This window comes from Nocardia sp. BMG51109, from assembly GCF_000526215.1.
In the GTDB taxonomy this organism is placed as follows: domain Bacteria; phylum Actinomycetota; class Actinomycetes; order Mycobacteriales; family Mycobacteriaceae; genus Nocardia.
In genome coordinates this window covers 7,862,886-7,919,249 of the sequence record NZ_JAFQ01000004.1, presented here as the reverse complement: position 1 = coordinate 7,919,249, position 56,364 = coordinate 7,862,886, and the positions used below count along the sequence as shown (strand labels likewise).

Annotated in this window: 51 protein-coding genes (1 of these 51 cut by a window edge); 25 read left to right on the top strand and 26 right to left on the bottom strand. The window is 69.7% G+C overall.

Annotated elements, in window-relative coordinates:
- Window positions 1-25: 25 nt before the first annotated feature.
- Both D892_RS0137265 and D892_RS0137255 read left to right on the top strand, forming a co-directional pair.
- Window positions 26-658 (top strand): TetR/AcrR family transcriptional regulator, encoded by a 633-nt coding sequence (locus tag D892_RS0137265; RefSeq protein WP_051499347.1) that lies wholly within the window; start codon window positions 26-28, stop codon window positions 656-658.
- A 260-nt stretch (window positions 659-918) separates the two neighbouring features.
- A complete protein-coding gene (locus D892_RS0137255; protein WP_024806129.1) occupies window positions 919-2,082 on the top strand; it encodes a DUF5925 domain-containing protein in 1,164 nt (387 codons plus the stop codon).
- A gap of 140 nt (window positions 2,083-2,222) precedes the next feature.
- Here D892_RS0137255 and D892_RS0137250 read toward each other — a convergent pair whose 3' ends face one another.
- The 4 genes from D892_RS0137250 to D892_RS0137235 all read right to left on the bottom strand — a co-directional run bounded on the left by D892_RS0137250 (window position 2,223) and on the right by D892_RS0137235 (window position 5,486).
- Window positions 2,223-3,116, bottom strand: a complete 894-nt coding sequence (locus tag D892_RS0137250) for an amino acid ABC transporter permease (protein ID WP_024806128.1) — start codon at window positions 3,114-3,116, stop codon at window positions 2,223-2,225.
- Window positions 3,113-3,796 (bottom strand): amino acid ABC transporter permease, encoded by a 684-nt coding sequence (locus tag D892_RS0137245; RefSeq protein ID WP_024806127.1) that lies wholly within the window; start codon window positions 3,794-3,796, stop codon window positions 3,113-3,115. Before D892_RS0137245 ends, D892_RS0137250 begins: the two co-directional genes overlap by 4 nt.
- A gap of 103 nt (window positions 3,797-3,899) precedes the next feature.
- Window positions 3,900-4,727: a glutamate ABC transporter substrate-binding protein gene (locus D892_RS0137240; protein WP_024806126.1), complete on the bottom strand. Its 828-nt coding sequence runs from the start codon at window positions 4,725-4,727 to the stop codon at window positions 3,900-3,902.
- Window positions 4,728-4,757: 30 nt separating this feature from the next.
- Complete coding sequence (locus D892_RS0137235; RefSeq protein ID WP_198037204.1) at window positions 4,758-5,486, bottom strand: amino acid ABC transporter ATP-binding protein; 729 nt, start codon at window positions 5,484-5,486, stop codon at window positions 4,758-4,760.
- Between the two features lie 448 nt (window positions 5,487-5,934).
- On the opposite strand from D892_RS0137235, the gene D892_RS0137230 reads away from it, so the two are divergent.
- The gene (locus D892_RS0137230) at window positions 5,935-7,479 is read left to right on the top strand and encodes a MiaB/RimO family radical SAM methylthiotransferase (protein WP_051500068.1); all 1,545 of its coding nucleotides are present in this window, start codon (window positions 5,935-5,937) and stop codon (window positions 7,477-7,479) included.
- Window positions 7,480-8,086: 607 nt separating this feature from the next.
- A complete protein-coding gene (locus tag D892_RS0137220; protein WP_024806123.1) occupies window positions 8,087-8,671 on the top strand; it encodes a hypothetical protein in 585 nt (194 codons plus the stop codon).
- A gap of 111 nt (window positions 8,672-8,782) precedes the next feature.
- On the opposite strand, the gene D892_RS0137215 is transcribed toward D892_RS0137220, so the two are convergent.
- Complete coding sequence (locus tag D892_RS0137215; RefSeq protein ID WP_024806122.1) at window positions 8,783-10,255, bottom strand: DUF349 domain-containing protein; 1,473 nt, start codon at window positions 10,253-10,255, stop codon at window positions 8,783-8,785.
- A gap of 904 nt (window positions 10,256-11,159) precedes the next feature.
- On the opposite strand from D892_RS0137215, the gene D892_RS0137205 reads away from it, so the two are divergent.
- The 6 genes from D892_RS0137205 (at window position 11,160) to D892_RS0137180 (ending at window position 18,045) form a co-directional block, all read left to right on the top strand.
- Complete coding sequence (locus tag D892_RS0137205) at window positions 11,160-11,918, top strand: hypothetical protein (protein ID WP_024806120.1); 759 nt, start codon at window positions 11,160-11,162, stop codon at window positions 11,916-11,918.
- On the top strand, window positions 11,915-12,838 hold the full coding sequence (gene miaA / locus D892_RS0137200) for a tRNA (adenosine(37)-N6)-dimethylallyltransferase MiaA (RefSeq protein WP_024806119.1): 924 nt from the start codon (window positions 11,915-11,917) through the stop codon (window positions 12,836-12,838). Before D892_RS0137205 ends, miaA begins: the two co-directional genes overlap by 4 nt.
- A gap of 314 nt (window positions 12,839-13,152) precedes the next feature.
- Window positions 13,153-14,079: a diaminopimelate epimerase gene (dapF, locus tag D892_RS0137195; protein WP_232236256.1), complete on the top strand. Its 927-nt coding sequence runs from the start codon at window positions 13,153-13,155 to the stop codon at window positions 14,077-14,079.
- Window positions 14,080-14,204: 125 nt separating this feature from the next.
- The gene (hflX, locus tag D892_RS0137190; RefSeq protein ID WP_024806117.1) at window positions 14,205-15,785 is read left to right on the top strand and encodes a GTPase HflX; all 1,581 of its coding nucleotides are present in this window, start codon (window positions 14,205-14,207) and stop codon (window positions 15,783-15,785) included.
- Between the two features lie 151 nt (window positions 15,786-15,936).
- On the top strand, window positions 15,937-16,743 hold the full coding sequence (locus tag D892_RS0137185; RefSeq protein ID WP_063629992.1) for a lysophospholipid acyltransferase family protein: 807 nt from the start codon (window positions 15,937-15,939) through the stop codon (window positions 16,741-16,743).
- A gap of 156 nt (window positions 16,744-16,899) precedes the next feature.
- Window positions 16,900-18,045, top strand: coding sequence for an acyl-CoA dehydrogenase family protein (locus tag D892_RS0137180; RefSeq protein WP_024806115.1), 1,146 nt, complete (start codon window positions 16,900-16,902; stop codon window positions 18,043-18,045).
- A gap of 139 nt (window positions 18,046-18,184) precedes the next feature.
- On the opposite strand, the gene D892_RS0137175 is transcribed toward D892_RS0137180, so the two are convergent.
- Window positions 18,185-19,288 carry an MlaD family protein gene (locus tag D892_RS0137175; protein ID WP_024806114.1) on the bottom strand — a complete coding sequence of 368 codons (1,104 nt, stop codon included), beginning with the start codon at window positions 19,286-19,288 and terminating at the stop codon, window positions 18,185-18,187.
- Between the two features lie 686 nt (window positions 19,289-19,974).
- Between D892_RS0137175 and D892_RS0137170 the strand changes: the two genes are divergently transcribed.
- From D892_RS0137170 to D892_RS0137160, 3 genes are all read left to right on the top strand, one after another.
- On the top strand, window positions 19,975-20,589 hold the full coding sequence (locus tag D892_RS0137170; protein WP_024806113.1) for a TetR/AcrR family transcriptional regulator: 615 nt from the start codon (window positions 19,975-19,977) through the stop codon (window positions 20,587-20,589).
- A 222-nt stretch (window positions 20,590-20,811) separates the two neighbouring features.
- The gene (locus D892_RS47355) at window positions 20,812-20,985 is read left to right on the top strand and encodes a hypothetical protein (protein WP_156959868.1); all 174 of its coding nucleotides are present in this window, start codon (window positions 20,812-20,814) and stop codon (window positions 20,983-20,985) included.
- Window positions 20,986-21,207: 222 nt separating this feature from the next.
- Entirely contained in the window at window positions 21,208-22,569 is a 1,362-nt protein-coding gene (locus D892_RS0137160) for a type IV secretory system conjugative DNA transfer family protein (RefSeq protein WP_198037087.1), read from the top strand.
- Window positions 22,570-22,699: 130 nt separating this feature from the next.
- On the opposite strand, the gene D892_RS0137155 is transcribed toward D892_RS0137160, so the two are convergent.
- A complete protein-coding gene (locus tag D892_RS0137155; RefSeq protein WP_024806111.1) occupies window positions 22,700-24,115 on the bottom strand; it encodes a cytochrome P450 in 1,416 nt (471 codons plus the stop codon).
- Between the two features lie 219 nt (window positions 24,116-24,334).
- Between D892_RS0137155 and D892_RS0137150 the strand changes: the two genes are divergently transcribed.
- Window positions 24,335-24,796, top strand: coding sequence for a GNAT family N-acetyltransferase (locus D892_RS0137150; RefSeq protein WP_024806110.1), 462 nt, complete (start codon window positions 24,335-24,337; stop codon window positions 24,794-24,796).
- Window positions 24,793-25,632 (top strand): hypothetical protein, encoded by an 840-nt coding sequence (locus tag D892_RS0137145; RefSeq protein WP_156959866.1) that lies wholly within the window; start codon window positions 24,793-24,795, stop codon window positions 25,630-25,632. The genes D892_RS0137150 and D892_RS0137145 overlap by 4 nt, the downstream gene beginning before the upstream one ends.
- On the opposite strand, the gene D892_RS0137140 is transcribed toward D892_RS0137145, so the two are convergent.
- The 5 genes from D892_RS0137140 to D892_RS0137120 all read right to left on the bottom strand — a co-directional run bounded on the left by D892_RS0137140 (window position 25,633) and on the right by D892_RS0137120 (window position 31,290).
- Window positions 25,633-26,598: an SCO2521 family protein gene (locus tag D892_RS0137140; RefSeq protein ID WP_024806108.1), complete on the bottom strand. Its 966-nt coding sequence runs from the start codon at window positions 26,596-26,598 to the stop codon at window positions 25,633-25,635.
- Window position 26,599: 1 nt separating this feature from the next.
- Complete coding sequence (locus D892_RS0137135) at window positions 26,600-27,601, bottom strand: SCO2522 family protein (RefSeq protein ID WP_024806107.1); 1,002 nt, start codon at window positions 27,599-27,601, stop codon at window positions 26,600-26,602.
- On the bottom strand, window positions 27,602-28,531 hold the full coding sequence (locus D892_RS0137130) for an SCO2523 family variant P-loop protein (protein ID WP_232236255.1): 930 nt from the start codon (window positions 28,529-28,531) through the stop codon (window positions 27,602-27,604).
- On the bottom strand, window positions 28,528-30,378 hold the full coding sequence (locus tag D892_RS0137125; protein WP_024806105.1) for an SCO2524 family protein: 1,851 nt from the start codon (window positions 30,376-30,378) through the stop codon (window positions 28,528-28,530). The genes D892_RS0137130 and D892_RS0137125 overlap by 4 nt, the downstream gene beginning before the upstream one ends.
- Before the next feature lie 141 nt (window positions 30,379-30,519).
- On the bottom strand, window positions 30,520-31,290 hold the full coding sequence (locus D892_RS0137120) for a nucleotidyltransferase domain-containing protein (RefSeq protein ID WP_024806104.1): 771 nt from the start codon (window positions 31,288-31,290) through the stop codon (window positions 30,520-30,522).
- A gap of 216 nt (window positions 31,291-31,506) precedes the next feature.
- Between D892_RS0137120 and D892_RS0137115 the strand changes: the two genes are divergently transcribed.
- Complete coding sequence (locus tag D892_RS0137115) at window positions 31,507-32,037, top strand: nitroreductase/quinone reductase family protein (protein WP_156959865.1); 531 nt, start codon at window positions 31,507-31,509, stop codon at window positions 32,035-32,037.
- A 318-nt stretch (window positions 32,038-32,355) separates the two neighbouring features.
- On the opposite strand, the gene D892_RS0137110 is transcribed toward D892_RS0137115, so the two are convergent.
- The 3 genes from D892_RS0137110 to D892_RS0137100 all read right to left on the bottom strand — a co-directional run bounded on the left by D892_RS0137110 (window position 32,356) and on the right by D892_RS0137100 (window position 34,612).
- On the bottom strand, window positions 32,356-32,742 hold the full coding sequence (locus D892_RS0137110) for a DUF397 domain-containing protein (protein ID WP_024806102.1): 387 nt from the start codon (window positions 32,740-32,742) through the stop codon (window positions 32,356-32,358).
- A gap of 71 nt (window positions 32,743-32,813) precedes the next feature.
- On the bottom strand, window positions 32,814-33,632 hold the full coding sequence (locus D892_RS0137105; RefSeq protein WP_024806101.1) for an SAM-dependent methyltransferase: 819 nt from the start codon (window positions 33,630-33,632) through the stop codon (window positions 32,814-32,816).
- A 71-nt stretch (window positions 33,633-33,703) separates the two neighbouring features.
- Window positions 33,704-34,612, bottom strand: coding sequence for a helix-turn-helix transcriptional regulator (locus tag D892_RS0137100; RefSeq protein ID WP_024806100.1), 909 nt, complete (start codon window positions 34,610-34,612; stop codon window positions 33,704-33,706).
- 168 nt (window positions 34,613-34,780) lie between these two features.
- On the opposite strand from D892_RS0137100, the gene D892_RS47350 reads away from it, so the two are divergent.
- The 3 genes from D892_RS47350 to D892_RS0137090 all read left to right on the top strand — a co-directional run bounded on the left by D892_RS47350 (window position 34,781) and on the right by D892_RS0137090 (window position 35,928).
- Window positions 34,781-34,963, top strand: coding sequence for a hypothetical protein (locus tag D892_RS47350; protein ID WP_156959864.1), 183 nt, complete (start codon window positions 34,781-34,783; stop codon window positions 34,961-34,963).
- Between the two features lie 187 nt (window positions 34,964-35,150).
- Window positions 35,151-35,342: a hypothetical protein gene (locus D892_RS47345; RefSeq protein ID WP_156959863.1), complete on the top strand. Its 192-nt coding sequence runs from the start codon at window positions 35,151-35,153 to the stop codon at window positions 35,340-35,342.
- 151 nt (window positions 35,343-35,493) lie between these two features.
- The gene (locus tag D892_RS0137090; RefSeq protein WP_024806098.1) at window positions 35,494-35,928 is read left to right on the top strand and encodes a hypothetical protein; all 435 of its coding nucleotides are present in this window, start codon (window positions 35,494-35,496) and stop codon (window positions 35,926-35,928) included.
- Window positions 35,929-35,938: 10 nt separating this feature from the next.
- Here the strand turns inward: D892_RS0137090 and D892_RS0137085 are convergent, their stop codons facing one another.
- The gene (locus D892_RS0137085) at window positions 35,939-37,213 is read right to left on the bottom strand and encodes a CdaR family transcriptional regulator (protein WP_024806097.1); all 1,275 of its coding nucleotides are present in this window, start codon (window positions 37,211-37,213) and stop codon (window positions 35,939-35,941) included.
- Window positions 37,214-37,371: 158 nt separating this feature from the next.
- Window positions 37,372-39,447, bottom strand: a complete 2,076-nt coding sequence (locus tag D892_RS0137080; RefSeq protein WP_024806096.1) for an AMP-binding protein — start codon at window positions 39,445-39,447, stop codon at window positions 37,372-37,374.
- Between the two features lie 515 nt (window positions 39,448-39,962).
- Here D892_RS0137080 and D892_RS0137070 point away from each other — a divergent pair.
- Entirely contained in the window at window positions 39,963-40,319 is a 357-nt protein-coding gene (locus D892_RS0137070) for an Lsr2 family protein (protein ID WP_024806094.1), read from the top strand.
- Between the two features lie 333 nt (window positions 40,320-40,652).
- On the opposite strand, the gene D892_RS0137065 is transcribed toward D892_RS0137070, so the two are convergent.
- From D892_RS0137065 to D892_RS43080, 5 genes are all read right to left on the bottom strand, one after another.
- Window positions 40,653-41,957, bottom strand: a complete 1,305-nt coding sequence (locus D892_RS0137065) for a sensor domain-containing diguanylate cyclase (protein WP_024806093.1) — start codon at window positions 41,955-41,957, stop codon at window positions 40,653-40,655.
- A gap of 267 nt (window positions 41,958-42,224) precedes the next feature.
- Window positions 42,225-42,560, bottom strand: coding sequence for an Lsr2 family protein (locus D892_RS0137060; protein ID WP_024806092.1), 336 nt, complete (start codon window positions 42,558-42,560; stop codon window positions 42,225-42,227).
- A 237-nt stretch (window positions 42,561-42,797) separates the two neighbouring features.
- On the bottom strand, window positions 42,798-42,947 hold the full coding sequence (locus D892_RS47340) for a hypothetical protein (RefSeq protein ID WP_156959862.1): 150 nt from the start codon (window positions 42,945-42,947) through the stop codon (window positions 42,798-42,800).
- Window positions 42,944-44,350, bottom strand: a complete 1,407-nt coding sequence (locus D892_RS0137050; protein WP_024806091.1) for an amidase — start codon at window positions 44,348-44,350, stop codon at window positions 42,944-42,946. The genes D892_RS47340 and D892_RS0137050 overlap by 4 nt, the downstream gene beginning before the upstream one ends.
- The gene (locus D892_RS43080) at window positions 44,347-45,225 is read right to left on the bottom strand and encodes a GntR family transcriptional regulator (protein WP_024806090.1); all 879 of its coding nucleotides are present in this window, start codon (window positions 45,223-45,225) and stop codon (window positions 44,347-44,349) included. Before D892_RS43080 ends, D892_RS0137050 begins: the two co-directional genes overlap by 4 nt.
- A 1,242-nt stretch (window positions 45,226-46,467) precedes the next feature.
- Between D892_RS43080 and D892_RS0137040 the strand changes: the two genes are divergently transcribed.
- A complete protein-coding gene (locus D892_RS0137040) occupies window positions 46,468-47,004 on the top strand; it encodes a hypothetical protein (protein WP_024806089.1) in 537 nt (178 codons plus the stop codon).
- A 398-nt stretch (window positions 47,005-47,402) separates the two neighbouring features.
- Here D892_RS0137040 and D892_RS0137035 read toward each other — a convergent pair whose 3' ends face one another.
- Both D892_RS0137035 and D892_RS0137030 read right to left on the bottom strand, forming a co-directional pair.
- Window positions 47,403-47,999: a hydrolase gene (locus D892_RS0137035; RefSeq protein WP_036567757.1), complete on the bottom strand. Its 597-nt coding sequence runs from the start codon at window positions 47,997-47,999 to the stop codon at window positions 47,403-47,405.
- 20 nt (window positions 48,000-48,019) lie between these two features.
- Window positions 48,020-48,478 (bottom strand): MarR family winged helix-turn-helix transcriptional regulator, encoded by a 459-nt coding sequence (locus tag D892_RS0137030; protein ID WP_024806087.1) that lies wholly within the window; start codon window positions 48,476-48,478, stop codon window positions 48,020-48,022.
- Window positions 48,479-48,612: 134 nt separating this feature from the next.
- Here D892_RS0137030 and D892_RS0137025 point away from each other — a divergent pair, with 134 nt between their 5' ends.
- Together D892_RS0137025 and D892_RS0137020 are read left to right on the top strand one after the other, a co-directional pair.
- Window positions 48,613-49,620, top strand: coding sequence for a cation diffusion facilitator family transporter (locus tag D892_RS0137025; protein ID WP_369801793.1), 1,008 nt, complete (start codon window positions 48,613-48,615; stop codon window positions 49,618-49,620).
- A 399-nt stretch (window positions 49,621-50,019) separates the two neighbouring features.
- Window positions 50,020-50,370, top strand: a complete 351-nt coding sequence (locus tag D892_RS0137020; RefSeq protein WP_156959861.1) for a hypothetical protein — start codon at window positions 50,020-50,022, stop codon at window positions 50,368-50,370.
- Between the two features lie 90 nt (window positions 50,371-50,460).
- On the opposite strand, the gene lexA is transcribed toward D892_RS0137020, so the two are convergent.
- Window positions 50,461-51,198, bottom strand: coding sequence for a transcriptional repressor LexA (gene lexA / locus D892_RS0137015; protein WP_024806084.1), 738 nt, complete (start codon window positions 51,196-51,198; stop codon window positions 50,461-50,463).
- A gap of 487 nt (window positions 51,199-51,685) precedes the next feature.
- Here lexA and D892_RS44310 point away from each other — a divergent pair, with 487 nt between their 5' ends.
- The gene (locus D892_RS44310) at window positions 51,686-52,192 is read left to right on the top strand and encodes a LysM peptidoglycan-binding domain-containing protein (RefSeq protein ID WP_198037086.1); all 507 of its coding nucleotides are present in this window, start codon (window positions 51,686-51,688) and stop codon (window positions 52,190-52,192) included.
- Between the two features lie 257 nt (window positions 52,193-52,449).
- The gene (nrdR, locus tag D892_RS0137000; protein ID WP_024806082.1) at window positions 52,450-52,926 is read left to right on the top strand and encodes a transcriptional regulator NrdR; all 477 of its coding nucleotides are present in this window, start codon (window positions 52,450-52,452) and stop codon (window positions 52,924-52,926) included.
- Between the two features lie 10 nt (window positions 52,927-52,936).
- Here nrdR and hrpA read toward each other — a convergent pair whose 3' ends face one another.
- Window positions 52,937-56,364 carry the 3' portion of an ATP-dependent RNA helicase HrpA gene (gene hrpA, locus D892_RS0136995; protein WP_024806081.1) on the bottom strand. The gene runs 898 nt beyond the window's last position, so only the last 3,428 of its 4,326 coding nucleotides appear in the window; the start codon falls outside the window, past its right edge; its stop codon occupies window positions 52,937-52,939.

Sequence of the window (56,364 nt, the reverse complement as noted above, 5' to 3'; positions counted from 1 at the left end):
GTCAAGTTGTATTACGATCGAGAACATGCCCCGTGCCGACGCCGCCCGCAACCGAAGTCTCGTCATCGATGCGGCCGCGGCCGAGCTGGCCGAGCACGGCCTCGATGTCTCCGTCGCACGGATCGCAACCCGGGCCGGGGTCGCCAAAGGCACGGTCTTCAATCACTTCGCCAACAAGGAAGACCTGATCGCGGCCATCTTCTGTGACCAGCTCGCCACGCTGAGCGCAACCGGGGAGGCCCTGCTGACGCACCCCAGCCCGCGCGAGGCCCTGCACGAATTCATGACCGCCGGCGCCGAACTGCAGGCCGGCGACCGCTCGCTCTGTGCGGCGGTCACCGCCACCTCACGCGATCACCCGATGATCCGAGAGGCCAGCGACCGCCTGGCCGACGTCGCCGAGCAACTGACCGCACGCGCCAGGCAGATCGGTGCAATACGACGGGATGTCACCGGCCGCGACATCGTCCTGCTGCTGGGCGCCCCCACCACCATCGCCACGCCGGTCGCGAGCGCATGCCCGGACCTGTGGCGCCGGTATCTCCATCTGATCCTCGACGCGTTGCGTCCGGAAGCTGCCCGCCCTCTTCCCGTTGCCGCGCCGACGAGCCGGGACTTCACCGCCGCGCCGGACACCCGCACGACCAGTGCGACATGAGTCTGCGGAGGAGACAATTGCGCGGGCGAGGCTCCGAACCGCCTCTCCCGCACCGGAATCGACGACGCCGACCGGGCCACGACCCATCGGTGACGACCTCGACAGCTACACCAAGAGCGTGTAAACCGTTCCCCGGCAAGCCGATCCAGCCTCCATGGCGGGCCGAGGATGATCGGCCGGTCGATCCTCGCAGTGGCGCAACGGGTTCCGCTGGTGGAAAATCGCTGGACCCGAGATGGCGTCGGCCGGATGATCATCGCATGACTACGAACCCACAGGATCGCCTCAGGCTGGTCGGCCCCGAGGAGCTCGCGGCCGCCACGGCCGCAGTGCCCTCGTGGGTCATGAACATCGATGACTCCGATACGGCCCGCGACATCATCGACGCGCTCGGGCTCGTGCCCTACCTCGCCGGTGAGCAGCCGCACGCCGTGTCGGTGGACCTCGACAACGTGAAGCCGGACGCACCGCTGTGCCCCGACGACGCGCAGGTCCTGCGCACCAGCGACGAGGACGGCACGCGCACCACGCTGTCCGTCGGCGACGGCTGGACCTTGCGCGTCCTGCGCCGCCGCGGCGGCGGTGCCCTGCTGAACGTCTCCGCCGTCACCGAGGCACTGGCCCGCGAGGTGATCGAGGTGTGCTCGGCCGACGCCACGGTACAGCCCGAATCCGACGACAGCCGGGTGGAGATGGGCTTCTGGCACATCGGATCGCACGGCGGGCAACGGCGGGTGCGCACCATCACTGCGGCCGCCTGGCCGGAGATCGAGGGCAACTACTCGGCGGCACCCGGTGCGGCGATCCGGCAGCTGACGGCCGTGCGTCCCGACGACGTGCGCGGCCGGCTGTTGCTGCTGCACGGCCCGCCGGGCACCGGCAAGACCTCCGCGCTGCGGGCGCTGGCCCGCGAGTGGTCGGACTGGTGCCAGGTCGACTGCGTGCTCGATCCCGAGGTGCTGTTCGCCACCCCCGGCTATCTCATGGAGGTGGCGATCGGCGTCGACAGCCACGACGAGAGCGAGCGCCGCTGGCGCCTGCTGGTGCTGGAGGACTGCGACGAACTGATCCGCGGATCGGCGAAGGAGTCCACCGGCCAAGGGCTTTCGCGGCTGCTGAACCTCACCGACGGAATGCTCGGACAGGGCCGCGACGTACTGGTCGCGATCACCACCAACGAGCGGCTGTCCCGCCTGCACCCGGCGGTGGTCCGGCCGGGCCGGTGCCTGGCCCAGCTGGAGGTGGGTCCGTTGTCTCCGGCAGAGGCGACGGCATGGCTGGACAGGGAACTCGGCGACCGGCCTCGCCCGACGGTCGGGCCCGAGGGGATGACACTCGCGGAGCTGATCGCGGCTCGCGACGACGGGGAGCGCATCCAGGCCGTGTCGGCAGGGCAGCCGCGGGGAGCCGGGGGCTACCTGTAGGACTCGGCTCGGAGGTCCGGCCTGGGCACACCGCCTCCGGCCGCCGGGAGTGGCGTCACCCGGCGGCCGGAAGCGGCGTATCAGCAGAATTCACCCGACGCGCCCCGAAGACGAGATTTGTGCTCGGGTCGAGTCGAGACCTATCGGGGCTTGGTCAGATCCATCCCCGGTGCCGCATCGGTCAGGACAGCGGCCGCCGGGACCACACCGCGGCCCTTCTTGCGCGTGCGCAGGCGCTTCTCCAGCTTGCCGGCCACGGACGTCAGCGACCAGTTCAGCGCGATCATGATGACGGCGATGACGATCAGCGACGGCACCGTGTTCTGTTGCGCGGCACCGAGCTGCTGGCCCTGGCGGACGATCTCCTGGTAGGTGATCTGGTAGCCCAGCGCCGTGTCCTTCAGCGCCACCACCATCTGCGACACGATGGCCGGCAGCATCGCCGTAATCGCCTGCGGCAGCAGGATGATGCGCATCATCTGGCCCTTGCGCAGACCCAGCGCGACCGCGGCCTCGGTCTGCCCCTTGGGCAGCGAGCGGATACCGGACCGCACGATCTCCGCGATGACCGAGCCGTTGTAGACCGTCAGTGCGATCACCACCGACGTCAGCGCGTACTGGCTGGAGTCGGTGAGGTCGTATTTCGCGATCACGGCGAACAGGAAGATCATCAGGATCAGCACCGGGATGGCCCGGGCGAACTCGACGACCACACCCGCCACGAACCGCACCACGCGATGCTCGGACAGCCGCAGCAGACCGAACACGATGCCGACGATCAGTGCGAACACGATCGACAGCAGCGCCGCCACGATGGTGCCGCGCAGGCCGGGCAGGATATAGGTCTGCCACACCTGACCGTCGACGAACGGCTTCCACTTCTCCGAGGTCAGCTGGTCCTTGTCGGCGAGTTCCGACACCACCAGCCAGGCCACCGCGATCAGCACGACGCCCACCACGACGGAATAGACGACCTGCCGCACCCGCGCCCGGGGGCCCGGCGCGTCGTAGAGGACGGAGGCGCTCGAGCTCATCGCTTCACCTCCAGTTTCTGTGCCAGCCAACCGAATACCAGGCCGGTGGGCAGGGTCAGGATGACGAAGCCGAGCGCGAAGATCGCGCCGATCGCGATGATGTCGGCCTCGGTGTTGTTCATGTCCGCCATCAGGAACGCGGCCTCGGCCACGCCGATCGCCGAGGCGATGGTGGAGTTCTTGGTCAGCGCGATGAGCACGCTGCCCAGCGGCGCGATCACCGACCGGAACGCCTGGGGCAGCACCACCAGGCGCAGGTTCTGCCCGAACGTCAGCCCCAGCGAGCGCCCCGCCTCGGACTGGCCCAGCGGCACCGTGTTGATGCCCGAGCGCAGCGACTCACAGACGAAAGCCGCCGTGTAGACGCTCAATCCGAGGATGGCGAAGCGGAAGTTGTTGGTATCCAGGAAGTCCGTGCCGCTCTCGCTGGCGAGCTTGATGCCCATCGTGTTGTAGAGGCCGATCGAGCAGAACACGAGAACGAGGGTGAGCGGCGTATTGCGGAAGATGGTCACATATGCCGTGCCGATCCAGCGCGCCACCGGGATCGGTGAGACGCGCATCGCGGCCACGATCGTGCCGAGGATCAGCGCCCCGACGGCCGACAGCAGGGTCAGCTTGATGGTCATCCAGAACGCGTCGAGCAGTTGGTCCTGGTACCGGGAGATCAAGTCGAACACGGCAGGCGTGCTCCTCCGAGTGTCATGGGTGAATCATCGATGTGCGGGCGACCGCGGCGCCGCCGTGGGGCAGCGCCGCGATCGGGACCGGGGGTAGGGCAGGTCAGTACCGCTCGACCTGCGGCGGGGCGGGCGGCTGGAAGCCGGTGCCGGCGAAGTTCTTCTCCAGCGCGGCCTTCCACGCGCCGTCGTTGAACATCGCCTCGATCGCGTCGTTGATCTTGCCGCGCGACTCCGTGTCGCCCTTCTTCAGGCCGACGCCGTACTTCTCCGTGGTGAACGGCTTACCCGCCAGCTTCAGCTGTCCGGGCGACTGCGCGGCGTATCCGGCGAGGATGACGTCGTCGGTGCTCATGGCGTCCATGGAGCCGGCCTTGAGCGCCTCCACGCACAGCGAGTAGGTGTCGTAGGTCTGCAGCGAGACGTCCGGGAAGTTCTTCTCCAGGTTCTGCGCCGGCGTCGATCCCTTGACCGAGCACACCTTCTTGCCCTTGATGGTGTCCGGGCCGGTGATCTCGTTGTTGTCGGCGCGCACCAGCAGCGACTGGCCGGCGATGTAGTACGGCCCGCCGAAATCGACCTTCTGCTTGCGCTGGTCGGTGATCGAGTAGGTGCCGACGATGAAGTCGACCTGACCGTTCTGGATCAGCGTCTCGCGCTGCGCGGACGGGGCCTCCTTGAACGTGATCTTGTCCTCGGTCACGCCCAGCTTGCCGGCGATGTACTTGGCGACGTCGATGTCGAAGCCGGAGAGCGAGCCGTCCTTGTCGCGCAGGCTCAGACCGGGCTGATCGAACTTCACGCCGATGGTCAGTTTGCCCGCAGCGGTGTTCTCGGCGATGCCCTTGGAGCCACCGCCGCCGCAGCCCGTCGCCGCCAGGGCGATGGCTAAGGCGCCTATTCCGAGTTGGAGTGCACGGGTGATCCTCATCGATGTCCTTTTCTCTCGTGCAGGGGTGGGTCAGTGACTCAAGATCTTGCCCAGGAAATCCTTGGCCCGCTCCGATTTCGGTGCGGTGAAGAAGCTGTCGGGAGTGCTGTCCTCGACGACCTGTCCGTCGGCCATGAACAGCACCCGATCGGCGGCGCGGCGGGCGAAACCCATCTCGTGGGTGACCACGAGCATGGTCATGCCCTCCTTGGCCAGCGACACCATCACCTCGAGCACCTCGTTGACCATCTCCGGGTCCAGCGCCGAGGTGGGCTCGTCGAACAGCATCACCTTGGGGTTCATCGCCAGCGCGCGGGCGATCGCCACGCGCTGCTGCTGGCCGCCGGACAGCTGGGCCGGATACTTCTCGGCCTGATCGGCGATGCCGACCCGCTCCAGCAGTTGCATCGCCTTCTCGTGTGCCTGCTTCTTGTCGATGCGGCGGACCTTGACCGGCGCCAGCATCACATTGTCGAGAATGGTCTTGTGCGCGAACAGGTTGAACGACTGGAACACCATGCCGACATCGGCGCGCAGCTTGGCCAGCGCACGCCCCTCGGCCGGGAGTTCGATCCCGTCGACGGCGATGGTGCCCGAGTCGATCGGCTCCAGGCGGTTGATGGTGCGGCACAGCGTCGATTTCCCGGATCCCGAAGGGCCCAGGACGATGACGACCTGTCCCTTGGGCACCTCGAGATTGATGTTCTGCAACACGTGCAGGCTGCCGAAGTGCTTGTCCACATCGCGCATCGCGATCATCGGTGGCGCGGAGGCCTCGGCGGGAGTCGGCTCGGTGGCAGTGCCGGGTGTTGCGTCGGCAGCGTCGGTCATGGTCACAGACCCTAGAGCGAAAATGCTGGAAATGCGCAACATTCGCGCATGCGTCGCACCGTCGCCTCGCATGCTTAACCGTCACTTGACATTGGTGATTCGCATCACTGCTGCTCCGTCGCAGGTGAGCGCCGCCGCGCCGCCGCTCCGGCCGGCCGCGGGCGGGGCCCCGGGGACGGTTCGACGTCGCGCTTCGGCGGGCCGATACCCTGGACGGGTGAATTCGTCTACGCAGGTTGGAGTGCGTTCTGCCGTCGGCACCGAGCAGGGCTCGCTCACCGGCACCGAGCAGGGCTCGCCAGTCGGCACCGAGCAGGGCTCGCTCACCGGCACCGAGCAGCGGCGGACCTACGAGGTCCGCACGCACGGCTGCCAGATGAACGTGCACGACTCCGAACGGCTGTCGGGCCTGCTCGAGGACGCCGGCTACGTGAAGGCCGCGCCGGGGGCGACCGCCGATCTCGTCGTGTTCAACACCTGTGCGGTACGCGAGAACGCCGACAACAAGCTCTACGGCACGCTCGGGCATCTGGCCCCGATGAAGGCCGAGCGGCCGGGCATGCAGATCGCCGTCGGCGGCTGCCTGGCGCAGAAGGATCGAGACACCGTGGTGCGCAAGGCGCCGTGGGTGGACGTGGTGTTCGGCACGCACAACATCGGCTCGCTGCCGGTGCTGCTGGAGCGGGCCCGGCACAACGAGCAGGCGCAGGTCGAGATCCTGGAGTCGCTGGAGGCGTTCCCCTCGACGCTGCCCGCCAAGCGCGAGTCCGCCTATGCCGGCTGGGTATCGATCTCGGTGGGCTGCAACAACACCTGCACCTTCTGCATCGTCCCGTCGCTGCGCGGCAAGGAGGTCGACCGCCGTCCCGGCGACGTGCTCGCCGAGGTGCGGGCGCTCGTCGACCAGGGCGTACTGGAGGTGACGCTGCTGGGGCAGAACGTGAACTCCTACGGTGTCAATTTCGCCGATCCGGCAGTGTCTTCGGAGGGCTCCGCGGCGGTGTCCTCGGAGGGCTCCGCGCCTGTGTCTTCCGGGCGCTCCGCAGGCTCCGCGCCTGTGGGCCGGGACCGGGGCGCCTTCGCAAAGCTGTTGCGCGCCTGCGGATCCGTCGACGGCCTGGAGCGGGTGCGGTTCACCTCGCCGCATCCGGCGGAGTTCACCGACGATGTGATCGAGGCGATGGCCGAGACGCCGAACGTGTGCCCGCAGCTGCACATGCCGTTGCAGTCCGGATCCGATCGGGTGCTCAAGGCGATGCGCCGCTCCTACCGCAAGGAGCGCTACCTCGGCATCATCGACAAGGTGCGCACCGCCATGCCGCACGCGGCCATCACCACCGACATTATCGTCGGCTTCCCGGGGGAGACCGAGGAGGACTTCCAGGAGACCCTGGACGTGGTGCGGCGGGCCCGGTTCACCAGCGCCTTCACCTTCCAGTACTCGGTGCGTCCCGGCACCCCCGCCGCGACGATGGCCGATCAGGTGCCGAAGGCGGTGGTGCAGGAGCGCTACGACCGGCTGATCGCGCTGCAGGAGCAGATTTCCCTGGAGGCCAACCGGGACCTCGTCGGAACCGAGGTGGAGCTGCTGGTGGCCGAGGGCGCGGGTAAGAAGAATGCCGCCACCGCCCGGATGAGCGGCCGGGCCCGGGACGGCCGGCTGGTGCACTTCCGTCCGCCGTCCGACGCCGCGATCCGCCCCGGCGACATCGTCACCGTCGATATCACCGAGGCCGCACCGCACCACCTGATCGCCGACGGCGGGATCCGCACACACCGCCGCACTCGCGCCGGCGACGCCCACGAGCGCGGCATCATGCCCAAGACCGCCCCGATCGGCGTGGGACTGGGCATTCCGCGCATCGGCGCCCCGGAGCCGGTCGCGGCGGCGTCGGGATGCGATTCCGGTTGCGGCACCTGACTATTCCGATTACCGCAACGCCACCCCGTCATTCCGGTGTGCACCGTACTGCCGTCCCCGTCATTCCGGCGTGCACTGCAACGCCACCCTGTCATTCTGGCGTGCTTGTGGCCGGAATCCCGCAGTTCCTGGCGATGGATCCCGGCCACAAGCACGCCGGGATGACGGCGGGGATGACGAGTGACGTTGCCGCGTAAGGACCCGGGGGCGTCGGACTTCGGCGCCGCGATCGCGGTGTCCGGTGGTCCGGGCGGTACGGGCGCGTGGAGCCGGGGCGGACCCTTCGTGGTGGTTGGGCGGTACGGTCGCGGCCGGGCGTCGTCGGGAACTCCGACGTGCTGTAGTACCGTCGGTGCGGGAAACAGCGACAACTGGTGGTGAGCCGATGCCCGAGCAGAGCGACGATCCGCGGCGCGCGCAGGACGCGTCCGGTAGCTCGAGCGGGGACGACGGCTCCGGGCCCGGCGAGTGGGCAGCGGGCGCCGAGCAGGCCGATCATCAAGCGGCACAGGGCAATCCGGCGACCCGGGACGACGAATCCGGTAGGCGCGAAGGGCACGCCGCAGACCGCGAAGGGCATACCGCAGACGAGGCGCACGAGGAGAATATGAACCCCGCCGAGGCGAAGGAATTCGAGCAGTTCCGTGGCGATCTCGAGGCCGTCGAGCGCAAGATCGCCGGCGAGATCGACCCGGGCGCGCGGGCGATGGTGGTGGCCGGGTCGGTGTTCGTGCTGCTGCTGTCGCTGGTGCTGCCGCATGCCGGCGGCGCGCGCGGACTGGACGTGCTGCTCTACGACGCCGCCGCGCAGGCCGAGCACATCGGGCTGCCGTCGCGGATCTTCGAATGGTTCGTCACGGTGTTCGGCATCGGGTTCTCGTCGCTGGCGCTGGTGACCCGGCGCTGGGTCCTGGCGTGGATCGCGGTGGCCGGTTCGGCGATCGCGAGCGTGTTCGGCGTGCTGTCGATCTGGCATCGCCAGACCCCGGGCCTCGGCAACTATCAGGGCGCGGGTCCGGGGGTCGGCTTGATCCTGGCCACCCTCGCGATCATCGTGCTGACCTTCCACTGGGTCAAAGTGGTGTGGAGTCGCACGGCCGTGCACCTGGAGGCCGAGGAACAACGCCGCCGCGCCGCCGCCGAACAGGAGGAACGCGACCGCCGCCGCTTGCTCGGCGAGGACGAGCCGTAATCGACCGGCTCAGCGGGCGGGCCCCTCGGTCAGCCCGCCTCGTTCAGCGCTACCACCGGGATCGTGCGGGACGTCTCCGCCTCGAGCGGAATGGCCATCGCCCGCCCTTCTTCAGCGGCGGCTGACCGCTCCTTCCGCGGCCTCCGCCCATTCTCGCCACTGTTCCGCCTGGGCGAGGGCCTTTTCCTCGTCCCGGGTGCGGCCGGCCGCGCGGGCCTTGGCGGCCTGCTCCTCGAACTGGGCCACCCGCTCGCGGAACTGCGCGGCGCGGGCCATCGCCTCCGGATCGGTGCGCCGCCACTGCGCGTCGACCGCCTCGCGCACCCGCCGCTCGACCGCGCGCAGCCTGCTCTCCAGCTCCTGCATGCGCTCGCGCGGCACCTTGCCGATGGCGTCCCACCTCTCCTGCAGGTCGCGCAGGGCGGCACGGGCGTTGTCGAGGGCGGCCGAATCCGCGCCGAGCTGCGTCGGGATCTTGTCCTCGTAGCTGCGCAGCAGATCCTCCTTGGCGGCCGCGTTCTGCTCGAATTCGGCGTCGCGCTCGGAGGCGGCGGCGTTGCGGGCGGCGAAGAACACGTCCTGGGCGCTCTTGAACCGCCGCCACAGCTGTTCGTCGGCCTCGCGCGGGGCGCGGCCGGCGGCCTTCCACTCGGTCAGCAGCTCGCGGAACACCGCGGCGGTGCCGCCCCAGTCGGTGGAGTCGGACAGCTCCTCGGCCCGTACGCACAGCTCCTCCTTGCGCGCCTTCGCCGCCGCCCGCTCCCGGTCCAGCTCGGCGAAGTGCGCCCCGCGGCGGCGGTTGAACGACTCGCGCGCCTTCGAGAACCGCCGCCACAGCGCGTCGTCGACCTTGCGGTCCACGCCGCGGATGGTCTTCCACTCGTCGAGGATCTCGCGCAGCCTGTCGCCGGCGGACTTCCACTGGGTGGAGTTCGCGGCGATCTCCTCGGCCTCCGCGCACAGCGACTCCTTGCGCCCGGTCTGCTCGTGGCGGGTGCGCTCCTTCTCCTCCTTGGCGTGCGCGGCGGCCTCGTCGGAGTGCTCGACGATCGCCTGCAGGCGCCGGGCGAGGCCGTCGATATCGCCGATCACCGCCGCCGTCGGCAGCGTCTCGGACAGCGCGAGGGCGGCGGTCTTGGTCTTGCGGGCGTCGGTGCCGGCGGCCAGCCGGGCCTCCAGCAGGGCCACCTCCGTGGCGAGATCGTCGAAGCGGCGGCCGAAGTGGGCCAGGCCCTCGGCGGCGTCGCCGGCCTGCCAGGAGCCGACGACGCGCTCGCCGTCGGCGGTGGTCACCCAGGCCGTACCGTCCTCGTCGACCCGGCCCCACGCGCTCGGATCGCTCACCGTCGGAACCACCACCGGATGCGGATGTTCCTGCGCCGGCCCCGGGGCAGGTTTGGCCGCGTGCGGTTTGGGGGATTCAGGTTTGGGTGCGCCCGGTTTCGGGACACCGGGTCGGCGCTGCGCGGCGCCGGGTTTGGCGGCATCGGCAGGCGTGGGCCGCTTCGCGGCGGAGTTGCTGGACGGCTGCGCCGTGCCGGTGTCCGGGTGGGTGGCCTTCTCGGTTCCACTGTTGTCGGTCATCGCTCCTCGTCCCTGCCGCGCGTCACGGCTGCCTGGTTACGCCCTAGCTCATCCCATTCAACCAGGCAGCCGAAGGATTTGCCGCGTCTTATCGACGGTGGCGCGGTCCGGCCGGTTGCCGCGCGCCCGGGTGCGCGTTACGGTGTTGGGCTCTGCGCGCGCGCCGACGCGGCACCGGCCCCGGTGACGGCCTCGATCCGGGGCGAGAGGGGCCTCGCGCTCGAAGCCATCCGGCGTTTCGACCCGTTTGCGGGAGATGTGCGCGGCCGGCTTCGACGACAGGTCTCCCGCCATCGATTTCACCCGTCTCGCCGGTGCCCGCTCCGCCGTGTCGCCGGTGGCTGCTCCGGACGTGTGCCCGATGTCGTTGTCCGGTCGCGCCGCCGCCGGGTCCTCGCCGCCGAGCCTGCTTGCGTCATCGGTCGGCTTCTGCTCTGTTGCCGGTGATCGACTGTGCCCGAGCGGCCGGTGCCGATTCCGGTCGTGTCGTTACAAGGCCGTACGGCCGTCGCCGCTCGCACCGTTCATGCCCGCTCCGGTCGTGCCTGACGAAGCTGATGGCGGCTGTGCCGTCGGATCCGTTCGTGCCGCCGATGTCCGCTGCGCTCGTGTGGGCGGCTCCGGCTGTGCCGTTATCGGAGTTTGTCGTCGGCACCGTTCGTGCCGCGGGATGTCTGCCGCGGTCATGTGGTCGGAGTTGATCGGGCTCATGTCGTCGCGGGGCTGTGCCGCAGGGCCACTCGTCCCAACGGTATCTGCTGTGCTCGCGCGGGCCGGGTCGGTTCCGGTCGTGTCTTCGTCGGGGCCGTCGGCGGCGTTGTTCGTGCCGTGGGTGGTCTTGTCCCTGCCCTGGGCCGTGGGAGGGATAGGGTGATCGCCGCGCTGGGTCGCTACGGTGGACGGCGTGTTCCGCGCTGCCGTGTTGATCCCCTCGCCACCCGTGCTGGTTCCCGAACTGTGCGGGGGCTCGCCGGTGGTCGATGCCGGGCATCCGGCGGCGCAGGTTCCGGCGCTGCGGGATGCCGTGCTGGCCGCGGGGCGGACGCTGGCGGATGCGGCGCTGCGGTGGACCGTCGTCGGGGTGGGGGAGACCGACCGGGTGATCGGTGCGGACGCGGCCGGAACCTTCCGCGGGTTCGGGGCCGATGTGCCGGTGGCACTGTCGGATTCCGGCGAGCCGTCCCGCGATGCCGACCCCGACCTGCCGCTGGCGGCGCTGATCGGCGCGTGGGTGCGCGGCCGAGTGGCGCCGGCGGCGGTGGCCGATGCCCGGATCGTCGACGTCCGCGCCGACCCGCCGTACTGCGGGGAGGTGGGGGCCGGGCTGCGCCGCGAGCTGGATGCGAGCCCGCAGGACCGCGGGGTACTGGTGGTGGCCGACGGCGCCGCCACGCTCTCGACCAGCGCGCCGGGCTTTCTGGATCCGCGGGCCGAGGGCGTGCAGCGGGAGATCGATCGGGCGCTGGCGGCGGGGGACCGGGATGCGCTGGCCGCCCTGGACGCCCGGTTGTGCGCTGAACTCGAGGTGTCGGGCCGGGCCGCCTTCCAGGTCCTGGCCGGACTGTTCGAATCCGACGATCCGGTCGTCGAAACCCGCTACGCCGCGGCGCCTTTCGGAGTCGGCTACCAGGTGAGCGTGTGGTGGCCCGGAGCGGCGCCGTGACGACGCCGATCGCGGTGGTCGGCCCGACCGCCACCGGGAAGTCCGAGCTGGCACTGGATCTGGCGCAGCGCCTCGACGGCGAGATCGTCAATATCGACGCCATGCAGCTGTACCGCGGCATGGATATCGGGACCGCGAAACTGCCGGTGGCCCAGCGCCGCGGCATCGCGCACCATCAGCTCGATATCCTCGAGGTCACCGAAACCGCCTCGGTCGCCACGTATCAGGACTCGGCCGGCGCCGACGTCGAGGCCATCCTCGCCCGCGGTCGCACGCCGGTGATCGTGGGCGGCTCGATGATGTATGTTCAGGCGCTGCTGGACGGTTGGGAGTTTCCGGCCACCGATCCGCGGGTGCGGGGGAAATGGGAGGCGATGCTGGCCGAGCAGGGCGTGGCGGCGCTGCACGCGGCGCTGCGTGCCGCCGATCCGGAGGCGGCGGCGACCATTCTGCCCACCGACGGGCGGCGGATGGTCCGTGCCCTGGAGGTCGTCGAACTGACCGGGCGGCCGTTCGCCGCGTCCCAGCCGAGGATCGGCGAACCGCGGTGGGGCACGGTCGTTCTCGGCGTCGACCGGGACACCGGCGATCTCGACGCCCGGATCGAGGCGCGCACCGCGGCGATGTTCCGGCAGGGACTCGTCGAGGAGGTGCGCGGGCTCCTCGATCGCGGCCTCCGGGAGGGCCGGACCGCGCGCCGCGCCATCGGCTACGCCCAGGTCCTCGCCTACCTGGACGGCGACTGCGACCTGCCGTACGCCCGGGAACGCACCCTCATCGGCACCCGCCGCTACGTCCGCCGCCAGCGCTCCTGGTTCCGCCGCGACTCGCGCATCCGCTGGGTGGACGGCGCGGATCCGGAGCTGCTGAATTCCGCACTGGCCCAGGTGTTCTCCGCTGCGCCCGAAGCCGAACGGTGAGCCAGGTTCTCGGGACTGCCGCTCTGCGCCGGTCGCGGCCGGATGCCCGTCGGCTGCCGGCGGCTGACCGCGGCGGCCGGGCGTTCCGCCACGGATGGTGGTGACCGCCGAGGCCGCGATGGGCGGCCAGGACCGGTACCCGATCCGGGGAATCGGTACCGGTGGTCGTGTCACGGTCCCGATCGACCCGTCGCTCGGCTCCGGGACGGGTTTCGGCGCACCGGGGTTCTGGTCCGGCGCGCGGGTGGTGTGCGGGGCCCGGTCGGCCGGGCGCTCGTGCGGGAGCCCCGGGGAGGGGCATAGCCTGGGACATCATGGATACGACCGAGCAGACCGAATCGCGGGGTAGCCGGGGCGACATCCCGTTCGCGAAGGGGCACGGCACGCAGAACGACTTCGTGCTGCTACCCGACCCGGAGGCCCGGTTGGAGTTGCCGGTGGAGCGGGTGGCGGCGCTGTGCGATCGGCAGCGGGGGATCGGTGCGGACGGCGTGTTGCGGGTGGCGCGCGCCGGGGCGCTCGTGGCCGGCGGTGTGCTGGCGGGCCTGCCGGAGGGGGTGTCCGCCGACGACTGGTTCATGGACTACCGCAATGCCGACGGGTCGATCGCCGAGATGTGCGGCAACGGGGTGCGGGTGTTCGCGCACTACCTGGTGTCGACGGGGCTGGTCGAGCGCGCCGAGTTCGTGGTGGGCAGCCGCGCCGGGGCGCGTCCGGTCACCGTGCACGCCTACGACGCCGTGCGCGGGGACGTCACCGTCGCCATGGGCCCGGTCCGCCGGCTCGGGGAGTCCACGGCGACGATCGGCGGCCACGCGCTGTCCGGGCTCGGCATCGACGTCGGCAATCCGCATCTGGCCTGCGTGGACCCGGACCTCACCGCCGACGCGCTGGCCAAGCTGGACCTGAGCGTGCCGCCGGGCTTCGATCCGGAGATGTTCCCGCACGGGGCGAATATCGAGATCCTCACCGCGCTGGGTGCGGACGACGCGGTCGATATGCGCGTCTATGAGCGCGGCGTCGGCGAAACCCGTTCGTGCGGAACGGGAACGGTGGCCGCGGCCGCCGCGGCCCTCATGCGCGAGGGCGCCGATCTCGACGCCGGCGGCGGGCAGGTGCGGGTGCGGGTCCCCGGCGGCGCGGTGGTGGTGGGTATCGAGCGGGGAGCCGCCGTCCTGCGCGGCCCGTCGGAAATCGTCGCGTCCGGCCGGTTGGGCGCCGGCTGGTGGTACGACGCCTGATCCGGACCCGATCCCCGGCGGCCGCGGCCCGGCGGGACGTACCCAGCGGTCCTGCCGGTACCCCGATAGTCCTGCGGAATAACTGAGATGCGCTGGCTCGTTGACTCGTGGGATCATGGAGGCGTATGCGGAAATCAGAGACTTACGAGTTCACCCCGATCGAGAACCTCGACGACGAATTCGATGACGACATCGATGTCGGCACCGGTGTTGACACCGACGTCGACACGGACACCGACCCCGGCCGCAACGGCTGGGCTCCCGAACCGACCGTCGGCGAGCTACAACTCGAGGATCGCAGCTCACTGCGCCGTGTCGCGGGGCTGTCCACCGAACTCACCGACATCACCGAGGTCGAGTACCGGCAGCTGCGCTTGGAGCGCGTCGTGCTGGTCGGTGTCTGGACCGACGGCACCGCGGCGCAGGCCGATGCCAGTATGGCCGAACTCGCCGCACTGGCCGAGACGGCCGGCTCGCAGGTGCTGGAGGCGCTGATCCAGCGCCGCGACAAGCCCGACCCGGCCACCTACATCGGCTCCGGTAAGGCCGACGAGCTGCGTGCCGTCGTGCTCGAGACCGGCGCCGACACCGTGATCTGCGACGGCGAGCTGACCCCGGCCCAGCTGACCGCGCTGGAGAAGGTCGTGAAGGTGAAGGTCATCGACCGCACCGCGCTGATCCTCGACATCTTCGCCCAGCACGCCACCTCCCGCGAGGGCAAGGCGCAGGTGTCGCTGGCGCAGATGGAGTACATGCTGCCGCGGCTGCGCGGCTGGGGTGAGTCGATGTCCCGGCAGGCCGGTGGCCGCGCCGGCGGCAGCGGTGGCGGTGTGGGCCTGCGTGGTCCCGGTGAGACCAAGATCGAGACCGATCGCCGTCGGATCCGGGAGCGGATGGCCAAGCTGCGCCGCGAGATCAAGCATATGAAGGTCGCCCGCGACACCAAGCGCGCGCGCCGCACGACCGGCGCCGTCCCGGCGGTGGCGATCGTCGGATACACCAACGCCGGCAAGTCCAGCCTGATGAACGCGCTGACCGGTGCCGGTCTGCTGGTGCAGGACGCGCTGTTCGCGACACTGGATCCGACCACCCGGCGGGCCGCGCTCGAGGACGGGCGCGAGGTGGTGTTCACCGACACCGTCGGATTCGTCCGGCACCTGCCCACCCAGCTGGTCGAGGCGTTCCGGTCGACGCTCGAGGAGGTCACCGGCGCGGACCTGCTGTTGCACGTGGTCGACGGTTCCGACGCGCTGCCGGCCGAGCAGATCAAGGCCGTGCGCGAGGTGGTCACGGATGTGCTGCGGGAGAACGGAGTCCGCGCGGCCGACGGTAGTTCCGCCGGTCCGCATCGCTCCGTCCCGGTGGAACTGCTGGTGGTCAACAAGATCGACGCGCTGGACCCGGCCGGGCTGGCGCATCTGCGCGCCGAACTGCCGCAGGCGGTCTTCGTCTCCGCCCGGACCGGTCAGGGGCTGACGGAACTGCGCGACCGGCTCGCCGGGATCCTCGGCGAACTGGACGTCGAGGTGAGTGTGCTGCTGCCGTACACGCGCGGCGATCTGCTCGCCCGCATCCACGCCGACGGCCGCATCGTCGAGTCCGAGCACGAGGAGGGCGGTACCCGGGTGCGGGCCCGCGTGCCCGCGGCCCTGGCGGCGGTGCTGTCGCGGTACGCGCATGCCGGGACGGCGGGTCTGCCGGGCTGAGTTCCGGGCCGTATGGAGGCAGGGCACATCCGGTGCCGGGCACCCGTTTTCGTTACGATGAGTGGACGGGAACGAGTGGCAGGGGAGGTGTGGTTTGTCCGGAAGTCGTTGTGCCCCAACGGATATCTTGTCCGATGGGGCACCGCTTCGAATGAGCTTGCAGGACAGTGATATTCGCGCGGTGGAGGCATTGACCGCACCGTTACGGGCGTGGACGAGTCCGGTGTTCCACGGCTTCGACGAGATCCCCGCCGAGGGTCCGGTGCTGCTGGTGGGCAACCACAATCTGCTGGGCATCGACACCCCGCTGCTGTGGCCGGAGATCGCGCGTACCCGGGGCAGGCTCGTGCGCGGACTGGCCGAGAACGTACTGATCACCGTGCCCGGGGTGCGGCACGTACTGCACCGGGTCGGCTGCGTGCGCGGCACCCGATCGAACTGCCGCGCGCTGCTGGAGCAGGGCGAGATGGTGCTGGTGTTCCCCGGCGGCGGCCGAGAAGCCGTGCGCCGCAAGGGCGAGAAGTACATGCTGCGGTGGGACGGCCGCACCGGGTTCGCGCGCATGGCGATCGAGACCGGGGCGGCGATCGTGCCGCTGGCGATGATCGGCGCCGACGACGCCTTCGACATCGTGGTCGACGGGCAGCACGTGGCCATGCGACCGCTGCGCACGCTGGTGCGGTCCGTCGGCATCCCGCCGAGCCTCACCCCGCCGCTGGTGGCCGGGCTCGGCCCGACGTGGATTCCGAAACCGGAGCGCTTCTACTATGCCGCCGGCGCGCCGATCGACACCGCGCCGTGGGCCGAGACGGGCGACGTCGAGGTGGCCGCGGCGGAACTGCGGACCGTGGTGCGCAAGGCGCTGGAGGAGGAGTTGACGCTGCTGTTCACCGAGCGCGAGCGCGATCGGGGCCGCACCCTGTGGGGCCGGGCCCGCGGGGCGCTCGGTTGGCCCTGACGTTTACCGGGGTTCAGGTTCTCGACGGCGACGCTATCCGGGTAGGCGGTGCAGTTCCGATCCGTTTCACGGGGTTCGAAGTGAACGATGATTCGACTTCCGGGTACCGTGTGGGGGAGAGGCGATGACGCCGATGTGGTCACTAGGAGGTTGGCGGTGGAGCGCACCCTTTTCGAGCCCGAGCACGACTTGTTCCGGGAGTCGTACCGAAAGTTTCTCCAGCAGTACGTGGAGCCCAAGCACGCGGAGTGGGAGCAGCAGGGCGCCGTCGACCGCGAGGTCTGGCTGGAGGCGGGCAAGCAGGGATTCCTCGGCATGGCGGTGCCGGAGGAGTTCGGCGGCGGGGGAGTGAAGGACTTCCGGTACAACGCGATCGTCACCGAGGAGACCACACTGGGGCAGTACTCGGGGCTGGGGTTCACGCTGCACAACGACGTGATCGCGCCGTATCTGCTGGATCTGGCGAACGAGGAGCAGAAGAAGCGCTGGCTGCCCGGGTTCTGCTCGGGCGAGATCATCACGGCGATCGCGATGACGGAGCCGGGCACGGGCTCGGATCTGCAGGGCATCAAGACCCGTGCGGTGCGTGACGGCGACGACTGGATTCTCAACGGCGCCAAGACCTTCATCACCAACGGCATCAACTCCGACATCGTGATCGTGGTCGCCCAGACCGATCCGGAGAAGGGGGCGATGGGTTTCTCGCTGCTGGTGGTCGAGCGTGGGATGGCCGGTTTCGAGCGCGGCCGCAATCTGGACAAGATCGGCCTGAAGGCGCAGGACACGGCGGAGCTGAGCTTCACCGACGTGCGGGTGCCGGGGAAGAACCTGCTGGGCACCGAGGGGCAGGGTTTCGTGCACCTGATGCAGAACCTGCCGCAGGAGCGGCTGTCGATCGCGGTGGTGGCCGCCGCGGCGATGGCGGGCACCCTGGATCTCACCTGCCAGTACGTGCGCGATCGTAAGGCGTTCGGTAAACCCGTTGGCGCACAGCAGAATACGCGTTTCGTGCTGGCGGAGCTGGCGACCAAGACCACGGCGGTGCGGGTGTTCGTGGATCGGTGTATCGAGCTGCTCAACGAGGAGAAGCTGACCGTCGAGGAGGCCGCCATGGCGAAGTGGTGGAGCACCGAGGAGCAGCTCGACCTCATCAACCGCTGCCTGCAGCTGCACGGCGGTTACGGCTACATGCGCGAGTACCCGATCGCCAAGGCGTACATGGACGCCCGCGTCCAGACGATCTACGGCGGCACCACCGAAATCATGAAGGAGATCATCGGCCGCAGTCTGAAACTCGCCTGATACGAGGCGGTTTCGGGATGTAGGCGCGGCCGGGCGCGGCGCACAGGGTGATTCGTGGACGGTCGGTCGGAGAAGGTTTCCCGGTCGACCGTGTGGAAGTAGGCGCTGCGTGTGGATCCGGCACCGTGCGTCCGGGTGCTCATCGTCCTTGTCCGATCGCTCTGTCTTTCAGCCGGTTGAGGGTGTAGGTCAGCGACCCGAGGAAGTTGGTCCAGTCGGTGGCGTCGGGTGGTCTGGCGCCGGAGTCGGCGGGGGTGTTCGGATCCGGGACCGTGCCGATCGCCAGCTTGGCGATGTCGATGTTCACGTGCGCCGATGACGCATCGGTGCCCTTGAGGATGATCGGAATGATCGAATTGAGCCCGTCGAGGTTCGCGGTGGGGATGTTCGAGGCGTTGTTCAGTCCTTCGGACAGTTTGTTCACCGATTCGATGAGGCTGCCGTCGTTGGTGCCCTGGATCGACGGGAACGTTGCGATCTGGCCGGTGATCCGGTTCACCTGACCGACCAGATCCACGATGTTCTGCGTGTTGTCACCGATGGTCTGCAACGCCGGCCCGGCCGAGGCCATCGCGTCGGTGACACCCTGCCGCTGCGCGGCCATCGTCGCACTCAGATCACCCGTCGCGGCCAGTACCTCACGGATCCGGCCGGACCGCGCCGCCAGATTGTTCACCAGCTCCCGGGTCTGGCCGATCATGTCCGCCAGCCGGTCACCACGCCCGCCGACCGCCTCCCCGAGACTGTTCACCAGGCTCGTCATGTTCTCGATCGCCCCGCCGTTGACCAGCAGCGAGGCCCGGGTGAGGACCTCCTCGATCGTCGCCGCCGCCGACGTCTGCCCGACCGGAATACTCGCGCCGTCACCGAGATCCGGGGCACCGGCCACCGGCTGCGCGGGCGGTGTCAGCGCGACGAACACATCACCCATCGGCGTCGCCGACCGCAGCTCCGCGGTGGTCCCCGCCGGCAACAGCACACCCGACCGGATACGCATCGACACCACCGCCGTGTAGTCCTGCGCCTGCATCGACTCGACCTCGCCCACATCGGCGCCGTTGAGCCGCACCTTCGCCTTCGACGGCAGATTCAGCGCATTCGCGAACGTCGCCGTCAGCGCATAACCGTCCACACTCGGCGCCGGCAACGGCAGCCGATCCAGACTCACCGAACACCCGGCCGTCGATACGGCCACCGCTGCGACGACGCCCAGAATGCGTTGTCGTGGTTCGAATCTCGACATTTCTCGCACCCTGCTATGCCCGGCGGGCTGCCGGCTCTGCGCCGGATGGCCGGCCGGAATGGTGGTCCGCGGCTCGCGGGGAACTCGAGCACCACGACCGACGGTGATCGCAACGGCGGCGGTGCTGCCGGTGGCGTGGGCGGGCTCGGCCGGGGAGCGTCGACCCACGGTCCCCGTGACTCGCGGTCGTCGGCAGACTCTCGGCCTCGGCAATGATCCGCACGGTGGCCTCCATCGACTTCAATCAGTATTGACTTCAATCAGGTAAATCGACAGGGGAAGACTGAGTGACCCAGGTGTTCATGGAGACTCCGATCGCGCTCACACCGGGTTTTCATCTGGCCAGATGTCTCTGTTCCTGTAGAGGAAGGCTAGCGCACGCGAACCGTCGGCGTGAGCAATTTCCTGACTTGAGTCAGTAGGATGTCTGACGAAGAATGCAATAGCAAAAAGCTGTCATAGCTGCTCGGTAGGTCTGCTCACCGACTGCGAAGCAGGCGAAGCGGGAAACGTTTCAGGAGGCCGACTTCGCTCAGTCGACGGCAGGTGGATCCGGGTCGACGCCTCGTGGCTTCTCGGGTGAAAGGGATGTAAAGATGGAGTTGTCGAGCCTCGTTGCCGCAGCTCCAGCGCTGCACCGGAGGTCGGATACTGACTGCGGTCATGCAGCGAGGTGGGAAGGAGTCATGGCGCCGAACGGTAAGGTCCCAGCGCGTGAGGCGAAGGGGCGGCAGACGCGGGAACGGCTGCTGGGCGCGGCGATCGGGGAGTTCAAACGCGGGGGGATGGCCGGGGCCGACGTCGGGGAGATCGTCGCGGCGGCCGGTGTCGCGCACGCCACCTTCTACTTCCACTTCCCGACCAAGGAGCACGTGCTGCTCGAGCTGGAGCGGCGCGAAGAACAACGCATGGCCACCGAGCTGTCGCGGTTCTTCCGCAAGCCCCATCGGCTGACCGATACCCTCACCGAGGTCATCCACGTCCTGGACGCCCTGAACCGGCGTCTGGGCAGCCGCTTGTTCAAAGACCTTCTCACCCTGCACTTCTCCACCACGCGGCCTCCCGAGGAAGAGTTCACCGACCATCCCGTGATCGTCGCCGTCGTCGACGACATCGAGCGAGCACGCGACCGCGGTGAGGTGCCCCCCGGCACCGACGCGTTCCACAGCGGCGTGTTCTACCTCCTCGGCCTCTACGCATTGCTGATCACCACCCCCGACGAGCCCTCGGTGCGCACACCGCTGCTCGACAAGTACGTGGCTACGGCCCTGCGCGGTATGGGGTCGCCGCAGGAACCGTAGAGAAGGCGCTGCCGCGGCGGCCGGCGAGGATGGTCGGGTCCGCACCCGTCGTCGAACTCACCGGCCGCTCCGTGATAGCTGTTGGATTGCTGGGGTGCGGGTGCTTCGACCGATGCCGAGGTAGACCCGCAGGCCGAGCCGGCGGGGGTGTACGAGAAGGCCGGGTCGGCGGCACCGTGTCGCGGCCGACTCGGGTCGGCCCGGCGATGGTGCGGACACCCCATGTTGTTGCGGCCGAGGGAGTTTCGCCGCTACTGCGGTATGGAAGCAGTGTCGCGGCAATGGCGGACCTCGTCCGCGCCACCACATGATTGGATGCTGCTCGATGCCGAGGACGGCGTGGAGATCTACTCCGCGCCGAACCTCGACCAGATCCAGGGCTGGCTGGATTCCTGAAGGGGGACGGTCGGAACCACCACCGGAGGTGTGCCGGATCGCGATGATCGACAGCACCACCGACGAGAAGGTTCCGTCTCATTCGCCGGAATCTATCAACGGCACGGGGAAATGTCGGAGGTGTCGGCTATCCTCCCCGTGAGAAGAGGCGGATGTACGAATACCGGGCTGTACTACCGAGATTCGGATACTCGAAGCTGCGTTCGCGAGGGGGCGGTGGCGATGGTGTGGGGAAGGCGCAAGGCGCTCGGGCCGTTGACGGAGGCGGGTGCGCGGCAGACGGCCGACAATCTCGGGGTGCGGCTGGGTTATGCCGATGCGCCGGGCGTCGCGATCGGCCGAACCGTTGCGGGAGGCCGGCGGCTGTACGGGTCGTACGAGGATATGCACGTCGACATCTGGGGGCCACGGCAGGGAAAGACGACGCGCAGGGTGATCCCGGCGATCCTGGACGCCGTCGGCCCCGTGGTCGCGACGGCGACCGGGCGCGAGGTCCTCGACGCGACGCGGGATTGCCGCTATGGGAAGGGGAGCCGGGTCTGGGTGTTCGACCCCGACGGTGTGGCCGGCGAACGGCCGGACTGGTGCTGGGATCCGCTGGCATGGGTCCGCGGTGACGAGGCCCGCGCGGCGCGGTTGGCCGGCCACTTCGCCGACGCGGACAGGCGCCTGGACGCCACCGACTACTTCGAGATCGAGGGGGAGGAGTTGCTGGCGGCGCTGTTCCTGGCGGCCTCGCTGGCTCGTTTCCCGATCACCCAGGTGTGGGAGTGGGTGACCAATCCGATGGATACCGAGGCCGTCCAGGTGCTTCGCTGTGCCGAGCGGCACCATGCCTCGGCGGGTGTGGCCGCGCTGTACAACCTGGACGAGCGGACGAAGAGCGGGATCTTCGGCACCGCCCGGAAGATGGCCCGCTGCTTGCGATTTCCGAACCTGCATCCCTGGGTGTGTCATACCGGCGAGCAGTACCGCCTCGACGCGACCGAAATCGTCGATGAGAACGCGACGCTGTACCTGCTGTCGGCGCCGGGGCGCGGTACCGCGGTGCCGGTGGTGAACGCGTTCCTGGACGCGGTGCTCGATGCCGCCCGGCCGTCGCGCATTCCGATGCTGGCGGTCCTGGACGATGCGGCCGATGTGGTCCGGTCGCGGGACTTTCCGCAGCGGTGCGGTCGGTACGGCGCCGACGGCGTCGTCGTGATGGCGATGCTGCAGTCGTGGGCCCAGGGCGTGCGCTGCTGGGGGCCCGGCGGTATGAGCGAGCTGTGGTCGGCCGCGAACATCAGGGTCCTGGGCGGTGGCGTCGACGACGTTCCCCTGTTGCGCGACGGGGTGGATCGGGCGTCGGTCGCGGCGGTGCGGTCGTTGCCGCGCGGTCGGGCGGTGCTGCTCGCCTCCGGCGTGCCGCCCGTGCCGATCGAGGTAGAACCGTGGTGGGAGGGGCCGCACGCCGACGATGTGCGGGCGTCGATTCGTGCCCACGGGCGGCGGAGAACGACGATCGATGATCTGATCGAGTTTCAGGAAGCCGACATGGTTCTCTCGTCGGGCTCCGAATCCGCCGACACCGGGGAACCATAGGTCGCCTCGCAGTCGTCAGCGCCCGATCCGTCCGGACCCGGCCGGGACGGTGCATCGGCCCGGGAACCCATCGATTCGGATGCGATCCGAAATCCACTCTGCCGGTGGATATTCCGGCCGGACGGGCGGTCTATCGACTGCGCGGGTGCAAGCGCAGGCGCAGGCCCGACGGTTTGAGGGTGAGTGATTCTCGGACGTCGAGGCGGTAGGCGGGGTCCGGTTCGAGGTCGAACCGGTGCAGGAGGACGGCGAGGGTGACCGCGATTTCGTGGTGGGCGAACTGCCGGCCGATACAGGCGCGCGGGCCGGTGCCGAAGGGCTTGTAGATGTGCGGTGCGAGGGTGCGGCGGGTGTCGGGGAGGAATCGGTCGGGGTTGAATTCGTCGGCATCCGGGCCCCAGGCCGGGTCGCGGTGCGCGGCGAGCAGCAGGACCAGGACCCAGTCCTTCTCCCGGAACCGGTAGCGGCCGTCGCACAGGGTGGTGTCCTGCTTGGCGCGGCGGAAGTAGCCCGGCCCGGTCGGCCACAGCCGCAGGGTTTCGTCGACGACGCGCCGCAGCGCCCGGAGCCGGCCGACGTCGTCGTAGCCGATATCGGGGAAATCCGGTGCGGGCCACCGCTCGTCGAGCTCGGTGCGGACCTGGTCGGCGATCCGGGGGTGGGTGGCCAGGTAGTGCAGCGCGAAGGCGATGGTGTTGGCGGAGGTCTCGCTGCCGGCGACCATGAGAGTCAGGATCTGGTGGCGAATGTTGGTGGTGTCCAGGCGTTCTCCCGTGTCCGGGTCGACGTCGTCGAGCATGCGGTCGAGCATGTCGCGGCGCTCCCGGCGGGGTTGTTCCCGGCGCGCATCGATGAGGGCGTCGACGACCTCGTGGGCGTGGGCGAGGTCCTGCTGATGCCGGCGCCGGGCGCCGCGGCGGAAGACGCGTTCGAACCGGGGCAGGACATCGGTGCGCCGATTGGCGTAGGCGAGTTCCCGCACCATCGCCGCGACCAAGGGTTCGGCATCCGGACCGGTCAGTGCGCCGAAGGAATGCGAGAACCCGGCGCGCGACATGATCTCGAAGGTGAGCGCGTTCGCCGCGGCCGGAACGTCGATCCAGGTCGATTCCTGCGCCGCCCAGACGTCGGCGAGCCGGCGCACGGTCCCGGTGATGGTGTCGTGGTAGGTGGTCATCGCCGCCTTGCCGAACGCCGGGGCGAGAATGTTGTGCGCCTTGGCCCAGTTCGGTTCCCGGTTGAACGCGGTGAACAGACCGTCCCCGGCCAGCGGCCGCAGCTTCGTCAGCACGTGCCCGACGTGCTTCTCCCACACCGCCTCGTTGTTGACCTCGGCGACGGCCTGCGTTCCGGTGACGACGACGGCCGGATAACCGAACAGCTTCTGCTCGAACACCGGGCCCAGCGTGCGCGCCTGCCGGGCCAGCCGCTGACACGGTTTGTCGAAGTCCGTCGTGAGGACATCGCCGAGCAGCGGTAGGCGGTAGGGCGGACGGGGCAGCGGTTCGGGTCGGGCAGCGGTCGGCTGTACCGGCGTATAGGTCATCGGGTCCCTTGCGGTCGGCTGGGTGGAGCGCATCGATAGTGGCAGACGCGGGGTATGTGACGTCGGCGCGTGGCGAAATGTCCGTCCCGGCGGCGGACGAAACTCCCACGGCCCGGTTACGTCGCAGCGTCGTTCCGCGACATCTACACTGACGCGATTGATTCGGGGGAACGTTCTAGTCTGGAAGCAGACGGCTTATGCCCTGGCACGAGGGAGCACATGGATACCGCTGAGGCGCCGCGGCCGGAGTACCGGCAGGCCCGTTTCACCGACCTCGACGACATCGCGGCCATCGAGGCCGAGGTGTTCGCCGAGCCGTACCGGTATCTGATGCTGCGGCAGCTGTTCGAGCTGCACGGGCCGGCGTGGCTGGTCGCCGAGGTGGACGGCGCGGTGATCGGGTACGCGCTGATACTGGAGAAAGACCGCCGGGCGCTGCTGTTCACCTTCTCGGTGGCCAAGCAGTGTCAGGGACTGGGCTACGGCCGCGGGCTACTGGAGCGCGCCCTGCGGGCCTGCCGGCAGCAGGGCGTCGAGATGATGTACCTGACCGTGCGGCCGGACAATCATCCGGCGAGAAATTTGTTCGCACAGGTCGGATTCGACTGTGTCGACCACGACGACGAGTACTTCGGGCAGGACGAGCCGCGCGACGTGTTCGAATATCGACTGCGGGAGTGAGCGGGGGGCGTACGGGCATGCGTGATATCTCGTCGGTCGTCGCATCGGTCTCCACCCGGATCACCAGGCGCGCGGCCGAATACACCGAAGAGCTGGATCGGGACGAGCGGCCGGAGCAGGCGGCGCTGGAAACCTTCGCCACGCATGTCGAGGCGATTCTCGTCGACTACGAGCCGAACACCCGCCGCCACGCCGACGCCCTGGCGCTCGGTCACCTGTATGCGGCGGCCCGCCGTCCCGAGCCCGACGAGGCGGGCTGGCGGGTGCCGAGCGCGGTGGTGGCCGCGCTGCTGGCGGCGGAGATCGAGTTCCGCGGGCCGCTGCGGCTGAGTACCCGGCAGAACACCCTGCTCGCCGAGGTGTACGAACTGCTGGGAGCGCAGCTGTGGGCGGTGCGACTGCCCGCGCACGCGGCCCTGGCGTACCGTCGCGCCACCGCGCTGTACCGGATGAACGAGGACGACGAGGCCGAGGACCGGTGCGGGTTGCGGCTGGCCCGGGCCCGCACGCGCGCACTGCCGCGCGGCTGGCGGCGCTGGGCCGTACAGGCGTCGTATGTGCTGTGCGGCCACGGCTACCGGCCGTCCTGGCTGCTGGGCTGGGTGGTCGCGCAGCTGGTGCTGTTCACCGCGCTCGCCCTGCTGTTGGCCGGCAACGACTCGCCGACCGAGACCGTCTACATGTGCGTGACCACCTTCCTCAATCCGTCCGGACCCGGCGACAGCGAGGGCCTGCACGCCGCCGCGCGCCCGCTGTTCGCGGTGGAGGCGTGGGCGGGTGCGGTGTCGATGTCGGTGTTCTTCGCGCTGCTGGTGCGCAAGTGGTTCCGGATGTAGCTACCAGTTCGGGTCGAAATCCTTGTGCCGCAGGGTGTTCAGGGTAGCCACCGCGATGCTGTCGCGCAGCCGCGTCACCAGGGTGCTCCACTGCCGGGTGAAGCCGGGCTCGGCCTGCAGGTCCTTCCACAGGGTGCGCAGCACCGCGGGAGTGTGCGCGCCCGGCATCCACAGTCCGGGAAGATGTTCGAGCGCCGGCGCGAGGATGCCGGTTCGCTCGCGGCTGTGCGAGGCGAATCGGTCGGCCTCGTCGAAGGCGTCGGCCAGCGCCGTCAGCAGCCAGTCGTGTGCCGCCACGTCCTCGCAGAACCGTTGCGCCGCAGCGAGATCCTTCTCCTCGCGCACGGTCACCCGAATCGAGCGGACGGTGGCGTCGTCCAGGCGCATCTTCGCCGAGGGGCCGGCGCTGCCGCCGACGCCGGCGGTCCAGCGCAGCCGCGTACTGCCCGCCCGCAGGGGCGGGTTCTGGTCCAGCCGGGCGTCCGCGCGCACGCGGGCCAGCAGGCGCTCGCTGATCGAGGCCAGGTCGAGGGTGGTGCGGCCGGTCGGTCCGGCGAGGTAGCTGTCGGCCAGGGCGACGGCGGGCTTCGCCCGTTCGGGAATGCGGTCGATGATCTCCGTGACACCCTTCTGGCTGACGTAGTGCGACCAGGTCTGCCGCCGCCGCTCGGTGGCGCGCACCACCCGGGTGTGGGCCGAGGACTGCAGCACGCGCCCGCCGGCCAGTACCGTCCGGGTCGCGACGGTGCCGACGATGTGCACGGGGTCCGCGCCCAGCGAGAGAGCACAGTCGACGCCTACCGCGGTGGTCGGCGAGAGGGCGAGACTCCCCGGCCGCTCCCGCCAGCGCACGGCGCGGCCGGGAACCGTCGTCAGCAACTCGACCGCCTCGGGGCGGGTCAGCGGAACGGCCGAGGGAAGCAGGCAGGTGCGAACCTCGCCGAGTACGACCAGGGGCGTCGCCATCTCAGGGTCCGTCGAGCAGCAGATGGGACAGCCGGTCACTGACCTTGCGCGGCACCGTCACCCCTTCGGTGGCCCCGCGGGCGATGATCTGCGCGACCACGTCGTCGTCCAGATCGAGATGATCTAGTACCAGCCGCACCGCGTGCTCAATGGCGATGTAGCGCTTGGGCAGCATCGACAGGGTCTGGTAGGCGGCGAACGGGGTGGCGTCCGGGGCGAGCTGCACCACCGGCGGCACCTCGTGCCAGCGCCGCGGCCAGGGTTCACCGCGCCACGGCTGCGGATCCACCACGGCCGCACCGTGATAGCGCAGCATCCCGAGCCGCAGCAGGTGCCAGACCGCCGCCAGGAACGCGCACGACCACCTGGTCTCCGTGACATCGTCACGAACCTGCCTGTTCCACAGCTGCACGTCCAGGAAGATGGAGTGCTCGCGGCGGCCGAACTCCTCCGGCGGCTGGTAGTCGCGCCCGCGCATCGCCTGTGCCGGTTCGTGTTCGGAGGATCGGCGGCCGTTGCACAGCCACCCCGACTGTGCGGTGGGCGGGCGGCGGCCGGAGTCGGGCGGCGCCGGTTCGGCGACGATGCGCGCGGCCACCATCTCCGCCACCGGAATCGGGTCGCCCACCGGAACGCCGTCGGCGAACGGCGAGGCCTGCCAGCAACCGGATTCGCGCGCCAGATAGTCGATGGCCAAACCGGATTCCTCGGCCGCCGACAGCAGCTTGCCGAGCACCTCGGCGGCATCGGTATCGGCCTGGAAGTAGTCGTCGATCAGGTAGCAGGTGCTGACCCGCGCGCCGGGCCCGAACTGCACCCGGGCCGACTCGATGAACGCCGACACCAGTGGGACGATGCGGCGGAACTCCGCACGCATCCGGTCCGGATCGCCGGTGATGTCGTTCAGCGCGAAATGCCCGACCTCGATCGACAAGTGCGACAACGGAACCGGTGCGATGCACGGCTCGTCCGTCGCTTCGGTGTATCCCTGCGTCTCGCGCATCTAGAGCTTCTCCCAGGTGGCGATGTCGACCAGGCGGCGGGCCAGTTCGATATAGGCGCGCGCGGTCTCGTCGTTGGCGATGTGGGCGTTGACGTCGCTGTCGAGGATGAGCTGTTCGCGCCATTGCAGGACGGGCTCCATCGGGGTGGCGCCGAGCAGCGCGGTGGCGCCGAGCCGGTTGGCGGTGGCGAGCCGGCGCAGCGCCGCGTCCTGCTCCTGCAACCATGCCGCCTGGGCGGGATGCTGCGCACTCGTGTGCGCGACCGGAGCGGGCACGGCGGTGCGCACGTACCGGGTGGATCCCAGCAGTTCGTTCCGGTTGTGACCGCAGCGTTCGCCGGTCTCCAGCAGCCCGTGCGGGCCGTGGACCAGCCCGGAGGCCGCCAGGATGTGCTGGCGGGTCCAGCGGTGGAAGATCAGCCACCGGGCGGTGCGCCGCCGCAGCTGCGGCAGAGCCGTTGCGCGCAGGGCGATGTCGAGCGCGACCGAACGCCCCGCGCTGAGATCGACGACCACCACCCGGAATTCCTGTTCCAGCGCGACCAGCAGTTCCGCGCATCGCGTCACGACCGTGTCGTCGCTGGTGAGGAATTCGGCGCCGCCCTCGTCGCCGGGGAATAGCACCAGGCGGCCGGACCGTGGCCAGAGGCGCTCGAGGTCGGGCCGGTCGGTGGCGGTGCCGACGTCGATCCGGGCGGCGGTGCCGCTCTCGCCCAGCAGGTAGGAGTGCACGCCGCCGACGGCCACACCGCGCTCCACGGAGCTGATCTCGAACAGCGCGCCGGCGGTGGGGGAGCCGAAATCGAAATCGACATAGGCGACGTTGCGCCCGGACACGCACAGCCGGTAGGCGATGTTGCAGCTGGTCACCGAGCGTCCGGTGCCGCCCTTGTCGGAGGTGGAGAACACGAGCACCGTGCCGCCCCTCACCTGGTCGCGTCCTGGCGCGCGTACGCCAGTTCGTCGAGCTGGATCAGCGCCTGGGTGGCCAGGCCGTACGCGGTGCCGGGGCGCTCGCGCAACACCCGCCGGGCGCGGTCGAGCGATTGCCGGATCCGGTTGACCGCGGCCTGTTTCGGTGACCTGTCGTGCCCCTCGACGTCGAGCTCCTCCTGGTTGAGCAGATGCTCGGCCTCGCTGAGCAGATCGACCGCGCGCGCGACCATGCTCTGCGGCGCCAGCGGCGGTTCGCTGAAGGTGGCGTAGGCGATGACCAAGCATTCCATGACCCGCTCGGTGACGAACCAGGACGGGCCGTCGGGCGAATCCGCCGTCGTGCTCAGCAGCCGGCCGGCGTCGTCCCAGAGTCCCGCGGCCGGGCCGGAGGGCAGCACCCGGCGTTCCAGATGATCCATCGCCGCCTCGGCCAGCGCCATCAGCTGGTCGCGGGTGTCGACGTCGGTGCGCAGCCGCGCGGCCTGCAGGCACCGCTTGAGCATCATCGTCACGAAATCGGGGACGTGCCATTGCAACTGCCCCCCGTCGCCGACGTTCTCGGTGCCGGCCAGGCGTAGTCGCACCCCCGGATGGTGCAGCGTCGCGGCCGGGTCGCCGGAGGTGATCCGGCTGGTGATGCGGCCGCGGCGGGCCAGCTGGTCGAATACCGCCACGGTGCGCGCCAGATCCTCGGTGCTGTCGCGGTAGACCAGGTCCTGGATGAGCATGGCGGCGACCGCGAGGCTGAAGTAGTCGGATTCCTCGCCGTCGGAGGTGCGCCAGGGGATGTCCTCCAGCGGCCAGCGGCCGCCGCCGAACCGGGCCACCGTCGACCAGTAGCTGCGCGCCAGTTCGAAGCGCAGTTGCAGGCCGTCGGCCAGTTCGCGCTGGTCGTCGTTCAGCAGGTCGAGTTCCCGGATGCGTTGTGAGGACAGGTCGGTGATGCCGTCCAGGGCGACGGCCGTGAAGTACAGGTACGGGCGGGGTTCCGCGTGCCCGGTCGCGGAACCGACGTGGCCGGGCACGAAGTCGATCGGCTCCGCCGTGCGGACGATGCCCCAGCCCCAGCCGCATTCGAACAGCCGCTCGTCGTCGGCGACGTCGATCTCGGTGGTCTGGCTGAGCCGGACCTCGTTGGCGGCCTGCACCCGCAGCCGCTCCAACCGGGCCGACAGCCGCCTGATGACATCCTCGGACGGTGCGCCGACCTGGTTGATCATGTCCAGAACGGCCCGGCCCGCATCGGATTTCGGCTCCGGTGTGTGAATGACGAAGCTGCGCACCAGGCCCGCCATCGCACCGGTGAGCCGGGCGCTGACCCGGTCGATCACCTGGGGGATGCGCTCGCGCAACTGCCTGGCCTCCAGCCGGACCTCGCCGCCGACGAACCGCTCGAAACCGCGCAGGAAGCGCATCGACGCGATGCACAGGCTCAGCGACATCGAATAGGAATCGACGACCTCCAGGTCCAGCTGGGCGTCGGTGGGCGGGCCGCCTTCGTCGGTGCGCAGGTAGCCGCCCGCCGCGAAGACGGGGTATCCGTCCGGTCCGGTGTACCGGTCGAGATATTCCTCGAGCAGGGCGACCAGGACGCCGCCGATGCGGGTCTCCTCGCCGAACGGCGCGAGGGCGGTCTTGGCGTCGGCGGCCATCTCGTTGGGCTGGTCCAGCGCGAAGGCCACGATCTCCGTCGCCGGATACAGCAGGCACAGCAACTGCTCGGCATCGCTGATGGAGTTGGCGCCGTCGCGCCCGCCCCAGAACCACTTCTCGTCCCGATAGCTACAGGCGAGCACCGCCTGCCACAGATCCAGCAGCTGTTGCCGCGGCCGAATTCTCATCGTCCCTGTCCCTTACCCCCATGCCCGGTCGTCAGCGCCGAACGTTGTCACATAGAGTGTGCCCCCACGGCGTTCGCCAGTCCATGGAATAGGCGAGGTCGGTGTTTGCCGCCGGATAGCGTGCGCGGCAGCGGCTTCCGGTCAGGGCCGGGTCGTCGCCCACCGCACCGCCTGTTCGCACAGCGCGTGAGCGCGTTCGACGGAATCGCGCAGTGTCTCGGGATCGGGTTCCAGCCCGGCGGCGAGCGCATCGATCTCGCTCAGCCCCGCGCGGGCGAGCAGCCGCTTCTCGTTGGTGACCCATTCGCCGCGGGCGGCGAGCACCGCGTGCGCCGACTGGGTGGCGGCCTGGGCGATCGCGCCCGCGCACTGGGCCACCCGGCGGTGCGGCGCATGGTTGGCCCGCGCATAGGTGAGCACCAGCTGCGCGGTGCCCCACCAGACTCCGGGCGCGTTGGCGCGCAACGGCTTCGGATAGCCGGGCCGCGGCAGTTCGCCGCGCAGCACCCGGTTGATCGCGAGTTCGCCGACGACCAGGTAGGAGGGGATCCCGGCCAGATGGAACAGCAGCGGTTCGATGCGGAACCGCCCGGCCCGCGCCTCGTTCAGCTCATGCTCGATCACGTCGAGGTCGCGATAGTGCACGTCCACCGGACGTTCGTCGATGCGCAGCCGGGCGCCACCGTTGAACACCCCGCCACCCCACGCGCCGATCTCGGAAACCTCACCCTCCCAACCGATCTCACGCAGGTGTCGCGGATCGAACCCGCCCCGGTAGTAGATCGCCAGGTCCCAGTCGCTGTCCGGCCGATGCGTCCCCTGCGCCCGGGATCCGCCGAGCGTCACCGCCGAGACCCCGGGCAGCGCCGCCAGCCGGTCCGTCACCTCGTCGAGAAAGTCACCGTCGTCCACGCCCGGATCGTCGCACGCGGACCACCGGACGCGGAATTCGCCGGGTGCGCGGCCTCGGCGAGACGCTCGATACCGGTTCGCGCCGTGAGCGCGGGCGGTGGTGCCGACGCGCCAGGCGGGTGAGCGGTCCCTGGGCACGGACCGGGAACCGGCCGAGGCGTGGCCGGACGCGCGGCTGGTGTCGTCGACGACTCCGGGCATACCGGGAGTCCGGCCATGGATCAGGCGATCCTGCGGGCCGTCCGCGGCTTCGGTCGGAGGTGGGGCGCGGCCTCGTCGGCCGCGGGGTTTCCGGTGCCCGGTGCCGGTGAGGCGCCGCCGGTGCCGGTCGCGGCGGGACGGCCCGCGCTAAGGTGGCAGGCATTCCGAGTGTTGCATGCCGACCGGGAGGTATCCGTGGATTCGAAGACAGTGCTGGGCCCGGCGGTGCGGGGCTTCAACCGCGTGGTGGTGACGCTGACCGAGGCGCCTGTGCTCGGCCCGCTGATGGGCAAGAGCTTCGTCTCGATCAGCTATGTGGGGCGCAAGTCCGGGAAGACCTTCAGTACGCCGGTCAACTACCGGCGGGTGGGCGACGAGTACGTCATCGGCGTCGCCCTGCCGGACAAGAAGAACTGGTGGCGGAATTTCCTCGGTGCGGGCGGGCCGATCACGCTGCATCTCGACGGGGCCGACCGGCACGGGCACGCGGTGGCCGATCGTGACGAGCGCGGCCGGGTCAGCGTGCGGGTGCGCCTGGAGAACTGATCGGGGCCGTACCGAAGCGATCGGGCCGTGCCCGAACAACCGGGGCGTGCCGAAACATCGGGTGGCGCAGGTGGATTCGTGGCGCTCTCCCGAGGACGGCCCGGAATGCCTTGTGACGGCGCCCCAAGCCCCGCTCCGGGGGTTGGTGAGTTGTCCTCCCCGGGATGCGATCACTCCGGTCCGGGCTTAAAGTTCTTGATGCGCAAGGTTGTTGCTTCCACGGTCGCAGGGGGACCGGGCACAGTACCCGCGCGGTGCGGGTACCTGTCGTGGATATGCACGATCCCCGAGCGACAGTGGCGGACGATGTCGGCCGCGTCAGTTGTGGTCGAATTCGTGGTTGCGCACCCCGTGGTGGAAGGCGTCGAGTTCGCCCTGGTCGAAGATGAGTTCGACGCCGCCCCCGGGTTGCGGTGTGGCGGCACGGAATACGAAGTGTCCGTCGGTGCGAGGGGTGATCGTCAGCGGGGAGGAGGTTCCGGCGCCGCGTACCGCGGCTTGAATGGCGTCGAATTGTTCGTCGGTGAACAGCAGGAGTTCGCCGGTCGGCAGTGCGGTGGCGGGGGTGGTGCGGTCGGTGGCGCGCTTGTCGTCCCACACCGCGGTCCAGCCCTGCTTGCGCGCGACCCGCACACAGTTCTGGTTGGGCGAGCTGATACTCGCCTTGCGGAACTCGCCCGCGGTGAATATAGGTAGCAGCGTCATTGGTGGTGCCCTTTCTACAGAGTAAAGCTGCAGACGCGCGAACAGCGGCAGCCCGTGCGTCTGCGGTCTGTCTATGGCTTGTAGCCAACCGCGGCGAAATTACACGGCCGTGCCGGATCCTGTGTATCCACCGGGTGCGTCGGGCGCCAGTCCGTGGCATATACGATGCCGGGTTCGACAAGTTCCACACCGTCGAAGAAGGTGGCGAAATCGTCTCTGCTGCGGGACATTGCCGGGTCGGAGGTGCCGCGGTAGAGATCGACGAGCCCGGCGTAACCCTGCTTGAACTCCGGGCCCGCATCCTCGACCGAGCCGTGCGTCATGGCCACGTAGCTGCCCGCGGGCAGGCGATGCCGCAGCTGCGCCATCAGCTCGTACGGCCGGTCGCTGTCGGGGACGAACGGCCAGACGGCGATGATGAGCAGCCCCAGCGGCTCGTCGAAGTCGATCAGCCGGCGGGCCTGCGGATCGTCGAAGATCACCTCGGGACAGCGCAGATCGGCCTCGATGACGGCGGTGTGGTCCAGCGCGCCCTGCTGCAGCAGCAGGTCGTGGGCGCGGTTGACCGCCTCCATATCGTTGTCGACGTACACCACGCGGGTGTCGGCCGCGTGGGCGCGGGCGACGTCGTGCGTGTTGCCGACCGTGGGTAGCCCGGAGCCGATGTCGAGGAACTGCCGGACTCCTTGCGCCACCATGAATTCGACGGCCCGCTGCAGGAATTCGCGATTGTGGTGGGCCAGCGTGTCGATGTACGGGAAGACCCGGAACACGTGCTCGCCGAAGATCTTGTCGACATCGAACACGGCCTCGCCGGACAGGTAGTAGTGGTACATCCGGGCGGCCGACGGCCGGCTGGCGTCGATCTCGCGGGACTCGAAGTCGTTCATGGCAACCCCCATGACTCGTTGTGATTACTACTGACGAGGTGTGGACGTGCGAGGCAGTGACGGGACGGTCGTCACGCGGTGAAGGTCTTGCGGCGGAACGAGCGCGCGATGTGCTCGATGAAGGTGCGGGAGTCCTCGGCGCCGAGTGCCGCGGCCGACAGCCGCGACCACACCGTCTCCCGGGCCGTGACGGCCGGTTTGTCGTCGATGTATCGAATATCGCCCTGGCTCTCGACGATCGCCATGTCCAGATCGCCGGCGGCGCCCGGTGACGGCACCCGGACCAGGGTGAACCGGTCCTCCATGCCGGCTCCGTAGGTGGTTACGGTGAACGGCAGCACCTGGATGAGAATGGTGGACCGCTTGGACAGCGCCAGCAGATGTTCGAGCTGTTCCAGCATGACCGCGTGGCCGCCGTACTCGCGGCGCAGGCACGATTCGGACAGGATGACCCGGAACTCCGGCGGGTTCGGCCCGAGCAGGATCTCCTGCCGTGCCCGCCGGGCCTGCACCGAATCCTCGACCGTGATCTTCCCGGCCTCCCCGGCCTCGCGGTCGCCGGGTTGTTCGGGCTCGTGCAGGGCACGGATGTAGGACTCGCACTGGATGAGCCCGGGCATGATCTCGGCCTCGGCCACCCGCAACAGGCTGGCGTGTGCCTCCAGGTCGACCAGCAGGCGCAGGTCCTCGATGTAGGCGCGACGGTAACCGCTGTTCCAGAAGCCCCGCTTGTGGTTGTCGCGGCGCAGCTCCTTGAGGATCTCGAGGTAGCCGCAATCGGTGAAGCCGAGCTCGATGGCCAGCCGCTCCAGATCCCCCACGGTGATGGAGCTGGCGCCGTTGGTGAGCATCGCGATCCGGCTCTGACTGGTCTCGATGATCTTGGCCGCCTCGTGCTGGCTGACCCCGGCCGTGTTGATCATGTGCTCGATCTCGCGGCCCAACAGCAGTTTTCGCGCCGTTCGTAATCGCGTAGCCATGATGGTGAACGTCCGGCTCAGCCGGAACGCCTGAACCCCTTCCGCCCCAGCCTCTTTCGTTATCGTGATAATCACGCTAACATCTATCACGTTCAGGATATCACAGTTTCAGTATGTAGCGAGCGTCGTCCGTGGTACTCGGCAGCGTCTCAGCGGAGGGGAAGGCGCATGACGGCTACCACGCAAAGGTGTTCGGCGCCTTGCCTATCCGGCACGGGTCGGCCGTGTCGTGAACTGGACGGTGAGCTGACGGATGCGCTCGCGCGCCGGCTGCTCCGCGAGCACGCGGCATCGTGTGCGCAATGGCTCGCGGCGGTGGCGTATCTGTCGGCGGGGCTGGACGACGACTGAATATGATCGAGTGTTGGAGTGTGCTGTGACAGGGTTGGCGGCCGTCGTGCTGGTCTTCGGCGCGGTGATCGCATTGTGCGCGACCGTGGTGTGGCCGAGTAGTCGACCGGCGCAGCGCGGTACGGGTGGGTTCGACGCCGGTGAGTTCGGTACCGGGCGAACGGAACCCGCCCCCGGAGGAGACACAATGGATGTGTCCGTATGGCCGATCGGCTGGCCGCACGAGGCCCCGGATCAGCCGATGTCGGTGAGCGAAGCGCATTCGGCGATGCAGCGCCATCGCGGCTGTCGCCGCGAGGAATGCCCGCGCAAGCGTGCGGCGTACCAGACACTCGTGGAGGCCGGCCGGATCAAGCCCGACTCCGGGCGCGAACAATAAACATCACCCGACGATTCTTGGGAATTGTCACAGTCGCGGCGCGCCGTGATTCGGATGTTTCTGTCTACCGGTGAGTAGCGCTCGTATTCCTTGTCTGTCCCAGTTACTTTCGTTGCTGCGAAGGGGCCCTGGCGGACGGAAGGAGCGCGCGATGCGAGGCAACGATTCCGGCGACGCCGAGTCCGCGGACGGTCCCCTCGACCGCTCGGGGGGTGCCCGCGATTCACCGTGGAATCCGGAAAAGCGTTGGGATACAGGTGGATCCGATCCCACGGCGGTGATGCGGCTGGGTTTCGAGCTGGCCATCGTGCTGCTCGACGCCACCGAGTCCGCTGCCGCCGTGGCGCTGCATCGGCTCGAGGACGCCGCCGCCGACTGGGCCCGCGACGGCGTGCCCATCGACACGGTGCAGCACGCGATTCATCGCGGCGTCAAGGTGAGCCTGGATCGGATCGACCCCACGGGCGCGCGCGGCCGTACCGATCCGGTGGCCGATCGGGCCTTTCTCGTCGACATGCTCGACGTGCTGACCTCGGCGGTGTCGCGGGCCTACGTCGCCGAGATCCAGGCCCGGCCCGGGTGGTGATCGGCTTCGGCTATCGGTCCGAGCTGCGGTAGCTGCGCGCGACGAGCGCCGAGCGCAGGTACCACAGGCCGCTGGCCTGGGTGGGGTCGAAGCCGGTGAGTTGGCCGATGCGTTTGAGCCGGTAGTCGACGGTGTTGGTGTGGACGTGGAGGAGGCGGGCGGTGCGTTGGCGGTTGAGGTTGTGGGCGATGTGGGTGTGCAGGGTTTCGAGGAGTTCGGGGTGGTGGTCGAGGGGTTCGAGGAGGGAGCCGAGGTATTCGCGGCCGGGTCCGGGGCGGGTGAGCTGGTATTCGAGGGCGAGGTCGTCGAAGCGGTAGAGGCCGGGTTCGCTGTGCAGGCGGGCGACCATGTCGAGGAGTTGGTGGGCTTGGTCGGCGGCGGTGGGGATGGTGTCGGTGGGGGTGCTGACGAGGGTGGCGGTGATGGGGACCCGCGCGGCCTTCGACAGGCGAGTGACCAGATCGTCGAACGTGTCGTCGGTCTCGCGGACCGGGATGAGCAGGGTGCCGCCGTCGACGCTGAGCAGCGAGAGGGCGGTGTCGTTACATCGAGTGGCCAGGGTGGCCTGCAGGCGCCGGAGTTTGCGGCGCGCAACGACTCTGCCGTCGAGCACCGGGTTGGACTCGTCGGGGTGCGGGGGTATGGCGAGGGCGAGGACGTGGTAGCGCTCGGCGATCTCGATGCCGCATTCGCGGGCCATGGTGGAGGTGGGGTGGCCGCCGAGGAGTGCGGAGGTGAGGGTGTGGACGGCGGTGTGGTGTTCGGAGACTACGGCTTTGAGTTCGCGGACGTAGGCGGTGGAGACGGCGGTGGTCATGGTGTCGAGCATTTCGACGACGAGTTGCGCTCCGCCGATGAGGGATTCGTAATCGGCGAGGCTGAGCGTCATCCCGTCGTGCTCACCGGACCCGGCGCTCCGATGCTTGGTGGCCGCGCTGCTGACCACCAGATCGAATCCGATCTTGAAGCCCTCGTGGATGGCGTGGTGGATGGTGTCGATCGGCACGCCCTCGCGGGCCCATTGGGCGGCGGCGTCCTTCAAGCGCTCGATCTTCTCGGGAATGTTGGTGCCGTCGAGCATGCCGACGGCGAGTTCGAGGCAGGTCCGGGTGATGGTGGTGACGTCGCCGTAGATGGCGTCGCCGGGCAGTGTGCCGCAGGGTGCGACGTTCTCGACGAAATGCCCGACCATCTGGCGCGATAAAGCCCAGACGTCCTTGAGCGGCGACGACATCGGTCGCCCCGAGACGGTCAGTGTCGGTCGGTTCTGAGTGCTGACAGACATGGGAAACTTCCTTCCACCCCCGTTCACTGCACTGCCATATCAACGTAACCGTTTCGAGACTCTTCAGGGCAGAATCCACAATCGATCGTGAAGATTCGGGAGATTCCGTGTGGTACTTCTCGTGTCGGATCACAGTGCCGCGGCCGGCAACCGGGCGCTCACAGCGGCGACTCGTTGACCGGGGCGCCCGTGAGCAGCCGCTTGAGCACCTTGCCGGTCTCACCGCGCGGCAGCGCGGACAGGAACGTGACGTCGCGCGGGACGGAGAAGCGGCTGAGCCGGTGGCGGACGTAGGTGCGAATCATGTCCGAATCCAGCCCCGAGCCCTCCCGCTTGACGATGAAGGCCGCCAGTCGCTGGCCGAACTCACGGTCCGGCACGCCGACCACCGCGACGTCGGTGATCTGCGGCAGATGCGCCAGCGCCTCCTCGACCGGCCGCGGGAAGACGTTCTCGCCGCCGGAGATGATCATCTCGTCGTCGCGGCCGTCGATGAACAGCCGCCCGGCGGCGTCGAGATAGCCGAGGTCGCCGGTGTCGAGCATGCCGTCGGCCTCCTCCGGCGGTGCGGCGTTGACGTAGCCGTCGAACAGCATGTGATTGCCGACGTAGATGCGCCCGGTGGCGCCCACCGGGACCGGGTCGTGGTCCGGGCCCAGGATCGCGATCCGGGTGCCCAGCGGCGGGCGGCCGGCCGTGGTCGGGGAGGTGCGCAGATCCTCGGGAGTGGCGACGGTGGCCCACGAGACCTCGGTGGACCCGTAGACGTTGTAGAGCACATCGCCGTAGGTGTCCATGAACCGCTGCACCGTGGCGCCGGCCAGCGGTGCGCCGCAGCTGGCGACGACGCGCAGGCTGGAGGTGTCGAACCGGGCCCGCACCGGGGTCGGCAGATCCAGGATGCGCTGCACCATGGTCGGCACCAGAACCAGTGTGGTGACCCGGTTTTCGGCGATCAGGCGGAGGGTGTCGCGGGCGTCGAAGTGTTCGGGCAGCACGACGGTGGCGCGCAGCGGCGTGCTCAGCTGCAGCGTCGCCATGCCCCAGGTGTGGAACAGCGGCGCCGGGATGAGCATGGTCTCGTTCATCCGCAGCGGGATGCGCGACAGCAGCGCGGCCACCGTGGCGAAACCCTTGGGATGCGGGCGGCGGGCGCCCTTGGGCGTGCCGCTGGTGCCGGAGGTGAGCACGATCAGCCGGCCGGCCCGGGACGGTTTGCGGAAGTCGCGGTGCCCCTCGGTGATCAGGTCGTCGATGGTGGTGCGGTAGGGGCCCGCCCCGATATCGGTGAACACCCGCTGGATATCCGAATGCAGGTAGTGCACCAGCGATTCCAGCTCGCTGTCGACGAACAGGTGCTCGAGCCGGTGCCGCTGGACGATCTCCTCGATCCGCCGCGCCGACAGGCCCGCGTTCAGCAGCACCACATCGACACCGAGTTTGCCGGCGGCGACCATGGTTTCGACCATTCCGGCGTGATTGCGGGCCAGCAGGCCGACCGCATCGCCGGAGCCGAGCCCGAACCGGGCCATCGCGGCCGCCAGCGCGTGGCTGCGCTCGTGGATCTCGGTGAAGGTGCGGGTGCCGTGATCGTCGACGACGGCCGGGCGGTGCGGGGAGCATGCGGCCGCCGCCGCGTAGCCGCCGGCCAGATTGAATCCCCACGCGGCCAGTTGGCGCAGCTGTTTCGCGCCGAGATCGGGGCGGTAGGTGCGGACGACGCCGGTCGAGACCATCTGGCGAGCCACGTCGGCATGCCGGCGTAGCAGCGTGCCCTCGCCGTTGACCACCACGGACGTCGGTGCGCCCGTGAGTAGTTCGGCCAGCCGTCGCAGCCCGGCCTCGGCCCAGTCGGTGATGTCGGAGTCCGGCAGCGCGGCCGCGATCGGGTGGATGCGGCCCGGCGCGAAGAAGGTGAGGGTGACGCGGGTGCCCTCGCCGGTCGCGGTGTCACGCAACCGAACCGCCGCGAAGCTGGCCGTCGCCGCGCACTTCAGTTCCAGGCTCTCGCCGGGGCTTCCGGCCACGAAAGTTGCTGCGAATGTGCGTATCCCGGCCCTCGGGGTGCCTATCCGGAACTGCCACAGCGGATGGCCGTCGATCGTCTCCAGGCGATCGCAGGCGCCGATTCCGGGGAAGAATCGCGAATAGCTTTGCGGATCCGTGAGCAGATCCCACACGGATTTGCGGTCGACCGGCAATTCCACGGTCGCGTCGATCACATCGGTAGCCAACTTCGTACACTTCTCGCGGGCTGGTCCGAACCGTCCGGACCGGCGGGGACTCATTTGTAGCCGGTGCGTCGCGGACCGGTCAAGTACGGTGTCGCACACCGTATTTCGGGGTACGAATGACATGTGTAGCGGCATTGTTTTCCGTCTCAGTTTACCGATCGGAACCCGCCGCAGAGCCGGTGTCGCGCATTCTTGTGATCGTTCCCTGAGTTCCGTCGTACGGGCTTGTGACGGGGCGGGCGGGGACGACGCTCACCGGTTGCCGGCGCCGCGCCCGGGCGTGCTGGAAGTTCGGTTGTGCCGCAGTGCCTTTCGGCGCGCCGGATCCGGCGCCTCGGCCGGGATTCGCGCCGATTTCGGCCGGGCCCGAGCGGAATCGCGGATTGTTGTCCGTCACTGTCTTCGCGGACTCGATATGGTGAACTTTCCCAGTGGCACGACGGCGGTTTCCGTCCCTCAGTAAGTTACGAATCTGCGGGAGCAGCGCTGGGGGTCGGGGTGCGAAGGAGCACGGAGTGTCACATCGAGTACTGGTCATGCACGTCGACGACCTGGACGGCACGTCGTCGGCGGCCGAGACGGTGGTCTTCGGCCTGGACGGGGAGACCTACGAGATCGACCTGTCGGCCGCCAACGCGGCCCGGCTGCGCGAGCAGGTGGGGCACTGGGCCGGACACGCCCGCCGGGTCCGGCGCACCATGACGAGTGTGCGCAGGCCGGCGACGATGACGGCCGTCGAATCGACCGCGGCACGGAAATGGGCGCGCGAGAACGGACTTGCGGTGTCCGCGCGCGGCCGTGTGCCCGCCGAGGTGCTGCGGGCCTACCTGAACGCCGAGCGGTCCACGGCCGACCGGCGCGCGGCCGACTGAGAACGGGCCGATCGAGACCTTCGTCGCAAACCCACCAGCAAACGATCGGCGCCCATCCGGGCCGCGCCTCGCGCCGAATACCGGACAGTACTCGATGGCCCTTGCGCAGCAGCAGGGCCGGAGTGCCGGTATCCGCAACGCCGACGGAAGGACCAGCCGATGATCCCGCATTTCATCGATCAGCTCGTGAGCACGATTTCCGGCTTTATCGACACGCTCCTGATGCCCTGAATCGACGGAAGTAGGACGCCTCGGAGCCGGGGTTTGCCGGACCGCGTGCCGGGCCGGTGCCCGCTCGTCGGGAGCCGGGAAGTTCAGCGCGGGCGGAAAGTCTCAGCGCGGGCCGGGAAGTATCGCCCGGGCCGTGATGTCGTGATTGTGCAGCACCCACCGGTTCGGCCCGGCGGCCTTGGCCCGGTACAACCCGGCGTCGGCGGCGTCCAGCAATTGTTCGGCATCCGCATCGGCAACGGGGGTCACCACGGCTCCGATGCACGCGGAGATCGTCAGCTTCAGATCGTCCACCGGAATCGGCTCGGTGAGCGCGTCGAGCAGCGTCCTCGTCACGGCCGCCACCCGGGCCGCATCGCACGGCGGCGGGAACAACACCACGAATTCGTCGCCGCCGACCCGCGCCAGCATCGCCTCGGCGGTGTGCGCGGCCAGTCGCGGTGCCACCGCGGCGAGCAGCCGATCCCCGACGCCGTGCCCGTAGGTGTCGTTCACGCCCTTGAATCCGTCCAGGTCGATGAAGCCCAACCCGATCCGGTCGTCCGGCCCGGCGTCCGCGATGATCTCCGCGACCGTCTCGACCAGCCGGCGCCGATTGGGCAGGCCGGTCAGCGGATCGTGCCGGGCCTGGCGGCTCAGTTCGGCCTGCAGGGCCCGGCGCTGGGTCGTATCCTCGCCCACCACCAGCAGGTAGGCCGAGCGCCCGCCCGTCGCCGGCACCAGCGTGATCGCCCACTCGGCCCAGCCGCCGGTCCGGTCGGGGCGCGCATAGCGCAGCTCCAGCCGCACCGTGCCGGATCCGGTGGTCAGCAACTCGTCGAAGACGCGCGCCCGGATCTCGGCGTGGTCGTCCGGGTGCACCAGCTCCGAGACCGGCAGGCCGCGAAGCCGCGGCACCGGCAGGCCGAGCATGGCGGCCAGCGCCGGGTTCGCGTCGACGACCTGTCCGCCCGTATCGCAGATGCCGATCGCGACGGCGGCGTTGTCGAACAGCACCCGGAACCGCACCTCGGCCGCCTGGCGGGCGTCGGCCATCGCCGCGTGCAACATCTCCTGGTGGCGGGCCCGGGTGGCCAGCAGCTCCACAGTGTAGCCGCGGGCCAGCTCGCCGAGGGCGGTGACGACCCGCGCCCGGTGCGGTGCCATGGCCTCGGCCAGCGGTGCCAGCGCGCCGGAGGTGCGGGCCATCACCCGGGGGTCGGTCAGATTCGCGCGGACCAGGTCGGCGCCCACCGCGGCGGCGGCCGCCCCGTCGAACGGCTCGGCCACGATGGCCGCCATCAGCCGCTCCAGCAGCCCCGTGAGCAGCCGCTCGAGATCGCGCTGCGGCATCGGCACGAAGCCGGTGTCCGACACCGCAGTTCGCCACTGCCGCGCCAGTTCGGCGACGGCCTGTTCGCGTGTCACGCCAACCACCCCCGCCCGGTTCGGATGCGCACTCGGTGACATGCGGGAACGGCATGGTTACCGCACCATGATCACAGGTTACCGCCGTCGCCGGGCCTCGTATCGGGCGGGCGCGTCGTCGTGACCGGGCACTATTTTCCGGACCCGCGAATTGTGCGGCGGGCCCACACAGCAGAACGGCCGGGCCCGGATTATCGCGTTGCGCACGCGGTAACCCGGGCCCGGCCGGAAACCCATTCAACCAGGTGGAATACCCGAATCGTGAGTCTACTTGCTCGCTTTGTGATAGGCGGCGACGATCTCGGACGAAATTCGCCCGCGGGCCGACACGTTGTAACCGTGTTTCTTCGCCCATTCCCGGATGGCCACCGTCTGTTCGCGGTCGGCCGCGGACTTCGGCCGTGTCACCGCGCCCGACTTCACCCGGCCCACCTTCCGGGCCTTATCGGTCCAGGGTTCCAGGGAACCCCGGAGCTTGCCGGCATTCAACGTGGAGAGATCGATTTCGTAGGCCACACCATCGATCGAGAACTGCACGGTCTCATCCGCTTTGGACTTCCCGTCGTAATCGTCGATGAGCGTGACGGTGACCTTCTTGGCCATGAGCCAGCCCTTTCGCACGGACACGGATCTACTCGGATTGCGTATACCGTACCGCAGCGATGTCAGGGGAAGCGAATCCGGCGCTATTCGGCGTTTCCCTCGGGGAATGTCCGAAAGGGAGCAAAACAATCCGGTCCGGAAGGAATTCGCAGGCCCGGCGGGATTCGGAGGGTGCCCGCGCCGGAACGTCCCCGGCGACGTGTGTGCGACATCCCGGCGCGTATTCGCCGGATCCGTTCAGCCGACGGTGTGCCCGCCGCTGGGATCGCCGTAGCGGGCCTCGGCGCAGTCGTGCAGCAACTCGGAGAGCCCCGCCAGCATCTCGTAGAGGTCCTCCACCGCGGCGTTTTCCTCGGGGTCGGTGGACCAGGTGGACGTCGGGGTCATGCCATACCTTTCGCGAGATGGTGCGCGGTGCGGCGCTGATAGGCGTCGCCGGCGCGCAGGACGGTCGCCTCGTCGAAATACCGGCCGCTGATCGATATCGACAGCGGGGTGCCGTCGGCGGACAGGCCGATCGGCACGGCGAGGGTGGGATTGCCGAGAGGGTTCCAGTAAGGGGTGTGCAGTGAGGACAGCGCGCCCAGCGGCCGCATCGGGTCGAGCGTCGACAGCGGCGGCGCGCCGAGGTGGCCGGTCGGGGTGACGACGAGGTCGACCCGGCCGAGCAACTCGGCCATCCGGTCGCGCGCGATCCGCCGGACGCGTTGGGCCTGAACGTAATCCGGTCCGGACACCGCCGCGCCGCCGGCGAGCACGATGCGGGTGCCGCGCCCGTAATCGGTCCAGCGGTCGCGCAGATCGGTGCGGTGGTAGGCGTGCGCCTCGGCGAGCATCACCAGCAGGTCGATCGCCACCAACTCCTGGTACATCGGCACCTCGACCGGCACCACCGTGGCGCCCGCGGCCCGCAGCGCCTCGATCGACTCGGCGAACAGCCGCGGCTGCTCGGGGTCGATCCCGCCGTCGGCGAATCGGTCCAGGTCGTCCACGCCGACGGTGACCCCGTGCAGATCGCCGGTGAGGGCGGCCGGATAGTCGGCGACCGGCTCCGCGGCGCTGTACGGGTCGTCGGGATCGGGGCCCGCGAGCACCGACAGCAGCAGCGCGCAGTCGGCGGCCGAGCGGGCCAGCGGGCCGACGTGGTCGAGTGTGTAGCCCAGCGGCACCACACCGGACTTCGGCACCCGCCCGAAGGTGGCCTTGAGACCGGTCACGCCGTTGAACGCCGCCGGTATCCGGATGCTGCCGGCGGTGTCGGTGCCGATCGAGGCGAGGAACAGCCCCGCGGCGACTCCGGAACCCGAACCGGAGCTGGAGCCGCCGGCCCAGCGCTCGCGATCCCACGCGCAGCGCGGCACCGGAAAGGGCTTGTCCGGGTCGGGAACTCCGATCGCGAACTCCATCGTGCTGGTCTTGCCGGTGATCACGGCGCCGGCCTGCTCCAGCCGCCGGACCACGGCGCAGTCGCCGATATCCGCGCCCCACGCCGGATCGAGCACCAGGCTCTGCGCGGTGGTCGGGGCGTGCGCGTGGGCGAGAATGTCCTTGACGCCGATCGGAATTCCCGCGAGCGGCGGCACCGGCGTTCCGGTGGCCAGCTGCCGATCGATCTCGGCCGCGCGGAGGCGCGCGCGGTCGTCGAACCGGGCCAGATACGCCCCGACGTCGTCGGTGGTGGCGAGCGCGCGCTCGACCAGATCGGTGGCGGTGATTTCACCGGCGCGCAGGGCGGCCGCGGCGTCGGTCACGGTGTCGAAGGAGGTTGGGCGGGCGGCGGTTTCGGTCATGCGGGACTCTCCTGTCGGTCGGCGCCGGTGATGTCGATGCGGGGGATGTGACCGATCTCGATGAGCAGCTCGTTGCGGCAGGTGCCGAGCGCGTAGTCGACCACCCGGTCGGTGTCGTCGCGAATGCGCTGCTGCACCAGCAGAACCGGCTCGTTCGGCAGCACGTGCAGCAGGGCCGCGGTGTGCTCGTCGGCGGCCGCCGCCTGCACGCCGACATCGCAGCTGGCGGTGTCGATGCCGCCGGAACGCAACAGCGCGTAGAAGTCCCGCCGGAACAGCGACTGGTCCACCCGCGCGGCCTCCGGCGCGCGAATGTAATTGGTGAACACCGCCATCGGGCGCTGGTCGGCGAGCAGGACGTATTCGACGCACAGGCAGTCGTCGCCGGTTGCGGTGCCGTCGAGATGACCGGCGATCACCCGCGGCGCGGGAATCCAGGCCCAGTGCAGCAGCCGGGGCGTGATCCGCCCGACCGCGAGATGGTCGTCGAGCTCGTGGCCCTGCGGCGGCAGCGACCCGGGGATCACGTACTCGTCGCGCACGGCCAGGGTGCCCAGCCCGCGGCGGCGCTCGATCAGCCCGTCGCGGCGCAACAGGTCCAGCGCCTCGCGAACCACGTCGCGGGGCGCGCGATACTGCGCCATCAGCTCGGCCTCACCGGGCAGCCGACCCGTGCCGAACTCCCCGGTCCGCAGCGCCGCCCGCAACAGATCACGCACCCGCCGCGCGGCCAGCTGCGAGGCGGCCGGGAACAGCCCCCGCACCTGTTCCCCGAACGCCGCGCGCTCGCGGGCGATGCCTCCCGACCGGGCGGAATCGCCGCCGCCGGACTGCCCGGTATCGTTCCCGTCGGGCCGAATCGCACTGATGGACATGGCGGTAGCGTGCCCACTCCCCGGTTACGCGACAAGACACGCCGGTAAATCTCCAGTTACGCGATTACACACCCGCCCCCCGAACCCCTGACCAGCGTGTTCGCGTACCAAGCCGGCAACTTCCGCGAACACGCGCGACATTCGGCCACGCCATCCGGCACGTCGTCCGCCCGTTCCGCGAGCCGCACGGCGAGGGCCCGATACGACGTGTGCTCACGCGATCCGCTCCTCGGGTGGAGACGGTTGCGGGCGGCGAAAGGACCGGGCCACCGGTCGGTCGTCCGGCGTCCCGATGCCGTGCATTCGTACCTCGAGGCCGTGACGTCGGGGACTCCGGCGGCGGGTCGCGAACCAGCCGACCACGTCGGGCCGACCAAGCGGCGCGTCCTGGATACAGTCATTTATCCCCTGCCCGCCGGGGGCGAATCGATAGGCGGTGGCGCACCCTAGGCGCCGTCGCGCACCGCCGCTGGCTGGGCGGCCGACACCTCGAGTCGATCGTGGGACGCTTCCTGCCACCGACTCGAGCGGGTGGCATGTCGGGGCACAGCCCGAGAATGGTGTCCGCCGGCGAGGGCCCATTCGGCCGGTGGGTCGAAATCTGTTGTGGCGCAGGAAGTATGCGCACGGAGTCTTGCGGGACTCGCAATTCGGCGGGCAAGTCGACGCAACGAGTCGATTGTGGAGACGCTTCCGGTCACCGACTCGGGCGGGTGGTATGTCGGGGTACAGCTCGGGAATGGTGTTCGCCGGTGAGAGCCCATTCGGATGGTGGGTCGAAATCTGTTGCGGCGCAAGAAGTATTCGCACGGGTTCTTGCGAGACTCGTACTTCGGTGGGCAAATCGGTGCGGTGTCGCCCCGGCTGTGTGGGCCACCGTTTTCCGGCTGCTGCACCCGCTGTGTCTCAGGCCGACGGCAGCGGTCGCACCATGTCTTGTGCACCGGGCGGGCGCCGGGCCACGAGTTGGAGCATGGTGCAGCGGTGCGGCAGTCCGCCCGGGCGCACGACCCGCGATGGACGGGAGGTCCGCGGTCTCGGAAGTGGGTCCGGCCGCTTCGAGCGTCGGCGTGCAGCGAGATGAACCCGTTGCCGGACGCGGCTTCTCGTTCCTGCGCGGCGAGGGAGCGCGTCGTGACGAGCGGTTCTCGGTCCGCCTGTGTCCGGGCAGGGGTGGTGTGGCGACTATCTGACTACTATTATCTATAGTTAGATGATCTGCGGAGTTCTGTTGGAGGAACAATGGATTCGGTTCGGCGGGCGTACGACTCGGTGCAGCAGGCCTGGAGTGGGCAGCGGTGGGAGTCGTGGGCGGAGACCTGTGCCGAGGGGTATCGGTTCGATACGGGGACCGGGTTGCGGCTGGATCTGGCGGGGACCATGGCCTGGAGCAGGGCCTGGTTCGCCGCGTTTCCGGACTACACCGAGGAGATCGGTGCCGTGCATATCGGGCCCGTACACGCCGGTTCCCCGGGTGCCGGTAGCGAGAACGCCGGGACCGGGTCGGGCGGCACGGGCACCGGGGTTACGGATAGCGGGGATGATCGGCCCGTCGGCGCGAAATCCGTTGTCGCCGAACTGATCGGCGAGGCGACGTCGGTGAACGATTTCGTGCTCGGCGGCGCGACCCTGTTGCCGGCCACGGGGCGCCGGTTCCGGATCGCCTACGCGAAGGTGCTCGTCTTCGACGGTGATCTGCGGGTCGTGCGCGATCGGCAGTATCAGGACCGGCTCGATCTGTATCGGCAGTTGGGTGTGCCGGCCGCGTTCGGCGACTGACGGGGAAGCAAAAGGTGTCGGTCGAGCTGGGCAACCGGCGGAAGAGCTGTGTGCACCGGTGGCGGTCGGCGACTGGGGAGTGAGCTGGGTGTGCTGGGGGCGACCGGCGGGAGCGCTGGGTGTATCGGTTGTGCTGGGCAACTGGCGGGGCGCTGGGTGTGCCGGTTGTGCTGGGCAACTGGCGGGAGCATTGGACGTCCCTGTTGCATTGCGTAACTGGCGGGAGCGCTGGGTGTGCCGGTCGCGTTGCGCGACGGGCGGGTGCTGGGCGTGCTGGTTGTGCTGGGCGACTGGCGCTGGGTGGACCGGTGGCGGTCTGAGACTGCCGGGGCCTGCCGGTGGTCGGCAGGCCCCGATACTCCTGGCGTGAGCGGCGCTGTCCCTGGCGTGAGCGGCGCTCAGGCGTCCCGGGGGAGCAGCGCGAGGATCTCCTCGGTGGTGCCGGTTTCCCCGAGGCGGGGGAAGATCTTGGTCACGCTGTGTTCGTGCGAATCGGCGTCGCGGTCGGCGGCCGCGTCGGTCGCGATGGTGACGTGGTAGCCGTGCTCGTGCGCGGCGCGGGCGGTGGACTCTACGCCGATGCTGGTCGCGACGCCGCCCAGCACGATGCCGGTGACGCCCCGGCGGCGCAGCTGCACATCCAGATCGGTGCCGTGGAAGGCGCCCCAGTTCCGCTTGGTGACGACCAGGTCGGTCGGTTGCACGTCGAGCTCGTCCACCAGCGTGTCCCAGCCCTGCGGCGGCGGGCTCGACCGGCCGCCGACCTCGGTCCGGCCGGGGGGCGCGTCGGCCCCGTCGGATGCGAACGAGACCCGGACCAGCGCGACCGGCAGCCCGGCCGTGCGGAACGCGCGGGCGAGCTCGGCGCCGCGGGCGACCACGTCGGCGGCGGTGTGCGGCACGGTCGGCGCGCCGACGATGCCGCGCTGCAGGTCGATGAGCACCAGGGCGGTCTTCGGATCGAGGGTGGTGGCGGGCACGGAATACCTCTTCATCGTTCGGATCTGTGGTTCGGTCAGTCGAGGAGGCGGCGCAGCAGCGGAATCGCCGCGAGTAGCGAATCCTGTTCGGCGCGTGACAGTTTCGCGGCCATGGCCTGCGCCAGCCAGTCCTCCTTCGCGGCGCGCGCGGCCGTGATCAGCCGCTGCGCCTCGGCGGTCGGCGTCATCAGCACCTGGCGCTGATCGGTCGGGTGCGGGGCGCGCTCGACCAGGCCGTGTTCCTCCAGCGCGGCGACGGTCAGCCGCATCGACTGCGGCCGCACGTTCTCCGCGCGGGCGAGTGCGGCCACCGTCGCCGGGCCGTCGCTGAGCAGCCGGCTCAGCGCCACCGACTGCGAGGGCGTCACCTCGAGACCGGAGTGCGTGGACCGCAGTCGCCGCAACAGCCGGCTGACGGTTACGCGCAGATCGCTCGCGGCCGCGGCCAGCTCATTCGCCGAGCGATCGCCCGGGGGGTGCCGATCGTCCGCCATGACACCAGTCTGAAATAAGACAGGCAAACTTGCAAGTTTTTCTGTCTTAACCCTCGTGCGAGCGCGTCGCTCTTGAATACATAGCGATGTGTGCATACCATCGCGTGTGGTCGGTTAAGAGCAGGAGAGGGGACATGATGGGCGCGGGACATGCGCATGCACACGCATCGCCCGATGGTGACAGGCGCTGGTTGGCCGGGGCACTGGCGGTGATCGTGCTGTTCCTGCTCGGCGAGGTCGTGGTGGGCGTGCTCGCCGGCTCGCTGGCGCTGCTGTCGGATGCCGCGCACATGCTCACCGACGCCGCCTCCATCGCCCTGGCGCTGTGGGCGATGCGGCTGTCCGCCCGGCCCGCCACGGGCCGGATGACCTTCGGCTGGAAGCGGGTGGAGATCCTCTCGGCGCAGGCCAACGGTGTGACGTTGCTGCTGCTGGCGGTCTGGCTGACCTACGAGGCGATCCAGCGCCTGGTACACCCGCCGGCGGTGTCCGGCGGGCTGGTGCTGGGTACCGCACTGGTCGGTGTCGTGGTGAATCTGGTTGCCACGTGGATGATTTCGCGGGCCGACCGCGCCAGCCTGAACATCGAGGGCGCCTTCCAGCACATCCTCAACGATCTGTTCGCGTTCATCGCCACGGCGATCGCCGGTGCGGTCATCATGGTGACCGGCTTCGGCCGTGCCGACGGCATCGCCACCCTGGTGGTGGTCGTGCTGATGGTGCGGGCCGGGGTGGGGCTGGTGCGCGCGTCGAGCCGGATCTTCCTGGAGGCGGCGCCCGCCGACCTGGATCCGTCGGCGATCGGCCGGGCCATGGCCGCCCGCGACGGCGTCGTCGAGGTGCACGACCTGCATATCTGGGAGATCACCTCCGGGTCGCCGGCACTGTCGGCGCACGTCCTGGTCGAACCGGGCCGCGACTGCCACGCCGTGCGCGAGGGCGTGGCGCGCTGGCTGGCCGACGAGCACCACATCGAACACGCCACCCTGCAGGTCGATCACGCTCAGCCCCGGCTGATCGAACTCGGCGCCCCGTCGGCGCCGCACTGCGAGATCACCCACGGCCCGGCGCACCTGCGCCCGGCCGTGCTGTCCGGTTGTTCCGAATCGCCCGCCGTGCATCGCCCCTCCGCCTCGTCGTAGTGCGAGAACTCACCGCGGGATGCAGAATCCGGCACGGCGGCGAGGACTCGTTCGGCGGTCGTACGGACCGTTGCTGTGACCCGCGCGCCGTACGGCCGGTGCGGTGTCGCCGCCGTTCACTCGCGCTGCCACACCCGAGTTCGGCACCGGGGCGCCGAGTCCCGCGTAGTGCACCGTGCGGGGCGTCGACGGAATGCGGTGTGAGCGCATGCGTCCGGGTGCGCGTCGGCCGGTTGTTCCGTGTTCGTCTCGTTCCGCGCTTGTCACGAGCGGCGGTCCGGCCGTTGACGCATGCCCGGCAGTTATTCAGGAGCAACCGTACGAAACGCCTTCGATGGACGTCGGCGACACGGGGTGTGGGTGAGTGGTTTTTCGTGGTCGTGGGTGGACCATGGGGCTATGACGCGACATCGAGCGCTCGCCATTCGTGCCGTGCTGGTGACGGTTTCGGCCGCCGGGCTACTGGCCGGCGCCGGTGTGGCGGGGGCGGAGCCCGCCGTCGACTTCCGCGGCGGTGCTCACATCCACGCGCACGTCACCGGTGCGAAGCCCGGTCACGACTGCCAGATCGCCGCTCGCGACATCGACGGGCCGTGGCGTCCGGTGCGCGCCGACGGCGTCGTCGATCTCGAGTCGGGCCCCGTGCCGCCCGGCCGGCACGCGGTGCGGGTGCTCTGCGAGAACCGCATGCGTGGCGATATCGCGACACACGTCGTCGGCGGCGTGACCGAGGTGACCACCGGCGGCTGAGCCGCCGTGCGGCCGCGATGCCACCGATCCCCGGACCGGCGCGCTCCGGATCTGCTCGGTCCCGCTCGCCTCGGCCTCGGCCTCGGCCGCCTAGACCTTGCGGATCACCGTGACGACCTTGCCCAGGATCTGGGCGTCGTTGCCGGGGATCGGCTCGAACAGCGGGTTGTGCGGCATGAGCCAGACCTGCTTGCCGGAGCGCTTGAACGTCTTGACCGTCGCCTCGCCCTCGATCATCGCGGCGACGATATCGCCGTTGTCGGCGACGTTCTGCTGGCGCACCACGACCCAGTCGCCGTCGCAGATGGCGGCGTCCACCATCGACTCGCCGACGACCTTCAGCAGGAACAGCGAGCCCTCGCCGACCAGCTCGCGGGGGAGCGGGAACACGTCCTCCACTGCCTGTTCGGCCAGGATCGGACCACCGGCGGCGATCCGGCCCAGTACCGGGACGTAGGTCGGGGCCGGCTGGTCGCCGGTGACCTCGGGCTCCACCGGGCGCAGGTTCGCCACCGCGCCGACCGCGCGCATCGCCGTCTCGTCCAGGCCCCGGACGTCCACCGCGCGTGGGCGATTCGGATCGCGGCGCAGGAAGCCCTTGCGCTCCAGCGCGCGCAGCTGATGGGCGACCGAGGAGGTCGAGGTGAGCCCCACCGCGTCGCCGATCTCGCGAATGCTCGGCGGGTAGCCGCGCTCGCTGACCGAGGTGCGGATGACCTCGAGCACCTTGCGCTGGCGAACGGTGAGATCCGCCTCGGTGCCGGATGATTCGGCGCTGTCGATGGCGGCGTCCGCGTCGTGCCGGCCGCCTGCCGTGTTGTCGCTCACGACTCACCTCGCTCGTGCTCGGCTCCCACGTGTACGGCTCCCTCGTGTACGAAACGTGTTGTGCGGTCGGGCGCGGAACGCGCTGTGTGTGCCCTCGGCTCGCTCACAGTCGCCGTCCTCCGTTCATGGGTGTGCTGAATCCTCCTCGCGCCGCGCGGACCGGCCATCGCGGCACTCCTCTGTGGTCTCACCGGATTTCGTGACTCGAATGTAGTCCGCTCGTCACCAGGTTTCAAACATCTGTTCGACGCATGTCGCGAGAAGTCGTGACTTTGTCGGTGCCTCGTGGTAAGAATCGAACATCAGTTCTTCGAACAGATGATCGAACGGCGCGGTGGTCGAACGGCACGGTGGCCGGCCGAGGCGCGGATCGACCGGCATGTGGGTCGAACACCGCTTGTTCGAACGCTGGCTCCTCGAACCGAACCGAACACCGAGTCTCATCACGCACAGGGTTCCGTCCCGACACCACCTGGAGGTCTGTCCGATGCGCACTGCGATCAGCGAATGCGATTCCGCCGGAGCCGATCTGGGCTTCGACACCATACCGCATGCTCAGCGTCCGCCGTCGCGATCGCGCGCCGTCGAGCCCGTCCGCCGCCGCGCCGACACCAGGCGCCCCGGCGGCGATCGCCCCCGTGCCGCGGTGGTGCGCTACGACCGGCAGCACGTGGAGCTGTCGCGTTCTCCGCACCCGATGGACCGAGTCGCCCGGGCGCGGGTCGGGTTCGCGACCCTGGCGGCGGCCGCGGTGCTCAGCGCCGCGGCCGTGTGCGGCCTGTTCGGGCTGGCACAACTGAGCACCGGCGGTGCGGCGGAGCCGACATCGGCGGTGCGGGTGCACGAGGGAGAGTCGCTGTCCGATGTCGCCGCCCGGGTGGCGCCGGGTGATCCGGTGCGCGATACGGTCCGAAAGATCGTGGAGCTCAATGGTTTGCGCGGTGCCGAGGTGGCGCCCGGGCGCACGTTGATCGTGCCGGCCACCGACCGCTGAGCGCCGCGGCCGGGGGGCGCGTCGTCCCGGTGTCACTGGTCCCGCCCCGGGTGCGCGGGCCGGATCGGCCGGTGCCGGTCCGGGCCCGAAAAGGGTGTCGGCCGGGGTCCGGCCGGTCTGTCCAGGGGTGCACCCGGCCTTCGTCCATGTCCTGCAGGTATCCTCGATACTGCTGTGTATGAAGACAGCAGCGCGCTGTACGGCGACGACCGACCGCGTCGCCGTAGACCGATGCAGGCATCGACGAAGGATCTCGGATGCATTGCCCCTACTGCCGGCACCCGGATTCGCGGGTCGTCGACTCGCGTGAAGCCGAGGAAGGCTCCGCCATCAGGCGCCGTCGCGCCTGTCCGCAATGCGGCCGGCGGTTCACCACAGTCGAGACCGCCATCCTCTCGGTGGTGAAACGCAGTGGTGTCACCGAGCCGTTCAGTCGCGAGAAGGTGATCCGAGGGGTGCGCCGTGCCTGTCAGGGCCGCGAGGTCGACGACGATGCGCTGAACCTGCTCGCCCAGCAGGTGGAGGACGCGGTGCGGGCGACGGGTTCGCCGGAGGTGCCCAGCCACGAGGTGGGCCTGGCCATCCTGGGCCCGCTGCGCGACCTGGACGAGGTGGCCTATCTGCGGTTCGCGTCGGTGTACCGATCCTTCAGCTCCGCAGAGGATTTCGAACGCGAGATCGCCGATCTGCGCCACCGTCGCGCGGAGAACGCCGTGGGTGCCCACGCGGACTGACCGTTCCCGCTCAGCGGCGTGCGGTGCGGGCGGGCGCCGAGCGCACCGCGGCGATCGTCTTCTCGATTCGCTTGGCCGACACCGGATGCGGCGTGCCGAGCTGCTGGGCGAACAGGCTGACCCGCAATTCCTCTGTCATCCACCAGATTTCGGTGATCTCGGGGGAGGTGCGGCGCGCGGGCGGCAGGGCGTCGAGCAGCCGCTGATAGGCGGCGTGCACGCGATCGAGTTCGGCCATGCCGCGGCGATCACGATCGGCGGAGGAGGGCAGCGCCTCCAGGCGCAGCACGGCGGCCCGCAGATAGCGGGGCAGTTCGCGCAGGCGGGTGCTGCCGAACTCCCGGACGAACCCGGGGAAGACCAACTCGTCGAGCTGATGGGTGACGTCGTCGGCGATATCGGGATCGGTGGTGCCCGGCAGCGCGGTGCGCACCCGGTGGGCCTCGGCGAGCACCGGCACCACCAGCCGCACGATCCGGGCGACGGTCTCCGAGAACCGCGGCCGGATCGTGTCCACCAGCTCCCGGAACCGCTCGGGACTGCGGACCGGCCCGCCGTGGGCGGCGATCAGCTCGTCGGCGGCGCAGGTGCGGCAGTCCTCGATCAGCGCGTCCAGCGAGCCGTACGGATTCTGGCTGAGGGCCAGGCGGTCGGCGGGGGACAGGCCGGCGGTCACCGCGCGCGTCGAGGACGGCAACTCGCCCAGCACCAGGGCGCGGGTGCCGGCCCGCATCGCCGCCGCCTGCTGGGCCTGTGACGACAACACCCGGACGGCCACCCCGTCACTCTCCGGGACGAGCGCCGGATAACCGGTGATGGTCTGTCCGCCCACCTCGCGGCGCACCGTCGGCGGGAGCGTGCCCAGTGATTCCGAGGTCCACACCGTCGCCGGGGCCCGCTCGGCGGCGGCCGTGGCCCGCGACACAGATTTCGACACCTGCTCGGCCAGGGCGGTTTTCAAGGCGGCCAGGCTCTTGCCGCGCTCGATCACCGTGCCGTCGGGGCCGGTCGCGGCGAACGTCATGCGCAGATGATCGGGCAGTGCGGCCGGGTCCAGGTCGGCCGGATTGATCGTCGTCGAGCCGAGCCGCGACAGCTCCCGCGCCAGTCCGGTGCGCAGCGGTTCGGCCCGCGGGGTGAGCCGTGCCAGCGCCGCCCGGGCGAAGTCGGGCGCCGGTACGACGCTGCGCCGCAGGTGTTTCGGCAGCGTCTTGATCAGGGCGGCCGTCAGCTCCTCGCGCATACCGGGCACCAGCCAGTCGAATCCGACCGCCCGCACATGCGCCAGCTGCGCGACCGGAATGTGCACGGTGACACCGTCATCGGCTTGGCCGGGTTCGAACTGATAGGTCAGTGCGAGGGACAGCTCGCCCTGGCGCCAGCTGTCCGGAAACGCGGCCGGGTCGAGCCGCGCCGCCTCCTCGTTCACGACGGTCGACGTCGAAAAGTCCAGCAGCGCCGGGTCTTCCCGTTCCGCCCGACGCCACCAGCTGTCGAAGTGCCGCACCGAGACCACGTCGGCAGGGATGCGCCGATCGTAGAACTCGAACAGCACCTGGTCGTCGACGAGGATGTCGCGGCGGCGGGCCCGGTTCTCCAGATCCGCGACGTCGTCGATCAGCTCCCGGTTGCGGTGGAAGAACTCGTGCCGGGTCTGCCACTCGCCCTGGACCAGCGCGTGCCGGATGAACAGCTCGCGCGACAGCTGCGGATCGATCCGGCCGAAATCGACGCGGCGCCGCGCCACCAGCGGCAGGCCGTAGAGCGTGACCCGCTCGTAGGCCATGGCGGCGCCCCGCTTGGACGACCAATGTGGTTCGGAGTGGGCGCGTTTCACCAGATCGCCCGCCAGCCGCTCGGCCCATTCCGGCTCGATGCGCCCGGCGATGCGGCCCCACAGCCGCGAGGTCTCCACCAGCTCGGCGGCCATCACCCAGCGCGGTGGCTTCTTGGCCAGGGCCGAACCGGGGAAGACCATGAACTTGGTGTTGCGCGCGCCGAGGAACTCCCGCGTCTCGGCCTCCCGGACGCCGATGTGCGACAGCATGCCCGCCAGCAGCGCCTGATGTACGGCCGTGGAATCCCAGGGCAGCTCGGCCGCCGGGTCCAGCACCTGCTGCTCGTCCACCGCCGCGAGCCGCGCGTCGCTGTCCCAGCCCAGGCCCTTGGTGATGGTGCGCAACTGCCCCTGCAGGTCCTGCCATTCCCGGATGCGCAGGTAGTGCAGGAACTCGTCGCGGCACATCCGCCGGAACTGGTTGGACGACAAGGCATTCCGCTGCCCGCGCAGGTAGTCCCACAGCCGCAGGTAGGCGAGGAAGTCCGAGCCCGGTACGGCGAACCGGGCGTGCTTGGCGTCGGCGGCCTGCCGGAACTCGGCCGGCCGCTCGCGCACGTCCTGGATCGACAGCGCCGCCACGATCACCAGCACCTCGGGCAGGCAGCCATTGCGGTTGGCCTGCACCAGCATTCGCGCCATCCGCGGATCGACCGGAATCTGCGCCATCTCCCGGCCCACCGCGGTCAGCACCAGATCGCCCACCACGACCTCGCGGTGGTGCCGTCCCCGCCGCCCGCGGCGCTCGGCCCGGCCCCGCCGCGGCGCGGCGTCCGCGGCGCGGCCACGGCCGTGCACCGTATCGCCGTGGTCGGAGGTGGCTCCGGAACCGTCGGCGGCTTCGTCCCGCGCGGGCGCCGGCGGTTCGGCGGCCGCGGCTTCGGAGGTGGCCGGGGTACGGGTGTCTCCGGGACCGCGCGAGGTCTGCTCCCCGCTCCCGGCTCGCTGCGCACCGTTCCCGGAGCGATCCCCGGCGTCGGCGGGCACCTCGTCGGATTGCTTTGCCGCATCGGGTCTTCGAGCGAGGGCGCCCAGTTCTTCCAGCAGCGCGATGCCGTCGCGGATCGCGCGGCTGTCGGGCGGCTCCACGAACGGGAAGCTCTCGATATCGCCGAGGCCGAGCGCCGCCATCTGCAGGATGACCGCGGCGAGGTTGGTGCGCAGGATCTCCGGCTCGGTGAACCGCGGCCGGGCGTCGTAGTCGTCCTCGGAGTACAGCCGGATGCAGATGCCGTCGGCGACGCGGCCGCAGCGGCCGGAGCGCTGCCGCGCCGACGCCTGCGAGATCGGCTCGATCGGCAGCCGCTGCACCTTCGTGCGCAGCGAATACCGGGATATGCGGGCGGTGCCCGGATCCACGACGTAGCGGATGCCGGGAACGGTCAGCGAGGTCTCGGCGACGTTGGTGGCCAGCACCACGCGACGTCCGGTGTGCGGCTCGAACACCCGGTGCTGCTCGGCCGCCGACAGCCGCGCATACAGCGGCACGATCTCGGTGCGCGGCAGCCGCAGATCGCGCAATGCGTCGGCGGTGTCCCGGATTTCGCGCTCGCCGGACAGGAAGACCAGCACGTCGCCGTCGCCCTCGGCGAGCAGCTCGG

What these genes read in the sequence shown, in the direction of transcription:
- hflX (WP_024806117.1), top strand. Translation starts at nt 14,205, where the DNA reads ATGCGGAAATCAGAGACTTACGAGTTCACCCCGATCGAGAACCTCGAC.
- D892_RS47350 (WP_156959864.1), top strand. Translation starts at nt 34,781, where the DNA reads ATGACGGCTACCACGCAAAGGTGTTCGGCGCCTTGCCTATCCGGCACG.
- D892_RS0137030 (WP_024806087.1), bottom strand. Translation starts at nt 48,478, where the DNA reads ATGGCGGACGATCGGCACCCCCCGGGCGATCGCTCGGCGAATGAGCTG.
- D892_RS0137185 (WP_063629992.1), top strand. Translation starts at nt 15,937, where the DNA reads ATGAGCTTGCAGGACAGTGATATTCGCGCGGTGGAGGCATTGACCGCA.
- D892_RS0137110 (WP_024806102.1), bottom strand. Translation starts at nt 32,742, where the DNA reads ATGACGCTGCTACCTATATTCACCGCGGGCGAGTTCCGCAAGGCGAGT.
- D892_RS0137150 (WP_024806110.1), top strand. Translation starts at nt 24,335, where the DNA reads ATGGATACCGCTGAGGCGCCGCGGCCGGAGTACCGGCAGGCCCGTTTC.
- D892_RS47355 (WP_156959868.1), top strand. Translation starts at nt 20,812, where the DNA reads ATGTTGTTGCGGCCGAGGGAGTTTCGCCGCTACTGCGGTATGGAAGCA.
- D892_RS0137175 (WP_024806114.1), bottom strand. Translation starts at nt 19,288, where the DNA reads ATGTCGAGATTCGAACCACGACAACGCATTCTGGGCGTCGTCGCAGCG.
- D892_RS0137250 (WP_024806128.1), bottom strand. Translation starts at nt 3,116, where the DNA reads ATGAGCTCGAGCGCCTCCGTCCTCTACGACGCGCCGGGCCCCCGGGCG.
- D892_RS47340 (WP_156959862.1), bottom strand. Translation starts at nt 42,947, where the DNA reads ATGACCCCGACGTCCACCTGGTCCACCGACCCCGAGGAAAACGCCGCG.
- D892_RS44310 (WP_198037086.1), top strand. Translation starts at nt 51,686, where the DNA reads ATGCGCACTGCGATCAGCGAATGCGATTCCGCCGGAGCCGATCTGGGC.
- D892_RS0137215 (WP_024806122.1), bottom strand. Translation starts at nt 10,255, where the DNA reads ATGACCGACAACAGTGGAACCGAGAAGGCCACCCACCCGGACACCGGC.
- D892_RS0137170 (WP_024806113.1), top strand. Translation starts at nt 19,975, where the DNA reads ATGGCGCCGAACGGTAAGGTCCCAGCGCGTGAGGCGAAGGGGCGGCAG.
- D892_RS0137240 (WP_024806126.1), bottom strand. Translation starts at nt 4,727, where the DNA reads ATGAGGATCACCCGTGCACTCCAACTCGGAATAGGCGCCTTAGCCATC.
- dapF (WP_232236256.1), top strand. Translation starts at nt 13,153, where the DNA reads ATGGATACGACCGAGCAGACCGAATCGCGGGGTAGCCGGGGCGACATC.
- D892_RS0137100 (WP_024806100.1), bottom strand. Translation starts at nt 34,612, where the DNA reads ATGGCTACGCGATTACGAACGGCGCGAAAACTGCTGTTGGGCCGCGAG.
- D892_RS0137060 (WP_024806092.1), bottom strand. Translation starts at nt 42,560, where the DNA reads ATGGCCAAGAAGGTCACCGTCACGCTCATCGACGATTACGACGGGAAG.
- D892_RS0137020 (WP_156959861.1), top strand. Translation starts at nt 50,020, where the DNA reads ATGACGCGACATCGAGCGCTCGCCATTCGTGCCGTGCTGGTGACGGTT.
- D892_RS0137160 (WP_198037087.1), top strand. Translation starts at nt 21,208, where the DNA reads ATGGTGTGGGGAAGGCGCAAGGCGCTCGGGCCGTTGACGGAGGCGGGT.
- D892_RS0137125 (WP_024806105.1), bottom strand. Translation starts at nt 30,378, where the DNA reads ATGAGAATTCGGCCGCGGCAACAGCTGCTGGATCTGTGGCAGGCGGTG.
- D892_RS0137235 (WP_198037204.1), bottom strand. Translation starts at nt 5,486, where the DNA reads ATGATCGCGATGCGCGATGTGGACAAGCACTTCGGCAGCCTGCACGTG.
- D892_RS0137220 (WP_024806123.1), top strand. Translation starts at nt 8,087, where the DNA reads ATGAACCCCGCCGAGGCGAAGGAATTCGAGCAGTTCCGTGGCGATCTC.
- D892_RS0137105 (WP_024806101.1), bottom strand. Translation starts at nt 33,632, where the DNA reads ATGAACGACTTCGAGTCCCGCGAGATCGACGCCAGCCGGCCGTCGGCC.
- D892_RS0137230 (WP_051500068.1), top strand. Translation starts at nt 5,935, where the DNA reads ATGAACGTGCACGACTCCGAACGGCTGTCGGGCCTGCTCGAGGACGCC.
- D892_RS0137050 (WP_024806091.1), bottom strand. Translation starts at nt 44,350, where the DNA reads ATGACCGAAACCGCCGCCCGCCCAACCTCCTTCGACACCGTGACCGAC.
- D892_RS0137155 (WP_024806111.1), bottom strand. Translation starts at nt 24,115, where the DNA reads ATGACCTATACGCCGGTACAGCCGACCGCTGCCCGACCCGAACCGCTG.
- D892_RS0137040 (WP_024806089.1), top strand. Translation starts at nt 46,468, where the DNA reads ATGGATTCGGTTCGGCGGGCGTACGACTCGGTGCAGCAGGCCTGGAGT.
- D892_RS0137090 (WP_024806098.1), top strand. Translation starts at nt 35,494, where the DNA reads ATGCGAGGCAACGATTCCGGCGACGCCGAGTCCGCGGACGGTCCCCTC.
- D892_RS0137265 (WP_051499347.1), top strand. Translation starts at nt 26, where the DNA reads ATGCCCCGTGCCGACGCCGCCCGCAACCGAAGTCTCGTCATCGATGCG.
- D892_RS0137025 (WP_369801793.1), top strand. Translation starts at nt 48,613, where the DNA reads ATGATGGGCGCGGGACATGCGCATGCACACGCATCGCCCGATGGTGAC.
- D892_RS0137035 (WP_036567757.1), bottom strand. Translation starts at nt 47,999, where the DNA reads ATGAAGAGGTATTCCGTGCCCGCCACCACCCTCGATCCGAAGACCGCC.
- D892_RS47345 (WP_156959863.1), top strand. Translation starts at nt 35,151, where the DNA reads ATGGATGTGTCCGTATGGCCGATCGGCTGGCCGCACGAGGCCCCGGAT.
- D892_RS0137255 (WP_024806129.1), top strand. Translation starts at nt 919, where the DNA reads ATGACTACGAACCCACAGGATCGCCTCAGGCTGGTCGGCCCCGAGGAG.
- D892_RS0137135 (WP_024806107.1), bottom strand. Translation starts at nt 27,601, where the DNA reads ATGCGCGAGACGCAGGGATACACCGAAGCGACGGACGAGCCGTGCATC.
- D892_RS43080 (WP_024806090.1), bottom strand. Translation starts at nt 45,225, where the DNA reads ATGTCCATCAGTGCGATTCGGCCCGACGGGAACGATACCGGGCAGTCC.
- D892_RS0137140 (WP_024806108.1), bottom strand. Translation starts at nt 26,598, where the DNA reads ATGGCGACGCCCCTGGTCGTACTCGGCGAGGTTCGCACCTGCCTGCTT.
- D892_RS0137115 (WP_156959865.1), top strand. Translation starts at nt 31,507, where the DNA reads ATGGATCAGGCGATCCTGCGGGCCGTCCGCGGCTTCGGTCGGAGGTGG.
- D892_RS0137085 (WP_024806097.1), bottom strand. Translation starts at nt 37,213, where the DNA reads ATGTCTGTCAGCACTCAGAACCGACCGACACTGACCGTCTCGGGGCGA.
- nrdR (WP_024806082.1), top strand. Translation starts at nt 52,450, where the DNA reads ATGCATTGCCCCTACTGCCGGCACCCGGATTCGCGGGTCGTCGACTCG.